A 42,052-nucleotide genomic window follows, 5' to 3' on the forward strand; every position below is an offset into this window, starting at 1 on the left:
GCTCGCCGCTGGCATCCACCTTCAGATCCACCGCATCCAACTGATAACGCTCAAGCTCAAAATCAAACTGGGCCAGGGTTTTCAGATCGATACGCACACGCAGGGCGGGCTGCTCGGCGGTCAACAGGCCAAGAAAATTCACATCAAAGGGCTCACCCTCGATCAGCGCGCCGGTAGTCAGGTTGGCGTCTTCCAACTGCAAAATCTGCCCGGAAGCCAGGTCCTTGTAACGACCCCGCGCGTTGGTAATGCGCACGCTCTCAATCGCCACTTCGAAATCGCGACCCTCGTCTGCAGACTCCTCTTCAGCCTGGGCAATCTCTTCTTCCGCCGCAGCCTCGGTTTCCTGATCAGCGCCGATACTTTCCCAGTTACCCCGGCCTTCGGCATTTCTGACCAGGTTCAGGCTAACGTTGTCGAGAATCACATCGCTCATGCGAAGCTGCCTGCGAAGCAGCGGCAAAACCTCGACGCCCAGCCCGAGATTACCAATCTGCGCAAGCGCATCGTCCGGAGCATCCAGCGCGGCCACACCGACATCCTCAAGCTCGATCCCCAACCATGGAAACAGTGACCAGCCAATATCGCCACCCAGAGTAAGCTCGATATTCGCCTGCTCACGGGCTGCTTGCTGGATCTCGTCCTTGTAGTCATTCGGGTCGAACATGCGGGTCAGAAAAAACAGCACGCCTGCCGCCAGTAGTACGACACCAAAGACCACCAGCCCCAGCACTTTGGCAAAGGATTTCATGGATGCTTCCTTATATTCATCAACACGCGAAAAGGACCAAGGGGCCAGTAATGGGTGCCCCTATTAATATCAGATAGGGTAAAGGCTCTTGAATCGAGTAGCCACCTCTTCTGCCAGAGCCAGGCTGGCGGTGAGCCCAGGCGATTCGATCCCAAACAGATTGATCAAACCAGGCACTGCGTGGCTTGAATGATCTTGGATGAGAAAATCCATCGCCGGTTCCCCCGCCGCACTGAGCTTGGCCCGCACTCCAGCATAGGCTGGCACCAGTTTTTCGGCTTGGCAGTCCGGCCAGTAGCGCTTTACCGCCTGGGCAAATGTCTCTCGGCGCGACTCGTCCATCGCATAGTCCAGTTGCTGCTGATAACGCACGTCGGGGCCGAAGCGCAGTTGGCCGGCCAGGTCCAGGGTCGCATGCACACCAAGACCCGTCGCATTCGCCTCCGGCATGGGGTACACCAGATGACTGAAGGGCGAGCGGCCGCTGTAAGCAAAATATTGCCCTTGGCACAGATGCAGAGGCGGAATCTGTTGCTCAGGCATACTTTCTACGGAGGCGGCCAGCGCCTGAGCAAATAGCCCGCCCGCGTTGATCAGGTAACGGCAGCTCAAGGTGAATGCATCGCCTGCGCTGTCGCCGCTGAGCCGGAAACCGCCAGCGATTGCGTCCACGCGGTCTACTCGGGTACGGCATTGCAGCGTGCCGCCTGCCTGTTGCAATGCTGCCTCGTAGGAGCCCATCAAGCCGTGACTATCAATAATCCCGGTAAGGGGTGAAAACAGACCCGCCACGCCACGCAAGGCCGGCTCGCGGGCGTGTAGCTCAGCGGCACTAAGGGTTTGCAGTTCTACGCCATTGGCCTGCGCATTGGACCTGAGCGCTTGCAGCGCGGGCAGCTCTGCCGGCTCGACCGCCACCAGCAACTTGCCAACCTGGCAATGCGTCACGGCATATTCGGCGCACCAGGCGTAAAGCAGATCACGACCTTCGCGGCACAGGCGCGCCTTCAGCGACCCTGGAGCATAATAAATACCGGCATGGATCACTTCGCTGTTACGGCTTGATGCATGCTGACCCGGCCAGGCCTCCTGCTCCAATACCAGCACCTCGCGCCCACCGCGCGCAAGCCGCTGGGCGATAGCCAGGCCGACTACGCCCGCACCAACCACCACTACTTCAGAGTCCAATATCGATTACCCAGCGCATCAATCACCCTCCCACTATTTTCAACCCGGCTGCGCAGCACTATCGGCACGATATGCACAAGCGATCAGCCTGCTGTAGCCCCGGGCACCGTGGTACCCGTATAATGCACGCCCTTGATAGATTATTCAGCGGAGAACAGCCATGGCGGAGCGCAAGGCAAGCGTCGAGCGCAACACTCTGGAAACCCAAGTCAAAGTTGAGATCAACCTGGACGGCACCGGCCAGTCCGACTTTGATATTGGCGTCCCTTTTCTAGAGCACATGCTAGACCAGATTTCCCGGCACGGGCTGATCGACATGCAGATCAAGTCGCGTGGCGACCTGCACATCGACGACCACCACACTGTGGAGGATGTCGGCATCACCCTGGGCATGGCTTTTGCCAAGGCCATTGGTGACAAGAAAGGTATCCGCCGTTACGGCCATGCCTATGTGCCGTTGGATGAAGCTCTGTCCCGCGTGGTGATCGACTTCTCCGGTCGCCCAGGCCTGCACATGGACATTGACTATACCCGGGCCAGCGTCGGCGGCTTTGATGTGGATCTATTTGGCGAGTTCTTCCAGGGCTTCGTCAACCACTCGCAGACCACGCTGCACATCGATAATCTGAAGGGGGTCAACACCCACCATCAGATCGAAACGGTGTTCAAGGCCTTTGGCCGCGCGTTGCGCATGGCGGTGGAAGAAGATCCGCGCATGAGCGGCATGATGCCCTCCACCAAAGGCTGCCTGTAACCGATGACTGCCAGCCGAGTAGCTGTTATCGATTACGGCATGGGCAACCTGCATTCGGTAGCCAAAGCCCTTGAGCATGCCGGCGCCTTGCGCGTGGAAGTGACCAGCGATCCTGCCACAATTCTGGCGGCCGACCGTGTGGTACTACCCGGTGTGGGCGCCATCCGGGACTGCGTCAGTGAGCTGCGGCAACTGGGGTTGGATCAGGTGGTACGTGAAGTGGTCAAGGAAAAGCCGCTTCTGGGTATTTGTGTCGGCATGCAGATGCTGTTCGAGAGCAGTGAAGAAAATGGCGGCGTGGATTGCCTCGGTCACTTCCCGGGCAAGGTCAGCTTCTTCGGCAATGAGCTGTACGAAGGTGACGTGCGTCTGAAAGTGCCACACATGGGCTGGAATCAGGTCAAGCAGAGCATTGACCACCCCATGTGGCATCGCATTGACCAGGATGCGCGTTTCTATTTCGTGCACAGCTACCATGCCCAGCCAGGCAAGCATACCCACATTGCCGGGCGCTGCCGCTATGGCGTCGACTTCGCCGCTGCAGTGATTCAAGACAATATATTCGCCACCCAGTTTCACCCGGAAAAAAGCCATACCAACGGCCTGCAGCTGATGCAGAACTTCCTGGCCTGGGACGGGCGCTGGTAAACCAGGCTTCAAGCTTGAAGCTCTTTTTCCGAAGGAAAAGTCATGCTGATTATCCCCGCTATCGACCTTAAAGACGGTGCTTGTGTGCGCTTGCGCCAGGGCCTGATGGACGATGCCACGGTATTTTCCGATGATCCGGTGGCCATGGCCGCGAAATGGGTCGAGGGTGGCTGCCGCCGTTTGCACCTGGTCGACCTCAACGGTGCCTTTGAAGGCAAGCCGGTCAATGGCGACGTGGTAACGGCGATTGCCCGCGCCTACCCTGAGCTGCCGATCCAGATCGGCGGCGGCATCCGTTCACTGGACACCATCGAGCATTATGTACGCGCCGGCGTCAGCTACGTGATCCTCGGCACCAAAGCGGTCAAAGAGCCGGAGTTCGTTGCTGAAGCCTGCCGCGCCTTCCCCGGCAAGGTCATTGTGGGCCTGGACGCCAAAGACGGCTTTGTGGCCACTGACGGCTGGGCCGAAGTCAGCACCGTGCAGGTGATTGATCTGGCCAAGCGTTTTGAAGCCGACGGCGTGGCCGCGATTGTTTATACCGATATCGCCAAAGACGGCATGATGCAGGGCTGCAATGTCGAAGCCACCGCCGCGCTGGCCAATGCCACACGCATCCCGGTGATCGCCTCTGGCGGCATTCATAATCTCGGCGATATCCAGTCACTGCTGAATGCCCGTGCCCCCGGTATTATCGGCGCCATCACTGGCCGCGCGATCTATGAAGGCACGCTGGATGTGGCAGAGGCGCAAGCGCTCTGTGATCGCGCACAGGCAAGCGGCACGCCATAAGCCACAAGCATTTACTTGCAGCTCGAGGCTTGGCGCTGAAAGCTGCTTTCGGAGAAAGCCCATGGGTTTGGCCAAGAGAATCATCCCCTGCCTGGACGTCGACAACGGCCGCGTAGTCAAGGGCGTGCAGTTCGAGAATATTCGTGATGCCGGCGACCCGGTGGAAGTGGCGCGGCGTTACAACGAACAGGGCGCGGACGAGATAACCTTTCTCGACATCACCGCCAGCCATCAGGAGCGTGACACCACGCTGCATACCGTCGAGCGCATGGCCAGCGAAGTCTTTATTCCGCTGACAGTGGGCGGCGGTGTACGCACCATTCAGGATATCCGCAACCTGCTGAATGCTGGAGCTGACAAGGTCTCGATCAATACCGCGGCAGTGTTCAATCCGGAGTTTGTCGGTGAAGCGGCAGATCGGTTCGGTTCGCAGTGCATTGTCGTAGCAATTGACGCCAAGCGCGTTTCCGCGCTCGGCGAGCCCGGCCGCTGGGAAATCTTTACCCACGGTGGACGCAAGCCAACCGGCCTGGATGCGGTCATGTGGGCGAAGAAAATGGAAGATCTCGGCGCTGGCGAGATTCTGCTGACCAGCATGGATCAGGACGGCGTCAAGAGCGGCTATGACCTGGGTGTTACTCGCGCCATCAGCGATACCCTGCACATTCCGGTGATCGCCTCAGGCGGCGTCGGCAACCTGCAGCATCTGGCCGATGGCGTGTTGCTCGGCGGTGCGGATGCGGTGTTAGCAGCGAGTATCTTTCACTTCGGCGAATACAGCGTTAGCGAAGCCAAGGCGTATATGGCAGCACGCGGCATTGAGATGCGCCTGTAATTAGTCACTGGTCTGCGTCGGAGCGTATTTGCGCTCCAGCAGTGCCTGCAGGCTGACCACCTGCACGCCTTCGCGGTCCGCCAGCCCCGGCAGCCAGCGCTCCAGGTAATCCAGCGTTTGCGGATACGGATGGCCGATCAATACCGCATAGCCGTTCTTGCGCGCCAAAGCCAATCCCCGCTGGAACTCTCGATGAATCGCTTCCGGCTCGCGCTTATTGTCCAGAAATACATCTCTCGACAGATTCTGCACACCCGCCGCGTCTGCGGCAAAAGCCGCTTGCGTCTGCGCGGTGGTGCGACTGTCAACAAAGAACAAGCCGCGCTTTCTTAGCTCGCCCATAACCCAATCCATCGGCGCGCGTTCGGCTGTCAGTCGGCTGCCCATGTGATTGTTCACACCCTGAATCGGCCCTAAACGGCCTAGACTGTCGACCAGACTGGCCAGCAGCTCCTCACGTGACATATGCGCGAAGAGCCCGCCAGGCCCTATGGAAAGGCCCGCCCCGTTCTCCATAGGCAAATGCAGCAGAACCGTCTGACCCCGCGCGTGCGCTTCCTCCGCCAACCGGGCAGCAGCAGGCGTCTGCGGCAATATGGCCAGCGCTATCGGCACCGGCAGATCAATCAGCCGCCGGCCCTGCGCATAACTTTGGCCAACATCATCAATCACGATAGCCAGTAGCGGTCGATCGCCCACCTGCGCCGGACGCGACGCGGGCGTGCTTATGCCTGGTTCAAGGATGGGGGAGTCAAGGCTGGCAGCTGGCTTTTTTGGCCAGCCTGCATGTTCGATCAGCAGCCATTCGCTACGCCGCCTATCTGCGGCGGCTTGTGCTTCGTGGGTCGCTGGCAGGTCTGCACGCTCAGCCGCAACATCCTGTTGCTCGGCTGGCGGTTCTTTTGCGGGTTCGCTGTCACTGCAGGCTGCCAGCAATAACGCCAGCAGCCAGACCAGCGCATATTTCATTTTTTCGCGCGGGTGATATTCAAGCCTTTGAGCAGAATCAAGGCCTGATTCAGCTGATAATCGGAATCCTGCGGCCGCTCCGCAGCCTCCCCAACAACGCCGGACTGCTCTTCGATACCGTTGCCGTTATCCAGGTGGCCCGCCAGATCCGCCTCGCGCAGACCCCGCTCCTCGACATCCTGAGTCAGGCGAGCGCGCTCGACGCGAATGTCCGGCTCGATGCCCTGGGCCTGAATGGAACGGCCATCGGGTGTGTAATACAGCGCAGTAGTCAGCTTCAGTGCACGGTCATTGTTCAACGGCAACACCGTTTGTACCGAACCCTTGCCGAAACTGTCGGTACCCATGATTACCGCGCGCTCTTGATCCTGCAGAGCCCCCGCCACAATTTCTGCGGCAGACGCGGAGCCACCATTAATCAGCACCACCAGCGGTATATCCCGGCCCGGGTTATTGCTGGTGGCATTGAAACGCAGCTCAGAGTTGGGCAGCCGCCCTTTGGTGTACACAATCAGACCGTCATCCAGAAACGCATCGGCAACTTCCACTGCTGACTGCAGAACGCCGCCAGGATTATTGCGCAGGTCGAGTACCAGACCCTTCAGCTCCTTGCCTTCAGCCAGACTGTTGAGGGCACGCCGCACTTCGTCACCGCTGTTATTCTGGAACTGGGTCACGCGGATATAGCCATAGCCGTCCTCGAGCATCTCTGAACGCACGCTGGCGACCTTGATGACCGCGCGATTCAGCTCCACCTCAAACGGACTGCCAGTGCCGCGCACCAAGGTCAGCCTGATACTGGTGCCGACTTCCCCACGCATCTTTTCCACGGCGTCCATGATGCTCATGCCTTTCACCGGCTGATCATCAATCTTGATAATCAAATCACCTGCTTCAATGCCGGCGCGCGCGGCGGGGGTATCGTCGATCGGGGAAATGACTTTGATAAAGCCATCCTCCTGGCCCACTTCGATACCCAGCCCTCCGAACTGACCACTGGTGCTGTCCTGCAGGCCGCGAAATGCCTCAGGCTCGAGGTAGGCAGAATGCGGGTCCAGACCTTCAAGCATGCCGCGAATGGCGTTTTCCAGCAGCGTGGCGTCATCCACTGGCTCAACATAGGCTGTACGGATGCGCTCAAGCACCTCAGCAAAAGTCCGCAGCTCGTCCAGCGGCAGCGGCGCGGGAACCTCGGCAGGCTCCTGCGCATGGGCCAGGGGCATACCGAGCAGTAAACACAGACAGCTCGCAAAGAGGATACGCACAGCAGTCATCGAACTCTCCCAAAAGGGCTAAAAAACGGAGCGGGCAGGCGGGAATTGGCTTCTGATAACCGCGTGTTCACCCGGACAGCATACACCAGGCCGCCGGATCCAGGGCACGGCCCTGGTGACGGATGGAAAAATACAGCGACGACGTAGACAAGCCACCGCTGGTACCTACGGTCGAAATCACTTCGCCGGGCTGAACCCAGCTGCCCACTTCCTTGAGCAGGCTTTGATTATGCCCATACAAGCTGAGGTAACCTGCTCCATGATCAAGAATCATCAGCAAGCCCGAGCCACGCAGCCAGTCGGCGAACACCACCCGCCCGCCATGCACGGCATGCACGTTGCTGCCCTGCTCTGACGCGATTAACAAGCCGTCCCATTTGAGTCGCGCATCTTCACCCCGCTGGCTGCCAAAGCGGGCCTGCACCCGCCCCTTGACCGGCAAGGGCAGTTTGCCCTTGGCCTGCGCGAAAGGCAGGCTGCCCGCTGGCGTAGGTATGCTGACAATGGCCTCATCAATCGATTTGATCAGTTTTTCCAGCCCTGCGCGTTCAGCCTGCGCGCTCTTGAGTTTTTCGCTCTGGCTGCGGCTACGGCTTTGCAGCCCGGCCAGCAACTTACCTCTGGACGCCTGCTCGGCCTGCAGCTGCTGCTGATTGGCCGCCAGTTGCTCGCGGTCACGCCGCAATGCAGTCTGCTGATCGGCAATACTGGCACTGGCAAGGCGTACCTGCTCCAGGGTATCGGTGTAGCGGCTCATCTCCGTCACGCGGGCGCGGCTGACATACTCGTAATAGCGCATCATGCGGGCGACCCGCGCCGGATCATCCTGATTGAGGACCATTTTCAGATAATCCTGCTGGCCCGCCATGTAGGCGGCCCTGATCTGCCGAACGATCTGTACTTCCTGTTCGCTCAACGCCACCTGCAGCGCGGCCGCCTGCATATGCAGGTCCAGCAGACTGGTCTCACCTTCCTTTATCTGCTGCTCGATTTTCTGGCTCTCGCGGCGCAGCCGGCCGATCTCGCTTTCGCTTTCCTTCAGATTGGATTCAAGGCCGGACATTTCCTGCTTGAAATCGTCGAGCAACGCTTTGAGGCGGGCGATCTCTTCCTCGGTTTGCTTCAGCTCGGCGCGCGCCTCACGGGAGTCGTTCTCCTGCGCAGCCACAGTCCCGGCTGCCATACCACCGCTCGACAGCACCAGCAGCAGTAATAGCGCTCTGCCGCTGCACAATCCTTTACTCACTCGCTGTCGCTGCATGCTCAATGTCCGATGATGAATGGGGGATCAGGATTCCAGCGTAATGATCGACCTGCCCGACATCTGCTCTGGTTGCTCCAGGCCCAGCAGAGCAAGCATGGTGGGCGCCACATCGGAAAGGATACCACCCTCGCGCATGCTTACCCGCCGCGGGCCGAAGTAGACAAAAGGCACAGGCTCACAGGTGTGCGCAGTATGCGCCTGGCCGGTGTGGTCATCGGACATCTGTTCGACATTACCGTGATCGGCGGTGATCAACACTTCACCTCCGACCCGCGCGAGCGCCTCGGTAACCCGGCGCACACATTCATCCAGGCATTCGACTGCTTTCACCGCCGCAGCAAAATCACCGGTATGGCCAACCATGTCGCCATTCGCGTAATTGACAATGATCACGTCATAGCGCTGCTGATCGATTGCTTCGACCATACGGTCAGTCACTTCCGGCGCACTCATCTCTGGCTGCAGGTCATAGGTGGCTACCTGCGGCGACGGAATAAGGATGCGCTCCTCACCCTCGAAGGGTTCTTCCCGCCCACCGGAAAAGAAGAAGGTCACGTGGGCGTACTTTTCCGTTTCGGCAATACGCAGCTGGGTCTTGCCCTGCTTGGCCAGGTATTCGCCAAGCACATTGTCCAGCGACGCCGGCGGATAAGCGCAGGGTGCGGGAATGTCCGCAGCGTATTGCGTCAGCATGACGAAGCCCGCCAGCTGCGGCTGGCGGGCGCGGGCAAAACCACTGAAACCAGGCTCGACAAACGCCCGGGTCAGCTCACGGGCACGGTCGGCACGGAAATTCATGAAAATCACCGCATCGCCATCCTGCAGCGGCTCGGCTGCACCGATGCGTGTAGCCTTGACGAACTCATCACTTTCACCGCGCTCGTAGGCTGCCAGCAGCGCATCGGCCGCATTTGCAGCACTGTATTCAGCCTTGGCATCGACAATAACATTGTAAGCCTGCTCGACCCGCTCCCAGCGGTTGTCGCGATCCATGGCGAAATAGCGGCCGACCAGACTCGCCGTACGTCCGGCGCCCAGACGCGCATAGGCATCTTCAAGCAACTGCAACGAAGGCTGCGCACTTTTTGGTGGCGTGTCGCGGCCGTCAAGAAAGGCATGTACCAGCACGGTTTTTGCGCCGCGACGCACTGCCAGATCGACCATCGCCACCAGGTGCTCTTCGTGACTATGCACACCACCCGGCGACAACAGCCCCATAATATGCACGGCGCGCCCTTTGGCCACGGCCTTGTCCACGGCCTGACAAAGCTCTGGATTGGTGAAAAAATCACCATCGGCAATCGCCTTGGTGACCCGGGTAAAGTCCTGGTACACCACACGCCCGGCACCCAGATTCATGTGCCCCACTTCGGAATTGCCCATCTGCCCATCCGGCAAGCCCACATCCATTCCCGAACCCGATACCAGCGTGTGCGGTGAATGCGCCCAAAGGCGATCCCAGACCGGGGTATTGGCGGCCATGATGGCGTTGGACTCGGGCGACTCGCTGTGGCCAAAGCCATCCAGAATCATCAGAACCAGGGGTTTCGGGATTGCTGTCATAACGGATTAACTCACCGATTGGAGGGTTGACTGCTGGCGGCGCCGGGACCTTGTAGCGCCTGACAAGCGTGTCGGCACAGTTTACTTTGCCGGCTGGTGCCTGTCATGCGTGCATCTTCGACCCGCATTGCGCCCGGAAGGTTCTGCCACTGCGTCCGGCTGTGTATACTGGCGCACTTTATCGATCCGGAAGCATCCCCATGCAACGCGTTTTAGACTTTTTTGCCCAAATGGCCGAGTTTCTTGGCAACCACTATCTGCTGGCGCTGGCCTTTCTGGTCGTCATGACGCTGCTGGTTATTACCGAAGGCCGCAAGGGTGGCAAGAGCGTCAGCACTCAGCAGGCCACTACGCTGATCAATCGGGAAAACGCCGTGGTCGTGGATATCCGCTCGAAGAAGGATTACGCCGCAGGTCATATTGTCGATTCGCTGAATATTCCGTCAGATACGATGACCAAACGCCTCAGCGAACTGGACAAGTACAAAGACCGGCCAGTACTGCTGGTCTGCGCCAATGGCCAGCATTCCGGGCCTTGCTCAAAACAACTCAAAGCCGCCGGGCACAGCAACGTCAACCGTCTTTCAGGTGGCATCGCTGGCTGGCGTGCGGACAACCTGCCGCTGGTGAAATAATATGTCAGATGTAATTATATACAGCAGCAAATACTGTCCGTTCTGCATTCGTGCCAAGCAGCTGTTGGCTGCCAAGGGTGCCGATTACAAAGAGATTTCGGTAGATGGCCAACCGAAAGTGCGTGCGGAAATGACGCGCCTGGCTGGCGGCCGCACCTCTGTGCCGCAGATCTGGATTGGCGACACCTACGTGGGCGGCTGCGATGAACTTATGACCCTGGAACGCTCAGGCAAGCTTGCCAAGATGTTGGCCAGCTAAGCACTCGGCCTTTCACCCCCCTAACAAGACCACAACATACAAGGACCTCACCATGGCCGAAGAAAACCAGAACAGCCAAGCCGCCAACGGCGCCCAGGGCAACTCGCCACAGGTTCAGTTCAGCTTGCAGCGTATCTACGTCAAGGACTTGTCATTTGAGTCGCCGAAATCACCGGCAATTTTTCAGGCCAAATGGAACCCCCAGGTCAATCTGGACCTGAACACCCGCCATACCCAGTTGCAGGAAGGCATTCACGAAGTAGTGCTGAGCCTCTCCGCTACCGTCACCAACGGTGAAGACGATGTGAGCTTTATCGCCGAAGTGCAGCAGGCCGGTATTTTTGCAATTAACGGACTGGATGAGGCTGGCATGCGCCACACCCTCGGCGCTTTCTGCCCGAACATCCTGTTTCCTTATGCCCGCGAAGCGATCGACAACCTGGTACTGCGCGGCAGCTTCCCTCCGCTGATGCTGTCCCCGGTCAACTTTGATGCCCTGTTCGCTCAGGCCGAGCAGCGCCGCACTGAAGAAGCTGCCGGTAACGCCTGATATGGTAATGCCCGGCCACCCCGGCCGGGCATCTACTACTGGCATTCGTATTTGTTACCCATGTTCGTTACAACCCCGTGCTTAAGCCTGCTTGTCAGCCACGGCACCTTGTTCTAAGGTAACCCGCTTGCCCTTGAACAGACGGACATATCATGGCCCTGCCCGCTTCACGACCTTTCTATTTGCTCGCCGTTATTTTCTGCACCACCTTGATGGTCATCGCGCTCTATATGGAGCACGTGCTCGGCCTGGTGCCTTGCCCGCTGTGCATCATTCAGCGCGTGCTGGTGATTCTGGTGGGGCTGATCGCCCTGATTGCCGTTTTGCATAATCCGCTACCCACCCTGACCGGGGGTCGCCGGCCGGCAGCCAGAGTCTATGCATTTGTGCTTACGCTATTCTCCGTGCTCGGCGCCGCCGTTGCTGGTAGGCAGGTCTGGTTGCAACATCAACCTGCGGATCAGTTGCCCTCGTGCCTGCCCAGCCTGGACTATATGGTCGACGTACTACCCCTGCAGGAAATACTCGGCTTGCTGTTCAGCGGCACCGCAGACTGCGCCAAGGTCGACTGGACTTTCCTTGGCCTGAGTATTGCCGAAGGCACGCTACTGGCCTTTATCGGCCTCAGCCTGTTTGGCCTGGTCCAACTGTTTCGCAGCACCGACTGACCTGGAGAGCGACAATGAACCATGCGCTGAAACTGCTGTTGATAACCTGCGTGTTAACGCTGACCGCTTGCGCTGGCCCCGAGGTGGACCACTACGCCAGCGAAAAACCCGAGCTCAGACTGCAGGACTATTTCAACGGAGAGCTGGAAGCCTGGGGCATGTTCCAGAAGCGCAATGGCGAAGTTGCACGCCGCTTCCATGTTCAGATGACCGGCACCTGGGACGGCGACACCGGCGTTCTTGACGAGCGTTTTACTTATTCCGATGGAACCAAAGAGCGTCGCGTCTGGACCTTGATCCAGCAACCCGATGGCACCTGGCGCGGCACCGCTGATGATGTTGAGGGCGAGGCGGTAGGTGTGGTGGCAGGCAATGCCTTTCACTGGAAATACACTCTAAAGCTGAAAGTCGACGACAGTACCTGGTTGGTAGACTTCGACGACTGGATGTATCTGATTGACGATCGCGTGATGCTCAACCGCGCCAGCATGTCCAAATGGGGCGTGGAATTGGGCCAGGTCACCCTGAACTTCTATAAGCCTTGATGCGGCGCCCTTGCCTGGCCTATGCTGTTATTCCACGAGGGAGCAGGCTAGGCAGAACAGGCCTGGCCGTCCCCTGCCTTAATGGCAAACAGAACGCAGAGGTGGACCATGCTGGACAGTTGCACAACAGCTCAGGAACGTTGGGGCGGTGTACACAAACTGATTGACCGCTGGCTCGCGGAACGCAAGCAACTGGTTTCCGAATACACCGCACTGCGTGACCGGGCCGCACCGGCAAGCAGCCCCGACACGGACCTCGAATCCTTCTGCGACGTCCTCGTCGATTACACCTCCGCCGGGCATTTCGAAGTATACGAACAGCTCATTCGTGAGGCAGAAGAATTCAACGATCTGGGCGGCATTCAACTGGCCAAACAGCTTTATCCGCGCATCGAGACGATCACCCAGACCGCGATCCAGTTCAATGATCAGTATGGCGAGTCCGCAACAGGCGTAGACGAGACGCTGATGCAGGAACGCCTGCGCCACCTCGGCGGCTTGCTGCATGAACGTTTTGAGCTGGAAGACTGTCTGATCGAGGTCTTGCACACCGCGCACCAAGATATGCTAAGCGCTTTGTAATTTAACGGAGTCACCTTTTGAAAGACAGCAAACCCAGCAAGCAGGCCGCCAAGGTAACCACCCCACTGCACTTGTTGCAGACCCTGACCCGCACCCTCAATGAACATCTGGGAGAAGCCTGCCAGCAAGCCGAAAAAGACGCTCGCAAGGCGCTGGAAAAGCTCAATCGGCAGCATGAAAAACTGCTGGAAAAAATCGCTGAAGCGGAAGAAAAACTAGGCTCACGCCAAGCCAACGGCAATGACGCCAAGTCGCTTGAGAAAAGCCAGACCAAATTGAGCGCCCTGCAACAAGCGTTGAGTGAGCTACAGACCTCGCGCGCTGCGGCGGAAGACTACACTCGCCAACTGCAGAACGATATTCAGCAGACGCTGCGCATTGGTAAAGGCCTGGAAAGAATCGAAGGCCAGGCTGCGCAGGCGATCGAGAAGCGCGGCAAACCGCCGGCGCCGGCACGGGTCAGAAATCGCAAGCCGGGCAACAATGCCCGCCGCAAAAAACCTGCAACGGCTGACACGGCTAGCGCTTCATCCTGATCTGCCGGGTCACCAGCCCGGCCAGTTCGGCGAGCAAGCGGCTAACTGACGCACTGACCTCAACCCCTTGAGCCTCGCAGCTGGCAAACAATTGCGCGTCGGGGCTCACGGGATCACTGAGCACCACGCCCATCCCTTCGCAGAACACCCCCAAGCGTTCCAACTGCTGCCACTCGGCGGCCTGCTCGCAGGCTTTGATCATGGCGTACAACTCGGTATCGCGATCATGCTCGGCCACTGCTCTGCGTGCCGCGCGCAAGTGCATGATCACCCGCTGATGCGCCGGCCGTTGCTCGGCGCAAATACTCGTCCAATCTGTACCTTCCACGGGTTGCCCGCGCCCGGCCAGCCAACAGGCGACCAACAGCAGTAAAACGTCCAGCCCGTACTCGTCCTGCAGACGCAGCAGTATCGGCTCGACACCCGGCAGCGGGTATAGCCTGTGCACATGATCGGTCAGCGTCAAAGAAGTCTTGGTCATAGATTACAGCTTAACCCGAGCTGATGAACACGCACAGTAGCCTGGGCACTGATATACTCCGCCCCCATGATCAAGATCGAATCCCTGACACTCCAACGTGGCCCGCTGCGCTTGCTGGAGAACGCTGACCTCACCCTGCATCCCGGCCAGAAAGCGGGCTTGCTGGGCACCAACGGTGCCGGCAAATCGAGCCTGTTTGCCCTGCTGCGCGGCGAACTGAGCCCCGACGCAGGCGACTGCAGCCTGCCCCCGGACTGGCGTATTTCGCACATGCAGCAGGAGATCGACAACCTTGACCGGGTTGCCGTGGACTACGTGCTGGATGGCGACGCGCGCCTGCGTGACATTCAGCAGCGCCTGGCCAACGCGGAAGATCAGCAGTTGGCGGCAGAGCTCGGCACTTTGTATGCCGAGCTGGAGGCGCATGACGGCTTCAGTGCGGACAGCCGCGCGCGCACCTTGCTTGCCGGCCTGGGCTTCAGCAGCGAACAATGTGAAGCCAAGGTAGGGGATTTTTCCGGTGGCTGGCGCATGCGCCTGAACCTGGCGCAGGCCCTGATGTGCCCTTCTGATCTGCTGCTTCTCGATGAACCGACCAACCACCTGGATCTGGACGCGATTCTCTGGTTGGAAGACTGGTTGCGCGCCTATCAGGGCACCTTGTTGCTTATCTCCCATGACCGCGATTTTCTCGATGCGGTGGTAGAGCACATCGTGCACGTGGAAGCCCGCAAGCTGACCTTATACCGCGGTGGCTACACGCAATTCGAGCGTACCCGTGCCGAGCGTCTCGGCCAGCAACAGGCCGCGTTCGAAAAGCAGCAAGCGCAGCGCGAACATATGCAGAAGTACATTGCCCGCTTCCGTGCCCAGGCAAGCAAGGCCAAGCAGGCGCAAAGCCGCCTGAAAGCTCTGGAGCGCATGGAAAACATCGGCCCGGCGCATATGGATTCGCCGTTTTCGTTCAGCTTTCGCGAGGCCGACAGCCAGTCCAGCCCCCTGATAGATCTGCACCACGGCCAGCTTGGCTATGGCGATAAGGCCATCCTTGAGCAGGTGAAATTGCAACTGGTTCCCGGCGCGCGGATTGGCGTGCTGGGCCCGAATGGCGCCGGCAAATCAACCCTGATCAAGACCCTGGCCGGTAGCCTGGCATTGCAAAGCGGTGAAATGAAACCCGGGGAGCATCTGGCCATCGGTTATTTTGCCCAACACCAGCTCGACAGCCTGGACCCCAAAGCCAGCCCGCTACTGCACCTGGCGCGCATCGCGCCGCAGGAGCGTGAGCAGGCACTGCGGAATTTCCTCGGCGGCTTTGACTTCCATGGCGCGCGCGCCGAAGAGCCGGTGCTGAACTTCTCCGGTGGCGAGAAAGCCCGTCTGGCGCTGGCTTTGATCGCCTGGCAGAAACCCAACCTGCTGTTGCTGGATGAGCCGACCAACCACCTGGATATGGAAATGCGTCACGCGCTGACGCTGGCACTGCAGCAGTTTGAGGGCGCCATGCTGCTGGTCTCCCACGACCGTGCGTTGATCCGTGACACTACGGACGAACTCTGGCTGGTCGCCGATGGCCGGCTGAAGACCTACGAAGACGACCTGGATACCTACACGCGCTGGCTGGCGCGCTTCCGCCAGCAACAGGCGGACGAAATCAAAGCCGCCAACGCTGGCGATGCGAGTGCGGAACCGGAGCGGGTAGATGCCAAGACGCAGCGCCGCCTCGCGGCCGAACAGCGCCAGCGGCTGGCACCGCTAAAGAAAAGCATCGACAAGCTGGAAAAGGAAATGAGCAAGGCCCTGGCCGAACTCGGCGAGATCGAGACCGCCCTAGCAGATGCCGATATCTATAGCCAGGACAACAAGGACCAGCTCAAAGCGCTGTTGGCTCGTCAGGCCGCCAGCAAACAACTGATTGAGGAACTGGAAGAACGCTGGCTCGAGAGTAACGAAGAGCTGGAAGCCATGGCTGAAGCGGAAGACGCGTGCAACGGGGCTTGAGAGCCCAGCTTGTCACCAGGGAATAAGCTTGCCATCCCAGGCGTAGAACTGGCCAGTATCTTCAGGAACCCGTTCAGCCATCACCGCCAGCAATCGTTCGGCGACGAAGTCGGCGGTGAACAGTTTGCCCTCCGGCACATTCGCCTGAAAAGGTCGCGACAGCTCGGTATCGGTGGTGCCGGGGTGCAACAGCAGACAAATACCCTGGCGGTTCAACCGTTGCCACTCCACGGCGAAGGTGCGCAGCAGCATGTTCTGCGCTGCCTTGCTGGCGCGGTAGGCATACCAACCGCCCAGACGGTTGTCCCCGATGGACCCCACCCGCGCCGACAGCGAGGCAAAGATGCAGCGGTGCTTGCCGCGCAGCAGTGGCAAGAAGGCCTTGGCGAGCAAAATCGGAATTCCCGCGTTGATAGTGAAGCTGCGCTGCAACGCGCTTAGGGATACCTGGCGCAGGGATTTTTCCGGCTGCTGCCCCTGATCCTCATGCAGAAAGCCCACGGTATTGATCAACATGTCCAGCCGGCTACAGCGCTCTGCCACCTTGGCGGCCAAGGCCTCCAGGGCTGGTTCGTCAGCCAGGTCGCCGAGCAGTGGAATCAACCTTGAGTCATTCGGCCAACCGCCCTGAGGTGCGCTTCGCGTTAACGCAAAGATCTGACCGACGTCCGTACGCAACAGCAGCTGCTGCACCAGCGCCCAACCAATGCCGCGACTGGCACCGGCGATAACAATGCAGGCCGGTCGATCCGGCGCAAAACCCAAATCCATGCTGCAACCTCCTGCGCTTTGGGGGAAACTACCCTTTTGCTCTGTGGAACCGCCTGCCATGACGCTTTGGATTGATGCTGATGCCTGCCCCCGCCCCGTACGCGATATCGTCGTGCGGGCGGCCCGGCGCCGGCAAATTGAACTGGTACTGGTCGCCAACAGCCCCCAAGCGCTGCCGCCCGGCCCGGGCATCCGCCAGGTTACGGTCTCCAGCGGCGCCGATGTGGCCGATCAATACATCATCGACCATTCAGTGCCCGGCGACCTGGTAATCACCGCCGACATCCCGCTGGCTGCGGGCCTGGTCGAACGCAAGGTCACCGCAATCAACCCGCGTGGCGAGGTGTATAACAAAGCCAACGTGGGCGAACGCCTGGCAGTGCGCAACCTGATGGACGAACTGCGCGGCGCCGGCCTGGCCGGCCGCAGCGGCCCCGCACCCTACAACGACAAGGACAAACAGGCCTTTGCCAACTCGCTGGATCGGTTGCTGGCCAACCTTTAGCCTCGATTCAGGCGCATCACCGGCTATGCCTGGTCGTCACGAAGCTCTGGACCCGCTGTTCCAAGGTTGCCCTTAGCTGGTCCAACTCGCCCGACAGGCCAGCCAGATCAATGGCCTGGGCGGCATTGTTCTGGGCTATATCGTTAACGCCTTGCAGGTGCTGGGCCACATCATCTCCGACTGTTGCCTGCTCCAGCGTCGCGGTGGCAATCATGCTGTTGAGACGAGAGATATGCGCTACCTCTTCGACCATACCCGCCAGCGTCGAGACGCTTGACTCCGCCGAACCCAAGCAGCGTTGAACTGCATCCTGGCTCCGCGCCATAGCCTCCTTGGCCGACTCTGACGCATGCTGCAGGCGCCCGATAAAATCCTGTATTTCGGCGGTGGATTTAGCCGTGCGCTGCGACAGGTTGCGCACTTCATCAGCGACTACTGCAAATCCGCGTCCCTGCTCCCCCGCTCGCGCCGCCTCGATGGCTGCGTTCAAAGCCAACAGATTGGTTTGTTCGGCAACGCCCTTGATCACATCCACCACCTGGTGGATGTCCCTGGCCAACTGTGCTGCTCCATTCACCGCATCGCCCGTCAGCACAAGGTCTCCGTTCAACGACTTGATGTCTTCCCTGATCTGCTGCATGGCCCGGTTGCCTTGCTGCGCGTGGTCGTCCACCTTTGCGGCGGCATGTGCCGCCTCTTCCGCACTGCGCGCTACTTCTGCGGTTGCCGAAGTCAGTTCCTGCATGGCCTGAGCCATGTAACTCGCTTCACCGGCCTGACGATCCGCCCCGCTCCTGACCTGCTCGGAACGTTGCGATACGGCAGCCGACACGCTGCTGACCTGAGCCAAATTGGCTTTGACGTCGCCGACCACCTCATCCAGCTGTACGACAAAACCGTTGAACACATCCAGCATCGGCGTTTGCATGCTCGCTCGGCGGGTCAAGTCCATCGCTTGCGGGTTGGCCAGCATGTCGCTGGTAATCGCCGCCAACATTTCGCCCTCACGTGCATCGACATAACTGGCTCGCGCCAGATACACCAGCACCGCGGCCTCAACCACCACATAAGCGGCGTGAATCCACACCAAACCCCAGCTCGCGCTCACTGCCAACCAGATGCCGGCTCCTCGCGACTGCAAATAGAAAAAAGCCAAATGGTGCACAGCAATCACCACGGCAGCCACCACGATGGGCAGCCAGTCCCGGTAGTAAATCAGGAAGGCCAGCAGCACGAATATCGAAAAATGCATCTCGATGGTGCCGTGACTCTGGTTGATATGCAGGGCGGCCATGACCATAAAGGCAGCCCCGACTGCACAACGAAAAATCCGCTGACCACCAATCAAAGCCTGGAGCGCGTGCATGACCAGCAAAGTACCGCCGCCGACCAGTACGACTTGCCCCCAGGTAGCGTGCCAGGGCGCCAGCGCCAATGCATATAACTGGCAGACCCAAAGGACAACCAGCATGGCTCTGTCGGCCTTTTTGTAATGAGTAGCAAGACTTAAGGGGTTGATCACGCCGGAGCTCATTGCAGGCACCTCATTGGATGTCACAAAGACATGAAACGGTATCCTGATTTAGGATATTAACCCGGCGGCCGGCCAACAATGCGTTGATCACTGGCTCAATAAAACTGCTGTCTTGACTGCAATGCGCTCCATCACTATAAGGGCCGACGTAGGCCAGTTTCCCGGCGGCGTCCCAAATGGCAACGGCAGGCGCTCCCGGCCAGTCTGTCCATGCTTTGGGTATCGGCCAGAACGGAAGCTTCTTTAATACGCCTGGCAGCGTCTGCGCCGAGCTCTGGCCCGAGCGTGCGAACTGCACGCCCTTATCAGCAAAACGCTGAGTCATCTCATCAACATAGGCTTGATGCCCGCCGTTACAGGGGCACCCGGCCTGCCATACATGCAGCACCTGAACCTGACCGGGCTCGAACGGTGGCGCCACCCCTTCAGCGCCAAAATAGGCAGGCCGCTCAAAAGCCTTGAGATATTGCGCCTCATACCACCAGAACGCCCAGGCCAGGCCGAGAATCCAGATCAACAGCAAAGCGCCAACTACCGTGCGCTTAAGCCAGATCCGGGACGCTGATTGTGTCTGCAAAAATACCTCGATAGCAGAATAACTTGCCGTTCAATTATACATTCATGGCTTGTTGTTCAATTTATTTTCGTTATTAAATGTCTTTCTGCAAACCTTTCCACAACTTGCCGCATCACGCGAAAGCAGCGCTTCCGCGAGCAATTCTTCGCAGGTATGCTGGTCGCACAACCCTGTTGTAAGGCAAGCAAGGGATCCGGCACCTACTCCGCCGGACAAGGAAGAAACCCTCCAATGCTCGGCGAACTTGATCTAAAGACCCTAGGTATTGCCCTGTCTCTGGTCACCCTGAGCATGACCCTGTTGCTGTCAATTGCTGCCTGGCATGCCGGCAGCGAGAAGGGCCTGCGCCATTGGGCTATGGGCAACTTCGCATTGATGCTCGGCCTGCTGATGAACGTCAACCAGGATCACATCCACCACAGCCTCTCCGTCGTGCTCGCCAACGGCTTGATGACCCTGGGCATAGGCGTGACCTGGCTCGGTGTGCGCGCATTCAAAGGCACCAGCCAGCCTCAAGCCGGGCCTATTCTAGCGGCGTTACTGGTGATGCTGCTGCTATGGATATTCCGCTTCCATTTCGACAGCCTTACCGCCCGGCTGGGCATCGCTTCTATCGTGCTGGCGACCATGAGCCTGCTCTGTGCCCGCGAACTGCTGATCCCTGCCGAACAACCCCTGCGTACAGGCTACTGGTTGGCCGGCGGTGTTGCGCTCTTCTGCGGCTTGGGCTTGACCCTGCGCGCGATTGCCAGCCTGAGCAGCCTGTCGCCCACGGTGGCAATCAGCGACAACCCACTGCAAAGCGCGACTTTGCTGGGAGCCATGGTGGCGCAGATTGGCTTGGCCAGTGGCTTTATCCTGATGACCCACTATCGCACCGCCATGGCGTTGCATCGCCTGTCTGAAAGGGATGCTCTGACCGGCACCCTGAACCGGCGCAGTCTATATGAGCAGGCTTTGCAAATCTTGAGCAAGGCCAGCGAGACCCAGTTACCGGTGACCCTGATCATGCTGGATGCGGACCATTTCAAGCGCATCAATGATGAATTCGGCCATCAGACCGGCGATGCCGTGCTGTGTCATATGGTCGCACGGATTCGCCAGCATCTACGCGCCGACGATCTGCTCGGCCGTTATGGGGGTGAAGAATTTATTCTGATCCTTCCCGGCCTGGATACCGTCAGCGCAACACAGGTGGCCGAACGTATCCGCCTGGGTCTATGCAACCAGCCATGGCACGCCGAGGATACGCCGGTTCAATTAAGCATCAGCCTGGGTGTCGCCTGCTCCGATCAACAAGGCTATGTTTTCGACATTTTGCTCGGCGCCGCTGACGCCGCTTTATATCAGGCGAAAGCGCTCGGCCGTAACCGCGTGGAGCTGGCTCGACACCCCGGAACCGCGCCCAAGGATGAAATGGCATTACGCTTGCTGTCGCAATTCCGTCATAATCTGGACGTATAACGTCAATCAGATAGGGACTTGGCAGAAAAGGCGATTCGCCTGGCTGCTTTGTGCCCGAGGAGTTCCAGTGAGTTTTGATTCAGTCCACCGCCAGTTTCCCAACAGCCGTCTGCGCCGCCTGCGTCGCGATGATTTTTCTCGCCGTCTGGTGCGGGAAAACTGCTTGAGCGTGGATGATCTTATCTATCCGGTATTTGTTCTCGAGGGTAGTCAGCAGCGCGAGGCCATCGCCTCTATGCCCGGTATCGAACGCCTGTCCATCGACTTGCTGCTCGAAGAGGCCGCTGAACTGGTTGAACTGGGCATACCGGCCGTCGCGCTGTTCCCGGTAACGCCGCTGGACTGCAAGTCGCTCGACGGCGCCGAAGCCTGGAACCCTGAAGGCTTGGCCCAGCGCGCCACGCGCGCGTTGAAAGCGGCCTTTCCGCAATTGGGGGTGATCACCGACGTGGCCCTGGATCCGTTCACCACCCACGGGCAGGACGGCATCATCGACGAGCAAGGCTACGTGCTGAACGACATCACCATCGAGGCGCTGGTGAAGCAAACGCTGTCCCACGCCGAGGCTGGCGCCGACATAGTCGCGCCCTCGGACATGATGGATGGCCGGGTGGGCGCCATGCGTCGGGCGCTGGAAGAAGCCGGCCACGTCAATACGCGTATTCTGGCTTACTCGGCGAAATACGCCAGCGCCTACTACGGGCCGTTCCGCGACGCCGTTGGCTCTGCCGGCAATCTGGGCAAGAGCAACAAGTCGACCTACCAGATGGATCCCGGCAATACCGACGAAGCGCTGCACGAGGTCGCGAGCGACCTCTCAGAGGGAGCCGACATGGTGATGATTAAGCCCGGCATGCCCTATCTGGATATCGTTCATCGGGTGAAAAGTACCTTCAAGGTACCGACCTTCGTCTATCAGGTCAGTGGTGAATACGCGATGCATCAGGCCGCCATTGCCAACGGCTGGCTCAGCGAAGCGGTGATTCTCGAATCCCTGACCGCATTCAAGCGAGCCGGTGCCGATGCCATCCTGACTTATTATGCAAAAACCGCCGCCCGCCAGTTGCAGGAACGCGGCTAGACTTATTCCGACATTCTTTTTGAGGTACTCATGCAAGAGGTTACATCCGTGCGCGAAGAACTGGCCGAGATTCCCGAGACCGCTGAGAGCGTGTTCGAGGAAACGCCAGCGCCACCTGTCTTGAGCGATCCGCCGGTGCACGCGGCGGACATCAACGTTCCTGAACTGTACATTCATCGCGAGCTTTCGCAGCTGCAGTTCAATATTCGTGTGCTCGAGCAGGCTCTGGATGAATCCTACCCATTGCTTGAACGTCTGAAGTTTTTGCTGATTTTTTCCAGCAACATCGACGAGTTCTTTGAGATCCGCGTTGCCGGTCTGAAGAAACAGATCACCTTTGCCCGCGAGCAGACCGGCCCCGACGGGCTGCAGCCGCAGCAGGTGTTGAGCAAGATCAGCGAGATCGCCCATCAGCAGATCACCCGTCAATACGCGTTGCTCAACGACATGCTTTTGCCGCAACTGGCAGAGAAGGGCATCCGCTTCGTACGTCGCCACCAGTGGACGCACAAGCAGACACTCTGGGTGCGCCGCTATTTCCGCCAGGAAGTCGCGCCGATCATCAGCCCCATCGGTCTGGATCCCACGCACCCCTTCCCCTTGCTGGTAAACAAGAGTCTGAACTTTATTGTGCAGCTGGAGGGCACCGACGCTTTTGGTCGCGATTCCGGTCTGGCGATTATCCCAGCCCCGCGCTCGCTGCCGCGGCTGATCCGCATGCCTGATGAGCTCTGCTCTGGCGGCGACAACTTCGTCTTTCTATCATCGATGATTCACGCCCACGCGGACGACCTGTTCCCCGGCATGAAAGTCTTGGGCTGTTACCAGTTCCGGCTAACGCGTAACGCCGATTTGATCGTCGATCCGGATGAAGTGGACGACCTGGCGCGCGCACTGCGCGGCGAGCTCTTGTCGCGTCGCTACGGCGACGCCGTACGCCTGGAAGTGGCCGACAACTGCCCCAAGCCGCTGACCGACTTTCTGCTCAAGCAGTTCGGCCTCAACGAATCCGAGCTGTATGAAGTCAAGGGCCCGGTAAACCTGACCCGGCTGTTCTCGATTACCGGCCTGGAAAATCATGCTGACCTGCAGTTCCCGAGCTTCAGCCCCGGCATTCCCAAGCTGCTGTCCAGCGCTGATACCCTGTTCCAGGCGATCAGCAAACAGGACATCCTGCTGCTGCACCCTTACGAGTCCTTCAGCCCGGTGGTCGATCTGCTGCGTCAGGCCGCGCAGGACACCAACGTGCTGGCGATCAAGCAGACGCTGTACCGCACCGGTGCCAATTCGGAGATCGTCAACGCCCTGGTCGAAGCAGCCAGAAACGGCAAGGAGGTCACGGTGGTGATCGAATTGCGCGCGCGTTTTGACGAGGAATCCAACCTGCAACTGGCCAGCCGTCTGCAGCAGGCCGGCGCCGTGGTCATCTACGGCGTGGTCGGCTTCAAGACCCACGCCAAGATGATGCTGATCCTGCGGCGCGAGGACAAGATCCTCAAGCGCTATGTACACATGGGCACCGGCAACTACCACGCCGGCAACGCGCGCCTGTATACCGACTACAGCATTCTGACCTCGGACCTGGCGCTGACTGAAGATGTGCACAAGCTGTTCAACCAGTTGATCGGCATGGGCAAGACGCTGCGCATGAAGAAACTGCTGCAGGCGCCCTTCACCTTGAAGAAACGCCTGCTCGAACTGATCAACCGCGAAACGCTGACGGCGCAAGCCGGCAGGCCGGCGCACATCATGGCCAAGGCCAACGCGCTGACCGATGCGAAGATCATCAAGGCACTGTACAAAGCGTCGCAGGCGGGGGTGAAAATCGATCTGATTATCCGCGGCATGTGCTGCTTGCGGCCGGGCGTTCCGGGCGTCTCGCACAACATCACCGTGCGCTCGATCATCGGCCGCTTTCTGGAACACAGCCGCGTCTATTACTTCCTCAATGACGGCCAGGAGCAGGTGTGGATGTCCAGTGCCGACATGATGGAGCGTAACCTCGACAAGCGCGTGGAGACCTGTTTCCCGCTGGAAGGCAAGAAGCTCATCACGCGGGCCAAACAGGAACTGCAGGTGTTCATGACGGACAATACCCAGAGCTGGATATTGCAGACTGACGGTACCTACGTGCGCAGCAGTCCGTCTGGCAATCAGCTTGCCCGCAGCGCACAGAGCGCGCTGCTGGAAAAGCTGGTCGGGCTACCTCAGCGCACCGTCAACGTGTAATTGGCCTTGGCCCAGAACTGCGCTTCCTGAGCGAAGTCAGCCTGGGTCAGGGGATTGGCCTCAAGCCAACCCTCGGGGAAATGAATTTCCAGAAAGTCATCACCCGCCTGAACCTGAAGCTCAGGCATATCCTGGTTGCCGCGAATATGGTGATACAAAATCGCCAGGCGCAGCAGCATGCACAGGCGTAGCAGGGTGATGGCCTCGTCACCCATCTCGGATAAACGCTCTGCACTCGGCAGGTTGCGCCGGTGCCCCCATACCAGCAACGCCAAGGCCTGTTGTTCCTGGCGGGAGAACCCGGCCAGATCGGCGTGCTCAATCAGATAGGCGCCGTGCTTGTGATACTGGCTGTGCGCAATATCCAGACCCACCTCGTGGACCCGGGCGGCCCAGCAAAGCATATTGGCGTGCTTGTCATCATCCAGGTTCCAGTTCGCGGCGGCCTTGCCGAACAGGCTTAGCGCCTTGCTCTCGACCCGTGCCGCCTGCTCCAGATCCACGTGGCAGCGCTCCATCAGCGCGCTCAGGGTGCGCTCGCGCACGTCCTCGTGCTGATGCCGACCGAGCAGATCGTAAAGCACGCCCTCGCGCAGCGCGCCGTCGGAGTGGCTCATGACCTGAACGCCGAGGGCGTCGACAATGGCTTCGAGAATCGCCAGACCCGCTGGCAAAATCGGTTTGCGATCAGGCTTTAGGCCGGGGATATCCAGCTTGTCGACCTGGCCGGCCTTGAACAGCTTGCGCTTCAGCCAACCCAGGCCTTCGGGGGTCAGTTCGTCCTGCGTGCGGCCGCCGGATTGCACGCACTGACGGATGGTGCGAATGGTGCCCGAGGCACCCACCGCTTCCTGCCAGCCAAGGCGCTGAATGGCCTGTTCAATCTGCATCAGCTCCAGGCGCGCCGCCGTATAAGCCTGCGCATAACGGCCGGGGGTGACCTTGCCATCAGGAAAATAACGCCGGGTAAAGGACACGCAGCCCATCTGCAAACTCTCGCGCAGAATCGATTCGAAACGCTCGCCAACGATGAACTCGGTGCTGCCACCGCCGATATCCACTACCAGCCGTTTGCCTGCGTCATCGGCCTGGGTGTGCGAGACGCCGAGATAGATAAGGCGGGCCTCCTCACGGCCGGATACCACATCCACGCGATGACCGATGATCTGCCGCACCTGGCGCATGAACTGCGCCCTGTTGCGGGCTTCACGCAGTGCATTGGTGCCCACGATGCGCACCGCGCCGTCAGGCAGGCCGTTGGTCAGCTGAGCAAAACGTCGCAGGCAATCAATTCCCCGCTGCATCGCCTCTTCGCTGAGCTCGCCCTGATCATTCAGGCCAGCCGCCAGTTGCACCTTCTCACCCAGACGCTCAAGGATACGTATTTCGCCATGGTCGACCTTGGCCAGCACCATATGGAAGCTGTTTGACCCCAGGTCAATTGCAGCCACCAAGGGAAAGTCAGCCTGTTTTCTTTGCACCATGCGCCCGCCTCGTGAGGTGTTTGTGCGAATTCTAACACCCCATGACGACCTTGTGCCTGCCTGCTTCCGCCTTCCGCTACCGGCAACGGTGATGCTATAGTGCTCGGCAATAAGCCCTTGATCCCTTGATCCCCTGGAGAAACGAATGAGTGATTTGATCGTGCATGTCACCGACGGCAGCTTCGACAGCGAAGTGCTGAAGGCAGATGGCCCCGTGCTGGTGGACTACTGGGCCGAATGGTGTGGCCCGTGCAAGATGATTGCGCCGGTGCTGGATGAGATTGCCAAGGAATATGAAGGCAAGCTGAAGATCTGCAAACTGAACATCGACGAGAACGCCGACACCCCGCCGAAATATGGCGTACGGGGCATTCCGACGTTGATGCTGTTCAAGGGTGGCAATATCGAAGCCACCAAAGTTGGCGCCTTGTCCAAGTCGCAGCTGGCTGCCTTCCTCGACAGCAACATCTGATTGATTGTCCCCCGACAGGATTTTTTTAAGGTCGGGGGCATTTTTCTGCTTGCCAACTATGGACGTCATCCATCAGCAGTGCTAGATTTGCCCATCAATTCCTTGTCGCACCCTGCGGCCGTGGCTTCCCAACATCAGCCAAACCCATCGCCCCATAGCCTTATGGCGGCCTGTTACTAACCCGTCCTGCCGAAAGACACATATCCTACCGACCCTATGAACCTGACTGAACTCAAACAAAAGCCAATTACCGAACTGCTGGAAATCGCCGAACAGATGGGCCTGGAAAATATGGGCCGGTCGCGTAAACAGGACGTGATTTTCGCCACTCTGAAGAAACACGCCAAAGGCGGTGAAGACATTCACGGTGACGGCGTACTGGAAATTCTCCAGGACGGTTTTGGTTTCCTGCGCTCCGCAGACTCTTCTTATCTGGCCGGCCCTGATGACATCTATGTCTCGCCCAGCCAGATCCGGCGTTTCAACCTGCGTACCGGTGACACCATCGCCGGCAAAATTCGCCCACCGAAAGACGGTGAACGCTATTTTGCGCTGCTGAAAGTTGACTCGATCAACTTCGACAAGCCGGAGAACACCAAGAGCAAGATCCTCTTCGAAAACCTGACGCCGCTATTCCCGACCAAGCGTCTGGCCATGGAAGCCGGTAACGGCTCCACCGAGGATCTGATGGCGCGCATCATTGATCTGTGCGCACCCATCGGCAAGGGTCAACGCGGCCTGCTGGTAGCACCGCCGAAAGCCGGTAAGACGCTGATGCTGCAGAACATTGCGGCAAACATCGCGCGCAACAATCCTGAATGCCATCTGATCGTACTGCTGATCGACGAGCGTCCGGAAGAAGTGACCGAGATGCAGCGCACCGTGCGCGGCGAAGTGGTCGCATCGACTTTCGACGAGCCGCCGAGCCGTCACGTGCAAGTCGCCGAGATGGTTATCGAGAAGGCCAAGCGCCTGGTTGAGCACAAGAAAGACGTGATCATCCTGCTCGACTCCATTACCCGTCTGGCGCGTGCCTACAACACCGTGATCCCCAGCTCCGGCAAGGTGCTCACCGGTGGTGTTGACGCCCACGCTCTGGAGAAGCCCAAGCGTTTCTTCGGCGCCGCGCGGAACATCGAAGAAGGTGGCAGCCTGACCATTATCGCCACCGCACTGGTTGATACCGGTTCGAAGATGGACGAAGTGATCTACGAAGAATTCAAAGGCACCGGCAACATGGAGATCCATCTGGATCGCAAGATTGCCGAGAAGCGTGTATTCCCGGCGATCAACATCAACCGTTCCGGCACGCGCCGCGAAGAGTTGCTGACCAGCGAAGATGAACTGCAACGGATGTGGATCTTGCGCAAGATTCTGCATTCGATGGACGAAATCGCCGCGATTGAATTCCTCCTTGATCGTCTGAAAGACACCAAGACCAACGATGAATTCTTCCAGTCGATGAAGCGCAGCAAGAACTAAGCTGACAGCACCAAACCTCAAGCTGCAACCAGCTCCGCGCTGCTTGCAGCTTGTTGCACTTTACGCCACCCGACAGGCTGCTTTGTCGGCATAATGTGCTTCTGACCAGACACCCCAGGCTGACGCAATCCCCGGACTGCATGCAGCTTGCCGCTTGAGGCTTGAAGCTCCAATGCAATACTCCGATCTACGTGACTTCATCAAAGGCCTGGAACAGCGCGGCGAACTCAAGCGCATCCAGACGCCCGTCTCCCCCGTCCTGGAAATGACCGAAATTTGCGACCGCACCCTGCGCAAGGGAGGGCCCGCATTGCTGTTTGAAAACCCCACCGGCTACAGCATGCCGGTACTCGGCAACCTGTTTGGCACCCCGCAACGGGTGGCCATGGGCATGGGCGCGGAAGAGGTCAGCGAGCTGCGCGAAATCGGCAAACTGCTGGCCTTTCTCAAGGAGCCTGATCCGCCGAAAGGTCTGAAGGATGCCTGGTCGAAGCTGCCGATTTTCAAGAAGGTCATCTCCATGGCGCCCAAGGTGGTACGTGATGCCCCTTGTCAGGCACTTATCCAGGAAGGCGAAAACGTCGATCTGAGCAGCATCCCGGTACAAACCTGCTGGCCTGGCGATGCTGGCCCGCTGATCACCTGGGGTCTGGTGGTCACCAAGGGGCCGAACAAGGAACGGCAGAATCTGGGCATCTATCGTCAGCAGGTAATTGGCCGCAACAAGCTGATCATGCGCTGGCTGAGCCATCGCGGCGGCGCGCTGGACTTCAAGGAATGGTGCGAGAAGCACCCGGGCCAGCCCTTTCCGATTGCGGTAGCACTGGGCGCCGATCCGGCGACCATTCTCGGCGCAGTTACGCCAGTGCCCGATAGCCTGTCCGAATATGCTTTTGCCGGCCTGCTGCGCGGCCAGCGCACCGAACTGGTCAAATGCCGCGGCTCCAATCTGCAGGTGCCGGCCAGTGCCGAGATCGTGCTAGAAGGCGTGATCCATCCTGGCGAGATGGCCGATGAGGGTCCCTTTGGCGACCACACCGGCTACTACAATGAAGTCGATCGCTTCCTGGTATTTACCGTCGAGCGCATTACCAGCCGGGAAAAGCCGATTTATCACAGCACCTACACCGGTCGGCCGCCGGATGAGCCGGCGATTCTTGGCGTGGCACTGAATGAAGTTTTCGTACCAATTCTGCAGAAGCAGTTTCCGGAAATCACTGACTTCTATTTGCCGCCGGAGGGTTGTTCCTACCGCATGGCGGTGGTGTCGATGAAGAAACAGTACCCGGGCCACGCCAAGCGCGTGATGCTCGGCGTATGGAGCTTCCTGCGCCAGTTCATGTACACCAAGTTTGTGATCGTCACCGACGACGATATCAATATCCGCGACTGGAATGACGTGATCTGGGCCATTACCACGCGCATGGACCCCAAGCGCGATACGGTAATGATCGACAATACGCCGATCGATTATCTGGACTTCGCTTCACCGGTCTCCGGCCTTGGCAGCAAGATGGGCTTGGATGCGACCAACAAGTGGCCAGGCGAAACCAGCCGCGAATGGGGCGTCGCCATCAGTCAGGACCCGGCGGTGAAGCAGCGGGTGGACAGCATCTGGGCGGAACTGGGGATTGACTGACTCCGCCGTATCACCCGGTTTTGCGGTAACCTTGCAGCCCTCCGGCCACAAGCTTGAACTGCTGCCGGGTGAACGTATTCTCGACGGCGCCCGTCGAATGGGTTTCAGCGCTCCGCAGAGCTGCCGTAACGGCAACTGCCATATCTGTGCCGCCAGGCTGCTCAGTGGCAGCGCTCGGCAGACCGGGCAGATCCTCACGGACGGCGAACTTTATACCTGTGTAGCCGAGCCGCTGCAGGACTGCGAACTTTTTTGGGAGGGTATTTTGGCTCCAAACGAATTACCGCTGAACGATATCGCCTGTCAGGTCACTGCCTGCGAACCGATGGGCGGCGATGTGTGGCGCGTCATGCTGCGGATGCCCGCTGGCAAGTTACTGCACTTCCATGCCGGCCAGTATCTGTTGCTCAAGCGCCCCGATGGTGAAGCCTCGGCGTTCTCTATCGCTTCTGCGCCGCATGAAGGTCGCAACCTGGAGCTGCATATTCTCGGACGGGAGCCGGCCACGCTGGAGCTGATCGAGTCCCTGCGCCGCGAACGGATTGCGCATGTGCAGATCCCGCTGGGCGACTGCCACCTGGCACTGCTGCCTGATCGTCCCATCGTGCTGATTGCTGCAGGCACCGGCCTGTCACAGATGCAGAGCATGGTGCAGCACTTGCTGAACGTCGGCTTCAGCCATCCGATACATCTTTACTGGGGCGTGCGCCATGGTGACGAGCTGTATCAAGCTGCGCACTGGGAGTCCTGGCAGCAGAACGACAAACTGGTGCTGCACAAAATCGTCAGCGACCACCCGGAATGGGAAGGTCGCCATGGTCTACTGCATCAAGCCATCAGCGAGGATCTGGGTGATTTGAGCCAGTACGAATTCTATGTCAGTGGTTCACCGGCGATGGTCTATGCCACGCTGGATGCCTTGAGTGAAGCCGGCATGCCTGCTGAGCAGATGCATGCCGACGCTTTCAGCTACGCGCCGCGCAGCTGAAAGCGCAGACGCTACTCATCTCACCGGGGAGTTGGCATCGGCAGTTCGGGCAGGTCGTTGGCCATCAGCTCGAAACCCTGATGCAACATGGCCTGACTGGCCGCTTGATCGCCCAGGTGCTCCAGTAGCCGCACCAGCTCTGCACAGGTCTGGATATCGCGCTTGCTGCCATAGCTGGCTTCCAGATACTCCCGAGCCTTGCCCCACAGACTATTGCGCAATGCCAGACGCCCCAACGCGAGCAACAGGGTGGCGTTGTGTGGATGCTCAGCCAGCCAGTGCTCAGCCGTAGTCAACTGACGGGCCGGATCCTTGCCCTGAACCAGGCCATAAAGGTGCACCAATCGCTCGTTGAAGTTCTGACGTAACGCCTGGCGCAATGTCTCTTCTGCCAGCTCTGTTTGACCCAGTGCGCGTAACTGCAGGCAGTAGACCTCTATCAGTGCGGGATCCTGCTTCAACGTCTTCGGCAGCGGCTCCCAAACCGCCGTCACCGCATTGGTCTGCCCTGGCTCCTGATGCTGACCTCGCTGACCGGCCTGCGTCAGCAGGGCGATATATACCTGATGTTCCAAGGCCTGCTGCTCGGCAGGCTTGAGCAACTTGTGCCGACGCAGCTCAGGGAGCAATTGCTCCAGCCGCGTCCAGTCCTCCAGGCGTGCATACAGCTGGCCCATCAACTTCAGCGCATACAGATGCTTGGGGTGATCCTTGCGCAAGCGCGTCAAGGTGGCCAGCGCCTGCTCCAGTTGCCCGCGGGCAATCTGCAACTGCGCCTGCGTGACGGCAATGGCCACGTCTGCCTTCGGCGTAGTTTCGTAGGCTTCTCGCAGCAGGCTGTCGCACTCGACATAATCTTCCAGTTCGTGCGCCGCACGCGCCGCCGCCAGATAGTTGATCAGTGGCTGTTCGGTATGCGGCGCCGAGCGTTTCAGCAGCCGCAGCGCATTACTCCAATGACCTTCGGCAAATTCCAGCAAACCGCGCGTGGCCACCTGATTGGCTCGGCGTTCGCGATTATGTCGGGACCAGGGATTGATACGCCGCCCGGAGACATTCAGCACCCGGATCACTGCGCGCAGCAGTAACAGCAAGAGCCACAGCGCCAATAGAAAACCCACGCCGACCCAGATACTGGTCTCGATCGACATGTTGCGCCAGGCAATCAATATGTAACCGGGATCCTCGGCTACCGCCATGCCCAGCAGCGCTGCGACCAGCAGCACGGCGAGGATGGCCAGATAACTTTTACTCATTCCGAGGCCTCCCCATTACCCGTGGCCGGGGCGCGGCGGCTCTGGATATAAGCCGCCAGGCCCTGCTCCAATGGCGAGAGATCCGGCGGCTCGAGGCTCACGTTTTCTTCGGCAAGACTCTCGATTTGGCCCTGCATGGCCTGAACCTGGGGGTTTTCCATCTCGAAATATCGGCGCAATATGCTGTCGGCCTGCTCCAGGCTGGTCTCATATACCTCCTGCTCACCACGCAACGCGGCCCATTGAGCCTGTTCCATGGTCAGTTGCAGGGTCCGCTGCACGCGCTGCAACTCGGCCTCATCCAACAACGGCGTGATGACTTTGCCACGCTGGAAGTCCACGCGCACGTAGCGCTCCAGACGCATCAACACACGTTCGGCGCGAGTGCGGCGGGCCAGACGATCTTCGTATTCCTCTTCGACGCTGACCTCTTCCGGATCGAATACCGGCACCGGCAACGCGACCAGACGCTCCACCTGTTCACTCATTGCCGCCAGACGCAGAAAGACACCCGCGCGGTCAATTTCCGGCAGCGCTCTCAGCTCACCCTGAAACTGCGCCAACTGCTCGCGCACGGCAAAAACTCCGCTGTCAGGTTGTGCTCGCAGGATACCGTCGACCGCTGTTAGCAGCTCGCGCGCAGAGGTGACATCTTGCGACGCGATCAACCGCAGGCTGGCGAGCCGCACCAGGTACTCTGCCTCAGCCAATTTCCAGTCGGACTGCGCATCACCCTGAAGGGTATCCAGCCGCTGACTGACGGCCTGCTGAGTGCGCTGCATCTCGGCGCTCAGGCGCTCGACCTGCTGCCACTCATCGGCATTGGGCAAGCCCTCAAGCCGCTGATCGAAGGCCTGCTGCTGTTGTTGCTGGGCAGACTGCAACTGGGCAACCTGCTCGGCCAAGGTCGCTCCCTCAAGCTGACGCTGGTCAGTCTGATACCACTGCCAGGCACTCAAGCCCAGAGCAGCCAATGCCACCAATAGAGCCAAACCCGACAGACCGCGGCCCGGACCCGTTGTTTTGGTCGGCGGCTTCGGAGGCGTGCCACCCGGTGGTGTCGTTTTGCTTGAGGCCGAGCCCGTAGTCGTCTTGGACTTGAAGGAATCGGAAACGGTAGGTTCGCTAAGCGGCTTGCTAGTGGCGGTTTTATCAGTGCCCGGCTTGTCCACTCCCGATGAGAGGGAAGGTGCGCCGGTAGCAGTTGCCGCTGAAGTAGCGCTGGTGGACGCCTCAGTGGGTACTTTCGGCTGGGTCTCGGGCTTGGCTGTCTGCTCACTGCCCAACGGCTTCGCCGGTTTAGCTTCGAAAGCTGATTCGGACGCTGGTTTGGAGACGGAATCGGAAGCGGGATCGGAAGTCGGCGGTGCACCGAGCGGCCCGGTAGTGGGGATATCCTGCTCGTCCTTGCCGCTGTTGTTGTTCTGGTCTGTCGGTTTCACGCTATTCCCCTTGTTACGTCAGCGGATGAGCCATCACGGCTTCGATCACGGCACTATCGTCCGCGCCGTTACACACTATTATGTCCTTGCAGCCCAACTCGGCTGCGCGCTCAGCGACACGCTGGCTGGGCACCCAACAACGCCACCCGGCCTGTTCTGACCAATTTTCGGCCGCCGCGTGGCGCCAGTATTCCAGTGCCTGGACGCTAAGCACCAATAAGCCTCTTGCGCCAGCCGCACTTGCTTCGGCAAGTCGCGCCGGTAGATCCTGCGCAGCACAGCGGCGATAAAGTTCCAGATAATCTACCTGTGCACCCTGTACCCGCAGTTGCTCGGCCAGATGCTCCCGCCCGCCAGTCCCGCGCCAAATCAGTACTTTCAAATCCCCGGGTTGCAATAGCGCCTGCCAGCGCGGCAACGCCAGTACCGCTTCAGAATCCTGGCCCTGATCCGGCACCTGGACCGTCAAACCGGCGGTTTGCAGAACCTCGGCCGTGCTTCTGCCTACTGCAAACCAGTCAATGCCCACCGGCATCTGCGGCCAATAATCCTCAAGCCTTTCCAACCCTAACCGCGCCGCAACCGGGCTGACTACAATGACCGCCTGATAAAGGTCGATATTCAGCAGCAACTGCCGCTGACTCGGCGTTTCCAGCTGCGGCTCGATATGCAGCAACGGCATACCCTGGGTGCGCACATTCAATTGATCCAGCTTACCCGCCAGACGCTGATTGTCCGCCTCGGACCGCGTCAGCAGCAGCACGCCGGTCACTGCGGCTGAGCATCCTGATAAACCGCGTCCAGAATCGCCTGGGCGCCTTGCGCGAGCAAATCCTCGGCGACCTGAATGCCCAGGGCCTCCGGTGCTGAATCAGCGCCAGAGGCTTGTGCGGTCAACAGCAGAGTGCCATCGGGATTTCCTACCATGCCGCGTAGCCACAGCTGCCCATTCGCCCGTTCGGCGTAACAGGCAATCGGCACCTGACAGCCGCCGTTGAGGTGCGTATTCAACGCCCGTTCGGCGCGCACGCGCAGCGCACTGTCTTCATCGTTCAACGGCGCCAGCAGCGCATGCAATTCGGTATCGGCGCTGCGGCATTCGATGCCCACGGCACCCTGGCCGCCAGCCGGCAAACTTTCTTCCGGTGGCATTGCGTAGCGGATACGCTGGTCAAAACCAAGGCGCATCAGGCCCGCTGCCGCAAGAATAATCGCGTCGTATTCGCCCGCATCCAATTTGGCCAGCCGAGTATTAACGTTGCCGCGCAGGAAGCGCACGGTCAGGTCCGGACGCCGGGCCATGATCTGCGCCTGCCGGCGCAGGCTCGAGGTGCCCACAACGCTGCCCTGCGGCAGATCGTCTACATGGTCAAAATGATTGGAAACAAAGGCGTCGCGCGGATCTTCCCGCTCGCAGATCACGTACAGGCCCAGGCCTTCGGGAAAGGCCATGGGTACGTCTTTCATTGAGTGTACTGCCAGATCGGCCTCGTCGTTGAGGATGGCTGTTTCCAGCTCCTTGACGAACAGACCCTTGCCACCAATCTTGGCCAGTGGCGAGTCGAGCAGTTGATCACCGCGACTGACCATGGGAACCAGGCTAACAGTCAGCCCGGGATGCAGTTGTTCGAGGCGCGCCTTTACATATTCGGCCTGCCACAGGGCCAGGGCGCTCTTGCGGGTGGCAATTCGCAGATGTCGACTCATGGGATTCTCGATCAAAACCAATCCGCATGATACGCGATGCCCGGCTCAGCATCCACGCGGGTCTGTGTCGCAGGACGGATCGTGGAGCAGCAATTCACAGTTGACCCATAAGCTTGCGCAAGCCCGGGACGTGCCGGCGGCTAACCGTCAGTGTCTCTTCGGACAACCCCTTGAGATGAAGCTGAAAATGCCCTACAGAGCTGCGCTGCAACCGCTCGATGCGATGACGGGCGACCAGGGCGTTGCGATGGATGCGCACGAAGTAGTCACCAAATTCATCCTCCAGCGCCTTCAGCGGCTCATCCAGCAGCACTTCGCCGTCCGTGTGGCGCAAGGTCACATACTTGTGGTCAGCGATAAAATACAGCACCTCGTCAATTGGGATCAGCTCTACACCCTTGCGCGTTCTGGCGCTGATATGGCTGCGCGCCTGGGCCGAGTTGCCCACGCCATTGACGCGGCCGAGACTGCACAACTGAACCCGGTTCAGCCTTTGCGCATTCGCCAGCGCGTCGGCGAGATCTTCGCTGCGAACCGGTTTGAGCAGATAGCCGACGGCACTGACGGCAAAAGCATCCAGCGCATACTCACCATGCGCGGTACAAAATATCACTGCCGGCGCATCCGGCATGTCACAGAGTTTGGCGGCGGCCTGCAAGCCATCCATACCGGGCATGCGGATATCCAGCAGGACGATGTCCGGTTGCTGTTCTGCTACCAGCTGCAAGGCTTCATGGCCATTGGTGGCGCTTTCCAGCATGGGTTCATAGCCGGGCAACGCGGTAATCAATCGAGCCAGTCTCTCTCTGGCCAGGGGTTCATCATCGGCGATAAGTACTTTCATGCCTTAATGACTTCTCTGCAAAATGGACGATGGATGCTTACAAGGATAGACCAGCTTACTGAAGAAGCGCGGTCCATCACGCCAGGATTCAACTTTTGCCTCAGGCCCGAACAGGCCGGTGAGGCGGGCACGAATATTGTCCAGCGCCATACGCGCACCCTGATGGGAAACCTCTATGGGTGGACAACTGTTTGATACCAGTAGTTCGACGCGACCCTGTTGCCAACTGCCATCAATTTGAATATCGCCACCCTCAAGACTAGGTTGCAGTCCGTGAAGAATGGCGTTCTCCAATAACGGCTGCAGTGTCAGCAGCGGAATGGGCGTGTTCGGCGGCATCTGCTCGACCTGCCAGACCACCCGCAGCCGCTCGCCCAGGCGATACTGTTCGATACGCAGGTAACCCTGACAGAGCCGCAGCTCCTCCTCCCAGGTCGCCACGCCATCCGCTTCGGACAAATTGGCGCGAAACAGATCCGCCAGATCCAGCACAGCGTTCTCGGCCTTGACCGGAGCGCTGCCAATCAGACTGACAATGCTGTTGAGACTGTTGAACAGAAAATGCGGTCGAATGCGCGATTGCAGCGACTGCAACCGGGCCTTGAGCTCGGCCTGCTCCTGGCGCTGCCATTGCTGCTGCAGGTAAAAATAACGTAGCAGCAAACCAGTCATGATCAAGGCAATCAAACCATGCCGGAGCATCTGGCCCGGCCGCAACTCCGGATAGCCGAGCATGCCGGCATCCAGCACCCAGTCAGCCATCACGGTGAAGAACAAGGTCAGGCCGACGACGACGATAAAGCACATCGCCAAGGCGACCAGCAACGCACGACGCTGCATCCAGCCCCGCAGACGGCAGAGCAGCGCAGCCGAGAGCAGCACTATCCATTGCACGAACAGCGAGGCCATGGCCAGACTCAGCCAGTCGAACGCCTCCGCCACCGGCACAGCCAGCACCCAGATCAGCACCAGCAATTCAGCCAGCACCACCAGGGTGAAAACCGCCATGGAGGAACATAGATCGGGGAGGAAGAAATCTTCCCCCGCATAAGGTTTTCTGAGCAGTGTCCAGAGTCCGTTCTTCATTGGCCAAGTGTCCGCCAGCCGGGCGCCATCACGCAAGCCTGAAGTGGTATGCTAGCGACCTTTGCCAGCCAAACTTTCGAATTGCGAGCCAACGCGACCTATGAGCCAAGATCAGACAACCAATCAATCCTGGGGTGGCCGTTTCAGCGAACCGGTTGACGCCTTTGTTGCCCGCTTCACCGCTTCGGTGGATTTTGACAAGCGCCTGTACAAACACGACATTCAGGGCTCGATTGCCCACGCTACGATGCTGGCCAAGGTCGGCGTACTGAGTGAAGAAGAGCGCGACAGCATCCTCGCCGGGTTGCACAGCATCCAGAGCGAAATCGAAGCCGGCCAGTTTGACTGGCGGGTGGACCTGGAAGACGTGCACATGAATATCGAGGCGCGCCTGACCGCGCAGATCGGCGTGACCGGCAAGAAGCTGCACACCGGCCGTTCGCGTAACGATCAGGTGGCAACTGATATCCGACTGTGGCTGCGCGAAGAAATCGACATCATTCTGGTCGAACTGGCGCGTCTGCAAACCGGCCTGCTGGATCAGGCCGAGCGCCATGCGCACGTGATCATGCCCGGCTTTACCCATTTACAGACCGCGCAACCGGTAACCTTTGGTCATCACCTGCTGGCCTGGTTCGAGATGCTCAGCCGCGACCGCGAACGTCTGCTCGACTGCCGCAAGCGCGTCAACCGCATGCCTCTGGGCAGCGCGGCGCTGGCCGGCACCACCTATCCGATTGATCGGCAGATGACCTGTGAACTGCTCGGTTTCGATGCGGTATCCGGCAACTCGCTGGACGGCGTGTCCGATCGCGACTTCGCCATCGAATTCTGCGCGGCAGCGTCCGTGGCGATGATGCACCTGTCGCGTTTTTCCGAAGAGCTGGTGCTGTGGACCAGTGCGCAGTTCAACTTTATCGACCTGCCCGACCGCTTCTGCACCGGCTCATCAATCATGCCGCAGAAGAAGAACCCCGACGTGCCCGAGCTGGTGCGCGGCAAGACTGGCCGGGTTTACGGCCACCTGATGGGTCTGCTGACGCTGATGAAGAGCCAGCCATTGGCGTACAACAAGGACAACCAGGAAGACAAGGAGCCGCTGTTCGACGCCGCCGATACGCTGCGCGATTGCCTGCGCGCCTTTGCCGACATGATCCCGGCGATCCAGCCCAAGGTGCCAGCGATGCGCGAAGCGGCCCTGCGCGGCTTCTCCACCGCCACCGATCTGGCTGACTATCTGGTGCGCAAGGGCCTGCCGTTCCGCGATTGCCATGAAATTGTTGGTCATGCGGTCAAATACGGCGTGGAGTCGAGCAAGGATCTGGCCGAGATGAGCCTGGAAGAGCTGCGCCAGTTCAGCGACCAGATCGATCAGGATGTGTTTGATGTACTGACGCTGGAAGGCTCTGTCAACGCCCGTGATCATATCGGCGGTACCGCACCCAAACAGGTGCTGGCTGCGGTCAAGCGTGGCCGCGAGCTGTTGGCCGATTAACACTTGAAACAGAGCCAGCCTTGGAAGGCCCCCGCGCAACGCGGGGCCTTGTCTCCCGTCAGGCGTGAGGCTGCTGCTGGGTGATGCAATGAATATTGCCACCGCCAAGCAGAATCTCGCGGCCCGGCACCATCACTACCCGCCGATCCGGAAACAACTGCTCCAACAACGCTCTCGCCGGTTCATCCTGCGAATCATCAAAGCTGGGCGCGATGATGCCGTCATTGACGATCAAAAAATTCACATAAGATCCGGCCAGCCGAATCGACGGATCGCGTGGCTGTGAACCGGCGACCCGATCCACACCGGCACACTCTTCTGCGGTGGCGTAGAGCGGACCGGGAATCGGCATGCGGTGCACCTTGAGCTCGCGCCCCTGCGCATCACGACTGGCTTCCAGAATTCTCAAGGCTTTCTGACAGCGATCGAAATTCGGATCTTGCGGATCATCGGTCCAGGCCAGCAGCACTTCACCGGGCCGCACGAAACAGCAGAAATTGTCGACATGACCATCGGTCTCGTCGTTATACAGACCTTCCGGCAGCCAGATGACCTTGTCGATGCCCAAGTGATCGGCCAGCTTGATTTCAATTTCCTCGCGCAACAGATGCGGGTTGCGATTGGCGTTAAGCAGGCACTCCTCGGTAGTGATCAGCGTGCCTTCACCATCCACATGGATAGCACCACCCTCAAGTACAAACCCCTCAGTGCGATAGCGCGGACTGCGCACCAGACCCAGGATCTTGTCTGCGACCTGATCATCGCGCTGCCACGGCCAGTACAAACCCCCGTTAAAGCCGCCCCAGGCATTGAAGGTCCAATCTACGCCGCGCAAGCCGCCACTTGGGTGGGTGACGAAGGTCGGGCCAGTGTCGCGCACCCAGGCGTCGTCTGTGGTCAACTCGACCACGCGGATACCCGGGTGGCTCAGCTGTAAATTGGCGTTTTCGTATTGGGCGGCAGAAACACAAACAGTCACCGGCTCAAAACTGGCAATCGCCCGCGCCACTTCGGCAAACGCTGCTTGAGCCGGCTTGGCACCCAGGCGCCAATTGTCCGGGCGCTCTGGCCAGACCATCCAGGTCTGGCTGTGCGGCGCCCATTCGGCGGGCATGCTGTAACCATCGGCGCGGGGCGTACTGTGCAAGGTATACATCGGGATCAGGACTCCAGTGAACCATCCAGGGTTTTAATCGAGCCATACAGGTTCGGCCGACGATCACGGAAGCTGCCCCAGGCGCTGCGGATATGCTCAAGCTGATCCAGGTCGAACTGCTGCACAAGCACACCCTCTTCAGTTTCGTTCAGTTCCTGGACCTTGGCCCCAAACTGATCGGCAATGAATGAGGAGCCATAGAAGGTAATGTCATAGTCGTCCTGCTCCTCGCGACCAATGCGGTTACTCGCCACCAGCGGCATCAGGTTGGCCCCGGCATGGCCTTGCTGCACGCGCTGCCAGTGATCGCGCGAGGTAATATTCGGGTCATGCGGCTCGCTGCCAATCGCGGTCGGATAGAACAGAATCTCCGCGCCCATCAACGCCATGCTGCGCGCGCATTCCGGGAACCACTGATCCCAGCAGATACCCACGCCAATTTTGGCGTAGCGGGTCTGCCAGACCTTGAAGCCGGTATCGCCAGGGTTGAAGTAGTACTTTTCATGGTAACCGGGGCCGTCAGGGATATGGCTCTTGCGATACAAACCCAGATTGCTGCCATCGGCATCGATGATCACGATGCTGTTGAAGCGCGCCCGTCCGGCCAGCTCGAAAAAGCTGATCGGCAATACCACTTCCAGCTCTTTGGCCAATGCCTTGAAGTGTGCAATCGCTGGATTCTGGTCGATCGTGGTGGCCAGCTGCAGATACTCAGCATTGGGCTTCTGGCAAAAATAAGGAGTTTCAAACAGTTCCTGAATCAGGATGATCTGCGCGCCTTTGCCCGCAGCTTCGCGAACCAGCTTTTCGGCTTTATCAATATTGGCCTGACGATCCCAGGAACAACTCATCTGGGTAGCGGCAACAGTTACAAGACGACTCATATCTCTCTCCTGCACAACAAATAATAGGCTGCCGGACAAGCCCGGCGGACAACAAATAATACTGTCTAAACGGCATCGACTCTGATCACGTAGCGCCACATTGGCGCGCAGCTCTCACGTTCAATCATCGCGCGTCGCGTATGCCATACCATAACAGGGCCAGCGCCCGAATGGCGGTTTGCAGCGCTGTTCCCTGCGGCACCGGCATATGTTTGAGCCGCGCAAACAGATCAAAGCCCTGCTGCTGACCCATCACCGCGTCAGCCATGAGCTTGCCCGCCAGCCCGGCTAATGCGACGCCTTGGCCAGAATAGCCCTGAGTAAAAAATACCCGATCACCAAGCCGGCCGAAATGCGGGGCCTTGCTGGCGGTCATGGCTACCTGGCCGCCCCACAGGTATTCGAAATCAGTATGCGCCAGCGCCGGAAACACTTGCGTCATGCGCTGCCGCATGGTCTGGCGCAAGGCTTCGGGGCGGGCGTCGCGGGCGCTGGCGCGGCCACCGAACAGCAAGCGGCCGTCGGCACTGAGCCGGTAGTAGTCGATCAGGGTATTCATATCGCATACCGCTGTGCGCGACGGGATCAACTGATCAGCCAGTTCGCCCAATGGCGCTGTCGCGCCAACATAACTGCCAATCGGCATAAAGCGGCGTTGATGCCAGGGCAGCAACTGGCCTATATAAGCATTCCCGGCAAGCAGCAGATGATCGGCTCTGACATGCCCCTGTGCAGTGTTTACCGTTACACCGGTACTATCCTGCTGATAGCTCAGAACCGGAGAGTGTTCGAACAGTGTGGCGCCATGCTGCTCGGATGCCCGCGCCAATCCCAAGACGTATTTCAGCGGATGCAGGTCACCGCCGCCCATATCCATAACGCCAGCTTGATAGTCGGCTTTGAGCAGACCCTGCAAGCTGCCCCGATCATGAAAGGCCAGTTGGTCGTAGCCTAGCTTTTCCAGGCTCGCCTGCCAGGCCTTCAGCTCAGGCACATGCCGCGGCTTGTTGGCGACCAGCAAAATGCCCTGTTTGAGTTCGCACTCAATCGCATGGTCCGTTACGCGTTTACGTAACAACTCCACACCGGCAAGACTAAGTTGCCAAAGCTTCCGGGCCTGTTCGGCGCCCAGTTGTTTTTCCAGTGCTGCCTGGTCCGCTGCCAATCCCGGATTGATCTGCCCGCCGTTGCGCCCAGAACATCCCCAGCCCACGTGTTCTGCTTCGAGCAGAGCTACTGTTTTCCCGGCCTGTGCCAGTTCGAGTGCGGCCGATACGCCGGTAAAGCCACCGCCAACGACACAGACGTCCACGCGGTGTTCACCCTGCAACGTCGAGCGGGATATTTGTGGGGGAATGCTGGCTTGGTACCAGGATTGGTTTTCTGTCATGTATCTATACCGTGCTTTTTTGATTCTGCTTCGGCGTGCGCTAGCGCCACTTCCGTTGGCCCTGCCTGGACACGCTCGGCGCCCTCCCTGGGCGCTCGGCATCGCACATCCCTGTGCTCTGACGGTCCAGGCAGGGCCAACGGAAGCGGCGCATAACAGTTACCGTGCATCCTGAATAAAACACCAATCCAGGTTTGCTGGCTGCCTCACCAATGCATATGGTCTTGGCGTCGGCTGCCCTATGCGTGACCGTCAGAGCACAGGGATGTGC

41 protein-coding genes (1 of these 41 running past the window's edge) are annotated in these 42,052 nt (G+C 59.4%); 21 read left to right on the top strand and 20 right to left on the bottom strand.

What is annotated here, in order from left to right:
* Both DT594_RS16705 and DT594_RS16710 read right to left on the bottom strand, forming a co-directional pair.
* Positions 1–751 carry the beginning of an AsmA family protein gene (locus tag DT594_RS16705; RefSeq protein WP_149334014.1) on the bottom strand. The gene continues 1,427 nt to the left of window position 1, outside the view, so only the first 751 of its 2,178 coding nucleotides appear in the window; it begins with the start codon at positions 749–751; its stop codon lies beyond the left edge, outside the window.
* 69 nt (positions 752–820) lie between these two features.
* On the bottom strand, positions 821–1,942 hold the full coding sequence (locus tag DT594_RS16710) for an NAD(P)/FAD-dependent oxidoreductase (RefSeq protein ID WP_149334016.1): 1,122 nt from the start codon (positions 1,940–1,942) through the stop codon (positions 821–823).
* Positions 1,943–2,099: 157 nt separating this feature from the next.
* Here DT594_RS16710 and hisB point away from each other — a divergent pair, with 157 nt between their 5' ends.
* The 4 genes from hisB (at position 2,100) to hisF (ending at position 4,968) form a co-directional block, all read left to right on the top strand.
* Entirely contained in the window at positions 2,100–2,693 is a 594-nt protein-coding gene (gene hisB / locus DT594_RS16715) for an imidazoleglycerol-phosphate dehydratase HisB (protein WP_149334018.1), read from the top strand.
* Positions 2,694–2,696: 3 nt separating this feature from the next.
* On the top strand, positions 2,697–3,341 hold the full coding sequence (hisH, locus tag DT594_RS16720; RefSeq protein WP_149334019.1) for an imidazole glycerol phosphate synthase subunit HisH: 645 nt from the start codon (positions 2,697–2,699) through the stop codon (positions 3,339–3,341).
* A gap of 42 nt (positions 3,342–3,383) precedes the next feature.
* Positions 3,384–4,133 (top strand): 1-(5-phosphoribosyl)-5-[(5-phosphoribosylamino)methylideneamino]imidazole-4-carboxamide isomerase, encoded by a 750-nt coding sequence (gene hisA, locus DT594_RS16725; RefSeq protein ID WP_149334021.1) that lies wholly within the window; start codon positions 3,384–3,386, stop codon positions 4,131–4,133.
* 61 nt (positions 4,134–4,194) lie between these two features.
* Positions 4,195–4,968 (top strand): imidazole glycerol phosphate synthase subunit HisF, encoded by a 774-nt coding sequence (hisF, locus tag DT594_RS16730; RefSeq protein WP_149334023.1) that lies wholly within the window; start codon positions 4,195–4,197, stop codon positions 4,966–4,968.
* On the opposite strand, the gene DT594_RS16735 is transcribed toward hisF, so the two are convergent.
* The 4 genes from DT594_RS16735 to gpmI all read right to left on the bottom strand — a co-directional run bounded on the left by DT594_RS16735 (position 4,969) and on the right by gpmI (position 10,038).
* Positions 4,969–5,937, bottom strand: a complete 969-nt coding sequence (locus tag DT594_RS16735) for a divergent polysaccharide deacetylase family protein (RefSeq protein ID WP_149334025.1) — start codon at positions 5,935–5,937, stop codon at positions 4,969–4,971. It abuts the gene before it with no gap.
* Entirely contained in the window at positions 5,934–7,211 is a 1,278-nt protein-coding gene (locus DT594_RS16740; protein ID WP_149334027.1) for a S41 family peptidase, read from the bottom strand. The genes DT594_RS16735 and DT594_RS16740 overlap by 4 nt, the downstream gene beginning before the upstream one ends.
* 67 nt (positions 7,212–7,278) lie before the next feature.
* A complete protein-coding gene (locus tag DT594_RS16745; protein WP_178091559.1) occupies positions 7,279–8,457 on the bottom strand; it encodes a murein hydrolase activator EnvC family protein in 1,179 nt (392 codons plus the stop codon).
* A gap of 42 nt (positions 8,458–8,499) precedes the next feature.
* Positions 8,500–10,038, bottom strand: a complete 1,539-nt coding sequence (gene gpmI / locus DT594_RS16750; protein WP_149334031.1) for a 2,3-bisphosphoglycerate-independent phosphoglycerate mutase — start codon at positions 10,036–10,038, stop codon at positions 8,500–8,502.
* A gap of 200 nt (positions 10,039–10,238) precedes the next feature.
* Between gpmI and DT594_RS16755 the strand changes: the two genes are divergently transcribed.
* From DT594_RS16755 to DT594_RS16785, 7 genes are all read left to right on the top strand, one after another.
* Positions 10,239–10,673 carry a rhodanese-like domain-containing protein gene (locus tag DT594_RS16755; protein WP_149334033.1) on the top strand — a complete coding sequence of 145 codons (435 nt, stop codon included), beginning with the start codon at positions 10,239–10,241 and terminating at the stop codon, positions 10,671–10,673.
* Between the two features lies 1 nt (position 10,674).
* On the top strand, positions 10,675–10,932 hold the full coding sequence (gene grxC / locus DT594_RS16760) for a glutaredoxin 3 (RefSeq protein WP_096345914.1): 258 nt from the start codon (positions 10,675–10,677) through the stop codon (positions 10,930–10,932).
* Positions 10,933–10,984: 52 nt separating this feature from the next.
* Positions 10,985–11,482 (top strand): protein-export chaperone SecB, encoded by a 498-nt coding sequence (gene secB, locus DT594_RS16765; RefSeq protein WP_096345915.1) that lies wholly within the window; start codon positions 10,985–10,987, stop codon positions 11,480–11,482.
* Positions 11,483–11,634: 152 nt separating this feature from the next.
* Positions 11,635–12,150, top strand: coding sequence for a disulfide bond formation protein B (locus DT594_RS16770; RefSeq protein WP_149334035.1), 516 nt, complete (start codon positions 11,635–11,637; stop codon positions 12,148–12,150).
* Positions 12,151–12,164: 14 nt separating this feature from the next.
* Entirely contained in the window at positions 12,165–12,695 is a 531-nt protein-coding gene (locus DT594_RS16775; RefSeq protein WP_149334037.1) for a DUF3833 domain-containing protein, read from the top strand.
* 108 nt (positions 12,696–12,803) lie between these two features.
* Positions 12,804–13,277, top strand: a complete 474-nt coding sequence (rsd, locus tag DT594_RS16780) for a sigma D regulator (RefSeq protein ID WP_149334039.1) — start codon at positions 12,804–12,806, stop codon at positions 13,275–13,277.
* Between the two features lie 17 nt (positions 13,278–13,294).
* Positions 13,295–13,813, top strand: a complete 519-nt coding sequence (locus tag DT594_RS16785; RefSeq protein ID WP_149334041.1) for a hypothetical protein — start codon at positions 13,295–13,297, stop codon at positions 13,811–13,813.
* Here DT594_RS16785 and DT594_RS16790 read toward each other — a convergent pair.
* Positions 13,797–14,294 (bottom strand): TIGR02444 family protein, encoded by a 498-nt coding sequence (locus DT594_RS16790; protein WP_149334043.1) that lies wholly within the window; start codon positions 14,292–14,294, stop codon positions 13,797–13,799. The two genes, DT594_RS16785 and DT594_RS16790, sit on opposite strands and share 17 nt — an antisense overlap.
* Positions 14,295–14,360: 66 nt before the next feature.
* On the opposite strand from DT594_RS16790, the gene DT594_RS16795 reads away from it, so the two are divergent.
* The gene (locus DT594_RS16795) at positions 14,361–16,295 is read left to right on the top strand and encodes an ATP-binding cassette domain-containing protein (RefSeq protein ID WP_149334044.1); all 1,935 of its coding nucleotides are present in this window, start codon (positions 14,361–14,363) and stop codon (positions 16,293–16,295) included.
* 12 nt (positions 16,296–16,307) lie between these two features.
* Here the strand turns inward: DT594_RS16795 and DT594_RS16800 are convergent, their stop codons facing one another.
* Positions 16,308–17,066, bottom strand: a complete 759-nt coding sequence (locus DT594_RS16800) for an SDR family NAD(P)-dependent oxidoreductase (RefSeq protein WP_149334046.1) — start codon at positions 17,064–17,066, stop codon at positions 16,308–16,310.
* A 58-nt stretch (positions 17,067–17,124) separates the two neighbouring features.
* On the opposite strand from DT594_RS16800, the gene DT594_RS16805 reads away from it, so the two are divergent.
* Positions 17,125–17,571 carry a YaiI/YqxD family protein gene (locus tag DT594_RS16805; RefSeq protein WP_096345923.1) on the top strand — a complete coding sequence of 149 codons (447 nt, stop codon included), beginning with the start codon at positions 17,125–17,127 and terminating at the stop codon, positions 17,569–17,571.
* A gap of 16 nt (positions 17,572–17,587) precedes the next feature.
* Here the strand turns inward: DT594_RS16805 and DT594_RS16810 are convergent, their stop codons facing one another.
* Positions 17,588–19,093 carry a methyl-accepting chemotaxis protein gene (locus DT594_RS16810; RefSeq protein WP_178091561.1) on the bottom strand — a complete coding sequence of 502 codons (1,506 nt, stop codon included), beginning with the start codon at positions 19,091–19,093 and terminating at the stop codon, positions 17,588–17,590.
* Between the two features lie 22 nt (positions 19,094–19,115).
* Complete coding sequence (locus tag DT594_RS16815) at positions 19,116–19,682, bottom strand: DUF6436 domain-containing protein (RefSeq protein ID WP_149334050.1); 567 nt, start codon at positions 19,680–19,682, stop codon at positions 19,116–19,118.
* A gap of 231 nt (positions 19,683–19,913) precedes the next feature.
* On the opposite strand from DT594_RS16815, the gene DT594_RS16820 reads away from it, so the two are divergent.
* From DT594_RS16820 to ppk1, 3 genes are all read left to right on the top strand, one after another.
* Positions 19,914–21,146: a GGDEF domain-containing protein gene (locus tag DT594_RS16820; protein ID WP_178091562.1), complete on the top strand. Its 1,233-nt coding sequence runs from the start codon at positions 19,914–19,916 to the stop codon at positions 21,144–21,146.
* A gap of 67 nt (positions 21,147–21,213) precedes the next feature.
* Complete coding sequence (hemB, locus tag DT594_RS16825) at positions 21,214–22,227, top strand: porphobilinogen synthase (RefSeq protein ID WP_149334053.1); 1,014 nt, start codon at positions 21,214–21,216, stop codon at positions 22,225–22,227.
* 30 nt (positions 22,228–22,257) lie between these two features.
* Positions 22,258–24,456, top strand: a complete 2,199-nt coding sequence (gene ppk1 / locus DT594_RS16830) for a polyphosphate kinase 1 (RefSeq protein WP_149334055.1) — start codon at positions 22,258–22,260, stop codon at positions 24,454–24,456.
* Here the strand turns inward: ppk1 and ppx are convergent.
* Positions 24,435–25,940 carry an exopolyphosphatase gene (ppx, locus tag DT594_RS16835; protein ID WP_149334057.1) on the bottom strand — a complete coding sequence of 502 codons (1,506 nt, stop codon included), beginning with the start codon at positions 25,938–25,940 and terminating at the stop codon, positions 24,435–24,437. The two genes, ppk1 and ppx, sit on opposite strands and share 22 nt — an antisense overlap.
* Before the next feature lie 145 nt (positions 25,941–26,085).
* Between ppx and trxA the strand changes: the two genes are divergently transcribed.
* The 4 genes from trxA (at position 26,086) to DT594_RS16855 (ending at position 30,521) form a co-directional block, all read left to right on the top strand.
* The gene (trxA, locus tag DT594_RS16840; RefSeq protein WP_096345929.1) at positions 26,086–26,412 is read left to right on the top strand and encodes a thioredoxin TrxA; all 327 of its coding nucleotides are present in this window, start codon (positions 26,086–26,088) and stop codon (positions 26,410–26,412) included.
* Between the two features lie 216 nt (positions 26,413–26,628).
* Positions 26,629–27,894: a transcription termination factor Rho gene (rho, locus tag DT594_RS16845; protein ID WP_149334059.1), complete on the top strand. Its 1,266-nt coding sequence runs from the start codon at positions 26,629–26,631 to the stop codon at positions 27,892–27,894.
* Between the two features lie 172 nt (positions 27,895–28,066).
* A complete protein-coding gene (gene ubiD, locus DT594_RS16850) occupies positions 28,067–29,533 on the top strand; it encodes a 4-hydroxy-3-polyprenylbenzoate decarboxylase (protein ID WP_149334061.1) in 1,467 nt (488 codons plus the stop codon).
* A complete protein-coding gene (locus tag DT594_RS16855) occupies positions 29,526–30,521 on the top strand; it encodes a 2Fe-2S iron-sulfur cluster-binding protein (RefSeq protein WP_246164674.1) in 996 nt (331 codons plus the stop codon). Before ubiD ends, DT594_RS16855 begins: the two co-directional genes overlap by 8 nt.
* Positions 30,522–30,541: 20 nt before the next feature.
* Here DT594_RS16855 and DT594_RS16860 read toward each other — a convergent pair whose 3' ends face one another.
* From DT594_RS16860 to DT594_RS16885, 6 genes are all read right to left on the bottom strand, one after another.
* Entirely contained in the window at positions 30,542–31,777 is a 1,236-nt protein-coding gene (locus DT594_RS16860) for a heme biosynthesis HemY N-terminal domain-containing protein (RefSeq protein WP_149334063.1), read from the bottom strand.
* Positions 31,774–33,219 carry a uroporphyrinogen-III C-methyltransferase gene (locus DT594_RS16865; RefSeq protein ID WP_149334065.1) on the bottom strand — a complete coding sequence of 482 codons (1,446 nt, stop codon included), beginning with the start codon at positions 33,217–33,219 and terminating at the stop codon, positions 31,774–31,776. Before DT594_RS16865 ends, DT594_RS16860 begins: the two co-directional genes overlap by 4 nt.
* A 13-nt stretch (positions 33,220–33,232) precedes the next feature.
* Positions 33,233–33,991 carry a uroporphyrinogen-III synthase gene (locus DT594_RS16870; RefSeq protein ID WP_149334066.1) on the bottom strand — a complete coding sequence of 253 codons (759 nt, stop codon included), beginning with the start codon at positions 33,989–33,991 and terminating at the stop codon, positions 33,233–33,235.
* Positions 33,988–34,926 (bottom strand): hydroxymethylbilane synthase, encoded by a 939-nt coding sequence (hemC, locus tag DT594_RS16875; RefSeq protein WP_149334068.1) that lies wholly within the window; start codon positions 34,924–34,926, stop codon positions 33,988–33,990. The genes DT594_RS16870 and hemC overlap by 4 nt, the downstream gene beginning before the upstream one ends.
* Positions 34,927–35,020: 94 nt before the next feature.
* A complete protein-coding gene (locus DT594_RS16880; protein WP_149334070.1) occupies positions 35,021–35,770 on the bottom strand; it encodes a LytR/AlgR family response regulator transcription factor in 750 nt (249 codons plus the stop codon).
* 3 nt (positions 35,771–35,773) lie between these two features.
* Complete coding sequence (locus DT594_RS16885; RefSeq protein WP_149334072.1) at positions 35,774–36,856, bottom strand: sensor histidine kinase; 1,083 nt, start codon at positions 36,854–36,856, stop codon at positions 35,774–35,776.
* A gap of 100 nt (positions 36,857–36,956) precedes the next feature.
* Between DT594_RS16885 and argH the strand changes: the two genes are divergently transcribed.
* A complete protein-coding gene (argH, locus tag DT594_RS16890; RefSeq protein WP_149334073.1) occupies positions 36,957–38,351 on the top strand; it encodes an argininosuccinate lyase in 1,395 nt (464 codons plus the stop codon).
* Between the two features lie 58 nt (positions 38,352–38,409).
* Here argH and aguA read toward each other — a convergent pair whose 3' ends face one another.
* The 3 genes from aguA to DT594_RS16905 form a co-directional block, all read right to left on the bottom strand.
* Positions 38,410–39,507: an agmatine deiminase gene (aguA, locus tag DT594_RS16895; protein ID WP_149334075.1), complete on the bottom strand. Its 1,098-nt coding sequence runs from the start codon at positions 39,505–39,507 to the stop codon at positions 38,410–38,412.
* 5 nt (positions 39,508–39,512) lie between these two features.
* Entirely contained in the window at positions 39,513–40,391 is an 879-nt protein-coding gene (gene aguB, locus DT594_RS16900) for an N-carbamoylputrescine amidase (RefSeq protein ID WP_149334077.1), read from the bottom strand.
* A gap of 124 nt (positions 40,392–40,515) precedes the next feature.
* Positions 40,516–41,781: an NAD(P)/FAD-dependent oxidoreductase gene (locus DT594_RS16905; protein WP_178091564.1), complete on the bottom strand. Its 1,266-nt coding sequence runs from the start codon at positions 41,779–41,781 to the stop codon at positions 40,516–40,518.
* Positions 41,782–42,052 lie beyond the last annotated feature (271 nt).

Source organism: Halopseudomonas laoshanensis (assembly GCF_008365385.1).
Lineage (GTDB): Bacteria > Pseudomonadota > Gammaproteobacteria > Pseudomonadales > Pseudomonadaceae > Halopseudomonas > Halopseudomonas laoshanensis.

What these genes read in the sequence shown, in the direction of transcription:
- hisB (WP_149334018.1), top strand. Translation starts at nt 2,100, where the DNA reads ATGGCGGAGCGCAAGGCAAGCGTCGAGCGCAACACTCTGGAAACCCAA.
- hisH (WP_149334019.1), top strand. Translation starts at nt 2,697, where the DNA reads ATGACTGCCAGCCGAGTAGCTGTTATCGATTACGGCATGGGCAACCTG.
- hisA (WP_149334021.1), top strand. Translation starts at nt 3,384, where the DNA reads ATGCTGATTATCCCCGCTATCGACCTTAAAGACGGTGCTTGTGTGCGC.
- hisF (WP_149334023.1), top strand. Translation starts at nt 4,195, where the DNA reads ATGGGTTTGGCCAAGAGAATCATCCCCTGCCTGGACGTCGACAACGGC.
- DT594_RS16735 (WP_149334025.1), bottom strand. Translation starts at nt 5,937, where the DNA reads ATGAAATATGCGCTGGTCTGGCTGCTGGCGTTATTGCTGGCAGCCTGC.
- DT594_RS16740 (WP_149334027.1), bottom strand. Translation starts at nt 7,211, where the DNA reads ATGACTGCTGTGCGTATCCTCTTTGCGAGCTGTCTGTGTTTACTGCTC.
- gpmI (WP_149334031.1), bottom strand. Translation starts at nt 10,038, where the DNA reads ATGACAGCAATCCCGAAACCCCTGGTTCTGATGATTCTGGATGGCTTT.
- DT594_RS16755 (WP_149334033.1), top strand. Translation starts at nt 10,239, where the DNA reads ATGCAACGCGTTTTAGACTTTTTTGCCCAAATGGCCGAGTTTCTTGGC.
- grxC (WP_096345914.1), top strand. Translation starts at nt 10,675, where the DNA reads ATGTCAGATGTAATTATATACAGCAGCAAATACTGTCCGTTCTGCATT.
- secB (WP_096345915.1), top strand. Translation starts at nt 10,985, where the DNA reads ATGGCCGAAGAAAACCAGAACAGCCAAGCCGCCAACGGCGCCCAGGGC.
- DT594_RS16770 (WP_149334035.1), top strand. Translation starts at nt 11,635, where the DNA reads ATGGCCCTGCCCGCTTCACGACCTTTCTATTTGCTCGCCGTTATTTTC.
- DT594_RS16775 (WP_149334037.1), top strand. Translation starts at nt 12,165, where the DNA reads ATGAACCATGCGCTGAAACTGCTGTTGATAACCTGCGTGTTAACGCTG.
- rsd (WP_149334039.1), top strand. Translation starts at nt 12,804, where the DNA reads ATGCTGGACAGTTGCACAACAGCTCAGGAACGTTGGGGCGGTGTACAC.
- DT594_RS16790 (WP_149334043.1), bottom strand. Translation starts at nt 14,294, where the DNA reads ATGACCAAGACTTCTTTGACGCTGACCGATCATGTGCACAGGCTATAC.
- DT594_RS16795 (WP_149334044.1), top strand. Translation starts at nt 14,361, where the DNA reads ATGATCAAGATCGAATCCCTGACACTCCAACGTGGCCCGCTGCGCTTG.
- DT594_RS16800 (WP_149334046.1), bottom strand. Translation starts at nt 17,066, where the DNA reads ATGGATTTGGGTTTTGCGCCGGATCGACCGGCCTGCATTGTTATCGCC.
- DT594_RS16805 (WP_096345923.1), top strand. Translation starts at nt 17,125, where the DNA reads ATGACGCTTTGGATTGATGCTGATGCCTGCCCCCGCCCCGTACGCGAT.
- DT594_RS16820 (WP_178091562.1), top strand. Translation starts at nt 19,914, where the DNA reads ATGCTCGGCGAACTTGATCTAAAGACCCTAGGTATTGCCCTGTCTCTG.
- ppk1 (WP_149334055.1), top strand. Translation starts at nt 22,258, where the DNA reads ATGCAAGAGGTTACATCCGTGCGCGAAGAACTGGCCGAGATTCCCGAG.
- ppx (WP_149334057.1), bottom strand. Translation starts at nt 25,940, where the DNA reads ATGGTGCAAAGAAAACAGGCTGACTTTCCCTTGGTGGCTGCAATTGAC.
- trxA (WP_096345929.1), top strand. Translation starts at nt 26,086, where the DNA reads ATGAGTGATTTGATCGTGCATGTCACCGACGGCAGCTTCGACAGCGAA.
- rho (WP_149334059.1), top strand. Translation starts at nt 26,629, where the DNA reads ATGAACCTGACTGAACTCAAACAAAAGCCAATTACCGAACTGCTGGAA.
- ubiD (WP_149334061.1), top strand. Translation starts at nt 28,067, where the DNA reads ATGCAATACTCCGATCTACGTGACTTCATCAAAGGCCTGGAACAGCGC.
- DT594_RS16860 (WP_149334063.1), bottom strand. Translation starts at nt 31,777, where the DNA reads ATGAGTAAAAGTTATCTGGCCATCCTCGCCGTGCTGCTGGTCGCAGCG.
- hemC (WP_149334068.1), bottom strand. Translation starts at nt 34,926, where the DNA reads ATGAGTCGACATCTGCGAATTGCCACCCGCAAGAGCGCCCTGGCCCTG.
- DT594_RS16880 (WP_149334070.1), bottom strand. Translation starts at nt 35,770, where the DNA reads ATGAAAGTACTTATCGCCGATGATGAACCCCTGGCCAGAGAGAGACTG.
- DT594_RS16885 (WP_149334072.1), bottom strand. Translation starts at nt 36,856, where the DNA reads ATGAAGAACGGACTCTGGACACTGCTCAGAAAACCTTATGCGGGGGAA.
- argH (WP_149334073.1), top strand. Translation starts at nt 36,957, where the DNA reads ATGAGCCAAGATCAGACAACCAATCAATCCTGGGGTGGCCGTTTCAGC.
- aguA (WP_149334075.1), bottom strand. Translation starts at nt 39,507, where the DNA reads ATGTATACCTTGCACAGTACGCCCCGCGCCGATGGTTACAGCATGCCC.
- aguB (WP_149334077.1), bottom strand. Translation starts at nt 40,391, where the DNA reads ATGAGTCGTCTTGTAACTGTTGCCGCTACCCAGATGAGTTGTTCCTGG.
- DT594_RS16905 (WP_178091564.1), bottom strand. Translation starts at nt 41,781, where the DNA reads ATGACAGAAAACCAATCCTGGTACCAAGCCAGCATTCCCCCACAAATA.